The organism is Pseudomonas sp. Irchel 3F6, from assembly GCF_900187595.1.
In the GTDB taxonomy this organism is placed as follows: Bacteria; Pseudomonadota; Gammaproteobacteria; order Pseudomonadales; family Pseudomonadaceae; genus Aquipseudomonas; species Aquipseudomonas siliginis.
In genome coordinates, this window is record NZ_FYDP01000010.1 from 1 (window position 1) to 55,773 (window position 55,773).

58 protein-coding genes (1 of these 58 only partly in view) are annotated in these 55,773 nt (G+C 60.3%); 36 read left to right on the plus strand and 22 right to left on the minus strand.

Going from position 1 to position 55,773, the window contains the following annotated elements; genetic code table 11:
* Positions 1-411: 411 nt before the first annotated feature.
* Together CKW30_RS25365 and CKW30_RS25370 are read right to left on the minus strand one after the other, a co-directional pair.
* On the minus strand, positions 412-1,632 hold the full coding sequence (locus tag CKW30_RS25365; protein ID WP_095182266.1) for a CaiB/BaiF CoA-transferase family protein: 1,221 nt from the start codon (positions 1,630-1,632) through the stop codon (positions 412-414).
* A gap of 14 nt (positions 1,633-1,646) precedes the next feature.
* Entirely contained in the window at positions 1,647-2,828 is a 1,182-nt protein-coding gene (locus tag CKW30_RS25370) for an acyl-CoA dehydrogenase (protein ID WP_024015035.1), read from the minus strand.
* A 157-nt stretch (positions 2,829-2,985) separates the two neighbouring features.
* Between CKW30_RS25370 and CKW30_RS25375 the strand changes: the two genes are divergently transcribed.
* The 10 genes from CKW30_RS25375 (at position 2,986) to CKW30_RS25420 (ending at position 12,838) form a co-directional block, all read left to right on the plus strand.
* Positions 2,986-3,885 (plus strand): LysR family transcriptional regulator, encoded by a 900-nt coding sequence (locus CKW30_RS25375; protein ID WP_095182267.1) that lies wholly within the window; start codon positions 2,986-2,988, stop codon positions 3,883-3,885.
* A gap of 434 nt (positions 3,886-4,319) precedes the next feature.
* Positions 4,320-5,441, plus strand: a complete 1,122-nt coding sequence (locus CKW30_RS25380) for a Re/Si-specific NAD(P)(+) transhydrogenase subunit alpha (RefSeq protein WP_056791317.1) — start codon at positions 4,320-4,322, stop codon at positions 5,439-5,441.
* Positions 5,442-5,456: 15 nt separating this feature from the next.
* Positions 5,457-5,777, plus strand: a complete 321-nt coding sequence (locus tag CKW30_RS25385; RefSeq protein ID WP_003220416.1) for an NAD(P) transhydrogenase subunit alpha — start codon at positions 5,457-5,459, stop codon at positions 5,775-5,777.
* Positions 5,777-7,210 (plus strand): NAD(P)(+) transhydrogenase (Re/Si-specific) subunit beta, encoded by a 1,434-nt coding sequence (locus tag CKW30_RS25390; protein ID WP_041476447.1) that lies wholly within the window; start codon positions 5,777-5,779, stop codon positions 7,208-7,210. Before CKW30_RS25385 ends, CKW30_RS25390 begins: the two co-directional genes overlap by 1 nt.
* A gap of 214 nt (positions 7,211-7,424) precedes the next feature.
* A complete protein-coding gene (locus CKW30_RS25395; RefSeq protein ID WP_071173986.1) occupies positions 7,425-8,918 on the plus strand; it encodes an acetyl-CoA hydrolase/transferase family protein in 1,494 nt (497 codons plus the stop codon).
* A 321-nt stretch (positions 8,919-9,239) separates the two neighbouring features.
* Positions 9,240-9,455 carry a DUF1127 domain-containing protein gene (locus CKW30_RS25400; RefSeq protein WP_007911656.1) on the plus strand — a complete coding sequence of 72 codons (216 nt, stop codon included), beginning with the start codon at positions 9,240-9,242 and terminating at the stop codon, positions 9,453-9,455.
* A gap of 333 nt (positions 9,456-9,788) precedes the next feature.
* Positions 9,789-10,106 (plus strand): DUF2388 domain-containing protein, encoded by a 318-nt coding sequence (locus CKW30_RS25405; RefSeq protein ID WP_095182268.1) that lies wholly within the window; start codon positions 9,789-9,791, stop codon positions 10,104-10,106.
* 108 nt (positions 10,107-10,214) lie between these two features.
* Positions 10,215-10,532, plus strand: coding sequence for a DUF2388 domain-containing protein (locus CKW30_RS25410; protein ID WP_095182269.1), 318 nt, complete (start codon positions 10,215-10,217; stop codon positions 10,530-10,532).
* A 27-nt stretch (positions 10,533-10,559) separates the two neighbouring features.
* On the plus strand, positions 10,560-10,880 hold the full coding sequence (locus CKW30_RS25415; RefSeq protein WP_041476450.1) for a DUF2388 domain-containing protein: 321 nt from the start codon (positions 10,560-10,562) through the stop codon (positions 10,878-10,880).
* Positions 10,877-12,838 carry a DUF4105 domain-containing protein gene (locus CKW30_RS25420; protein WP_095182270.1) on the plus strand — a complete coding sequence of 654 codons (1,962 nt, stop codon included), beginning with the start codon at positions 10,877-10,879 and terminating at the stop codon, positions 12,836-12,838. Before CKW30_RS25415 ends, CKW30_RS25420 begins: the two co-directional genes overlap by 4 nt.
* Before the next feature lie 58 nt (positions 12,839-12,896).
* Here the strand turns inward: CKW30_RS25420 and trpA are convergent, their stop codons facing one another.
* Positions 12,897-13,706, minus strand: coding sequence for a tryptophan synthase subunit alpha (trpA, locus tag CKW30_RS25425; protein WP_016772301.1), 810 nt, complete (start codon positions 13,704-13,706; stop codon positions 12,897-12,899).
* On the minus strand, positions 13,706-14,938 hold the full coding sequence (gene trpB / locus CKW30_RS25430; protein ID WP_016772302.1) for a tryptophan synthase subunit beta: 1,233 nt from the start codon (positions 14,936-14,938) through the stop codon (positions 13,706-13,708). The genes trpA and trpB overlap by 1 nt, the downstream gene beginning before the upstream one ends.
* A 113-nt stretch (positions 14,939-15,051) precedes the next feature.
* Between trpB and CKW30_RS25435 the strand changes: the two genes are divergently transcribed.
* Positions 15,052-15,969 carry a LysR family transcriptional regulator gene (locus CKW30_RS25435; protein ID WP_095182271.1) on the plus strand — a complete coding sequence of 306 codons (918 nt, stop codon included), beginning with the start codon at positions 15,052-15,054 and terminating at the stop codon, positions 15,967-15,969.
* Here the strand turns inward: CKW30_RS25435 and CKW30_RS25440 are convergent.
* Complete coding sequence (locus tag CKW30_RS25440; RefSeq protein WP_039757078.1) at positions 15,942-16,268, minus strand: YqjD family protein; 327 nt, start codon at positions 16,266-16,268, stop codon at positions 15,942-15,944. The two genes, CKW30_RS25435 and CKW30_RS25440, sit on opposite strands and share 28 nt — an antisense overlap.
* A 166-nt stretch (positions 16,269-16,434) precedes the next feature.
* Here CKW30_RS25440 and CKW30_RS25445 point away from each other — a divergent pair, with 166 nt between their 5' ends.
* Positions 16,435-16,650 (plus strand): dodecin, encoded by a 216-nt coding sequence (locus tag CKW30_RS25445; RefSeq protein ID WP_016772305.1) that lies wholly within the window; start codon positions 16,435-16,437, stop codon positions 16,648-16,650.
* A 129-nt stretch (positions 16,651-16,779) separates the two neighbouring features.
* Positions 16,780-17,004 carry a DUF1161 domain-containing protein gene (locus CKW30_RS25450; RefSeq protein ID WP_095182272.1) on the plus strand — a complete coding sequence of 75 codons (225 nt, stop codon included), beginning with the start codon at positions 16,780-16,782 and terminating at the stop codon, positions 17,002-17,004.
* Between the two features lie 164 nt (positions 17,005-17,168).
* On the opposite strand, the gene CKW30_RS25455 is transcribed toward CKW30_RS25450, so the two are convergent.
* Complete coding sequence (locus CKW30_RS25455; RefSeq protein ID WP_056791299.1) at positions 17,169-18,170, minus strand: LLM class flavin-dependent oxidoreductase; 1,002 nt, start codon at positions 18,168-18,170, stop codon at positions 17,169-17,171.
* A gap of 240 nt (positions 18,171-18,410) precedes the next feature.
* Here CKW30_RS25455 and CKW30_RS25460 point away from each other — a divergent pair, with 240 nt between their 5' ends.
* Positions 18,411-18,842, plus strand: coding sequence for an OsmC family protein (locus CKW30_RS25460; RefSeq protein ID WP_095182273.1), 432 nt, complete (start codon positions 18,411-18,413; stop codon positions 18,840-18,842).
* Between the two features lie 240 nt (positions 18,843-19,082).
* Positions 19,083-19,322: a DUF1161 domain-containing protein gene (locus CKW30_RS25465; RefSeq protein ID WP_095182274.1), complete on the plus strand. Its 240-nt coding sequence runs from the start codon at positions 19,083-19,085 to the stop codon at positions 19,320-19,322.
* A gap of 7 nt (positions 19,323-19,329) precedes the next feature.
* On the opposite strand, the gene CKW30_RS25470 is transcribed toward CKW30_RS25465, so the two are convergent.
* Positions 19,330-19,749 (minus strand): hypothetical protein, encoded by a 420-nt coding sequence (locus CKW30_RS25470; RefSeq protein ID WP_095182275.1) that lies wholly within the window; start codon positions 19,747-19,749, stop codon positions 19,330-19,332.
* Between the two features lie 39 nt (positions 19,750-19,788).
* Complete coding sequence (locus CKW30_RS25475) at positions 19,789-20,211, minus strand: hypothetical protein (protein WP_056791288.1); 423 nt, start codon at positions 20,209-20,211, stop codon at positions 19,789-19,791.
* A gap of 58 nt (positions 20,212-20,269) precedes the next feature.
* Here CKW30_RS25475 and CKW30_RS25480 point away from each other — a divergent pair, with 58 nt between their 5' ends.
* Positions 20,270-21,346: an aminopeptidase gene (locus CKW30_RS25480; protein WP_095182276.1), complete on the plus strand. Its 1,077-nt coding sequence runs from the start codon at positions 20,270-20,272 to the stop codon at positions 21,344-21,346.
* A gap of 99 nt (positions 21,347-21,445) precedes the next feature.
* On the opposite strand, the gene CKW30_RS25485 is transcribed toward CKW30_RS25480, so the two are convergent.
* Both CKW30_RS25485 and CKW30_RS25490 read right to left on the minus strand, forming a co-directional pair.
* The gene (locus CKW30_RS25485; RefSeq protein WP_024015022.1) at positions 21,446-22,096 is read right to left on the minus strand and encodes an HAD family hydrolase; all 651 of its coding nucleotides are present in this window, start codon (positions 22,094-22,096) and stop codon (positions 21,446-21,448) included.
* A 28-nt stretch (positions 22,097-22,124) separates the two neighbouring features.
* Positions 22,125-22,670, minus strand: coding sequence for a gamma carbonic anhydrase family protein (locus tag CKW30_RS25490; RefSeq protein ID WP_095182277.1), 546 nt, complete (start codon positions 22,668-22,670; stop codon positions 22,125-22,127).
* Between the two features lie 62 nt (positions 22,671-22,732).
* Here CKW30_RS25490 and prlC point away from each other — a divergent pair, with 62 nt between their 5' ends.
* The 3 genes from prlC to CKW30_RS25505 all read left to right on the plus strand — a co-directional run bounded on the left by prlC (position 22,733) and on the right by CKW30_RS25505 (position 27,239).
* Positions 22,733-24,811, plus strand: coding sequence for an oligopeptidase A (prlC, locus tag CKW30_RS25495; protein WP_163032799.1), 2,079 nt, complete (start codon positions 22,733-22,735; stop codon positions 24,809-24,811).
* Entirely contained in the window at positions 24,808-25,098 is a 291-nt protein-coding gene (locus CKW30_RS25500; RefSeq protein WP_095182278.1) for a YheV family putative zinc ribbon protein, read from the plus strand. The genes prlC and CKW30_RS25500 overlap by 4 nt, the downstream gene beginning before the upstream one ends.
* Positions 25,099-25,211: 113 nt before the next feature.
* Positions 25,212-27,239, plus strand: a complete 2,028-nt coding sequence (locus tag CKW30_RS25505; protein WP_095182279.1) for a M3 family metallopeptidase — start codon at positions 25,212-25,214, stop codon at positions 27,237-27,239.
* A 5-nt stretch (positions 27,240-27,244) separates the two neighbouring features.
* Here the strand turns inward: CKW30_RS25505 and CKW30_RS25510 are convergent, their stop codons facing one another.
* The gene (locus CKW30_RS25510; protein WP_024015019.1) at positions 27,245-27,892 is read right to left on the minus strand and encodes a tyrosine-protein phosphatase; all 648 of its coding nucleotides are present in this window, start codon (positions 27,890-27,892) and stop codon (positions 27,245-27,247) included.
* 280 nt (positions 27,893-28,172) lie between these two features.
* Between CKW30_RS25510 and CKW30_RS25515 the strand changes: the two genes are divergently transcribed.
* Genes CKW30_RS25515 through CKW30_RS25525 form a run of 3 tightly spaced genes read left to right on the plus strand, consistent with a single transcriptional unit; the run spans position 28,173 to position 32,020 of the window.
* Positions 28,173-28,919, plus strand: a complete 747-nt coding sequence (locus tag CKW30_RS25515) for a gluconate 2-dehydrogenase subunit 3 family protein (protein WP_095182280.1) — start codon at positions 28,173-28,175, stop codon at positions 28,917-28,919.
* 2 nt (positions 28,920-28,921) lie between these two features.
* Positions 28,922-30,706 carry a GMC family oxidoreductase gene (locus tag CKW30_RS25520; RefSeq protein ID WP_041476464.1) on the plus strand — a complete coding sequence of 595 codons (1,785 nt, stop codon included), beginning with the start codon at positions 28,922-28,924 and terminating at the stop codon, positions 30,704-30,706.
* 12 nt (positions 30,707-30,718) lie between these two features.
* A complete protein-coding gene (locus tag CKW30_RS25525; RefSeq protein WP_095182281.1) occupies positions 30,719-32,020 on the plus strand; it encodes a cytochrome c in 1,302 nt (433 codons plus the stop codon).
* A 59-nt stretch (positions 32,021-32,079) separates the two neighbouring features.
* On the opposite strand, the gene CKW30_RS25530 is transcribed toward CKW30_RS25525, so the two are convergent.
* Positions 32,080-32,355 carry a hypothetical protein gene (locus CKW30_RS25530; protein WP_095182282.1) on the minus strand — a complete coding sequence of 92 codons (276 nt, stop codon included), beginning with the start codon at positions 32,353-32,355 and terminating at the stop codon, positions 32,080-32,082.
* Positions 32,356-32,626: 271 nt separating this feature from the next.
* On the opposite strand from CKW30_RS25530, the gene CKW30_RS25535 reads away from it, so the two are divergent.
* The 3 genes from CKW30_RS25535 to CKW30_RS25545 all read left to right on the plus strand — a co-directional run bounded on the left by CKW30_RS25535 (position 32,627) and on the right by CKW30_RS25545 (position 36,268).
* Positions 32,627-33,685 carry a PA0069 family radical SAM protein gene (locus tag CKW30_RS25535; protein ID WP_095182283.1) on the plus strand — a complete coding sequence of 353 codons (1,059 nt, stop codon included), beginning with the start codon at positions 32,627-32,629 and terminating at the stop codon, positions 33,683-33,685.
* Between the two features lie 237 nt (positions 33,686-33,922).
* Entirely contained in the window at positions 33,923-34,651 is a 729-nt protein-coding gene (locus CKW30_RS25540) for a carbonic anhydrase (protein WP_016772323.1), read from the plus strand.
* 90 nt (positions 34,652-34,741) lie between these two features.
* Entirely contained in the window at positions 34,742-36,268 is a 1,527-nt protein-coding gene (locus tag CKW30_RS25545; protein WP_095182284.1) for a SulP family inorganic anion transporter, read from the plus strand.
* Positions 36,269-36,404: 136 nt separating this feature from the next.
* On the opposite strand, the gene CKW30_RS25550 is transcribed toward CKW30_RS25545, so the two are convergent.
* Positions 36,405-37,055 carry a hypothetical protein gene (locus CKW30_RS25550; RefSeq protein ID WP_095182285.1) on the minus strand — a complete coding sequence of 217 codons (651 nt, stop codon included), beginning with the start codon at positions 37,053-37,055 and terminating at the stop codon, positions 36,405-36,407.
* Between the two features lie 370 nt (positions 37,056-37,425).
* Here CKW30_RS25550 and coxB point away from each other — a divergent pair, with 370 nt between their 5' ends.
* From coxB to CKW30_RS25570, 4 genes are all read left to right on the plus strand, one after another.
* The gene (gene coxB / locus CKW30_RS25555) at positions 37,426-38,553 is read left to right on the plus strand and encodes a cytochrome c oxidase subunit II (protein ID WP_016772326.1); all 1,128 of its coding nucleotides are present in this window, start codon (positions 37,426-37,428) and stop codon (positions 38,551-38,553) included.
* Between the two features lie 82 nt (positions 38,554-38,635).
* Entirely contained in the window at positions 38,636-40,222 is a 1,587-nt protein-coding gene (gene ctaD / locus CKW30_RS25560) for a cytochrome c oxidase subunit I (RefSeq protein WP_016772327.1), read from the plus strand.
* 155 nt (positions 40,223-40,377) lie between these two features.
* Positions 40,378-40,929: a cytochrome c oxidase assembly protein gene (locus CKW30_RS25565; protein ID WP_016772328.1), complete on the plus strand. Its 552-nt coding sequence runs from the start codon at positions 40,378-40,380 to the stop codon at positions 40,927-40,929.
* 25 nt (positions 40,930-40,954) lie between these two features.
* The gene (locus CKW30_RS25570) at positions 40,955-41,842 is read left to right on the plus strand and encodes a cytochrome c oxidase subunit 3 (protein ID WP_095182286.1); all 888 of its coding nucleotides are present in this window, start codon (positions 40,955-40,957) and stop codon (positions 41,840-41,842) included.
* 9 nt (positions 41,843-41,851) lie between these two features.
* On the opposite strand, the gene CKW30_RS25575 is transcribed toward CKW30_RS25570, so the two are convergent.
* Positions 41,852-42,055 (minus strand): twin transmembrane helix small protein, encoded by a 204-nt coding sequence (locus CKW30_RS25575; RefSeq protein WP_056791257.1) that lies wholly within the window; start codon positions 42,053-42,055, stop codon positions 41,852-41,854.
* 70 nt (positions 42,056-42,125) lie between these two features.
* Here CKW30_RS25575 and CKW30_RS25580 point away from each other — a divergent pair, with 70 nt between their 5' ends.
* The 5 genes from CKW30_RS25580 to CKW30_RS25600 are packed head-to-tail and all read left to right on the plus strand — an operon-like array spanning position 42,126 to position 46,034.
* Positions 42,126-42,866, plus strand: coding sequence for an SURF1 family protein (locus CKW30_RS25580; protein WP_095182347.1), 741 nt, complete (start codon positions 42,126-42,128; stop codon positions 42,864-42,866).
* Positions 42,832-43,425, plus strand: a complete 594-nt coding sequence (locus tag CKW30_RS25585) for a hypothetical protein (RefSeq protein ID WP_056791251.1) — start codon at positions 42,832-42,834, stop codon at positions 43,423-43,425. The genes CKW30_RS25580 and CKW30_RS25585 overlap by 35 nt, the downstream gene beginning before the upstream one ends.
* A gap of 10 nt (positions 43,426-43,435) precedes the next feature.
* Positions 43,436-44,515, plus strand: a complete 1,080-nt coding sequence (locus CKW30_RS25590) for a heme A synthase (RefSeq protein ID WP_095182287.1) — start codon at positions 43,436-43,438, stop codon at positions 44,513-44,515.
* Positions 44,503-45,402, plus strand: coding sequence for a heme o synthase (gene cyoE, locus CKW30_RS25595; RefSeq protein WP_095182288.1), 900 nt, complete (start codon positions 44,503-44,505; stop codon positions 45,400-45,402). The genes CKW30_RS25590 and cyoE overlap by 13 nt, the downstream gene beginning before the upstream one ends.
* Complete coding sequence (locus CKW30_RS25600) at positions 45,399-46,034, plus strand: SCO family protein (protein ID WP_095182289.1); 636 nt, start codon at positions 45,399-45,401, stop codon at positions 46,032-46,034. Before cyoE ends, CKW30_RS25600 begins: the two co-directional genes overlap by 4 nt.
* A gap of 281 nt (positions 46,035-46,315) precedes the next feature.
* On the opposite strand, the gene CKW30_RS25605 is transcribed toward CKW30_RS25600, so the two are convergent.
* From CKW30_RS25605 to CKW30_RS25615, 3 genes are all read right to left on the minus strand, one after another.
* Positions 46,316-47,086, minus strand: coding sequence for a MetQ/NlpA family ABC transporter substrate-binding protein (locus CKW30_RS25605; RefSeq protein ID WP_095182290.1), 771 nt, complete (start codon positions 47,084-47,086; stop codon positions 46,316-46,318).
* 64 nt (positions 47,087-47,150) lie between these two features.
* On the minus strand, positions 47,151-47,825 hold the full coding sequence (locus tag CKW30_RS25610; protein WP_016772337.1) for a methionine ABC transporter permease: 675 nt from the start codon (positions 47,823-47,825) through the stop codon (positions 47,151-47,153).
* The gene (locus tag CKW30_RS25615; RefSeq protein WP_095182291.1) at positions 47,825-48,832 is read right to left on the minus strand and encodes a methionine ABC transporter ATP-binding protein; all 1,008 of its coding nucleotides are present in this window, start codon (positions 48,830-48,832) and stop codon (positions 47,825-47,827) included. Before CKW30_RS25615 ends, CKW30_RS25610 begins: the two co-directional genes overlap by 1 nt.
* A 263-nt stretch (positions 48,833-49,095) precedes the next feature.
* Here CKW30_RS25615 and katE point away from each other — a divergent pair, with 263 nt between their 5' ends.
* A complete protein-coding gene (gene katE, locus CKW30_RS25620; RefSeq protein WP_095182292.1) occupies positions 49,096-51,237 on the plus strand; it encodes a catalase HPII in 2,142 nt (713 codons plus the stop codon).
* A 94-nt stretch (positions 51,238-51,331) separates the two neighbouring features.
* Here the strand turns inward: katE and CKW30_RS25625 are convergent, their stop codons facing one another.
* The 4 genes from CKW30_RS25625 to CKW30_RS25640 are packed head-to-tail and all read right to left on the minus strand — an operon-like array spanning position 51,332 to position 54,131.
* Positions 51,332-52,045 (minus strand): PA5502 family lipoprotein, encoded by a 714-nt coding sequence (locus CKW30_RS25625; RefSeq protein ID WP_016772339.1) that lies wholly within the window; start codon positions 52,043-52,045, stop codon positions 51,332-51,334.
* 37 nt (positions 52,046-52,082) lie between these two features.
* Positions 52,083-52,871 (minus strand): zinc ABC transporter permease subunit ZnuB, encoded by a 789-nt coding sequence (znuB, locus tag CKW30_RS25630; RefSeq protein WP_016772340.1) that lies wholly within the window; start codon positions 52,869-52,871, stop codon positions 52,083-52,085.
* The gene (znuC, locus tag CKW30_RS25635) at positions 52,864-53,649 is read right to left on the minus strand and encodes a zinc ABC transporter ATP-binding protein ZnuC (RefSeq protein WP_024014991.1); all 786 of its coding nucleotides are present in this window, start codon (positions 53,647-53,649) and stop codon (positions 52,864-52,866) included. The genes znuB and znuC overlap by 8 nt, the downstream gene beginning before the upstream one ends.
* Positions 53,649-54,131, minus strand: a complete 483-nt coding sequence (locus CKW30_RS25640; protein ID WP_024014990.1) for a Fur family transcriptional regulator — start codon at positions 54,129-54,131, stop codon at positions 53,649-53,651. Before CKW30_RS25640 ends, znuC begins: the two co-directional genes overlap by 1 nt.
* A 66-nt stretch (positions 54,132-54,197) precedes the next feature.
* Here CKW30_RS25640 and znuA point away from each other — a divergent pair, with 66 nt between their 5' ends.
* On the plus strand, positions 54,198-55,118 hold the full coding sequence (gene znuA / locus CKW30_RS25645; protein ID WP_177434237.1) for a zinc ABC transporter substrate-binding protein ZnuA: 921 nt from the start codon (positions 54,198-54,200) through the stop codon (positions 55,116-55,118).
* Positions 55,119-55,246: 128 nt separating this feature from the next.
* Here znuA and CKW30_RS25650 read toward each other — a convergent pair whose 3' ends face one another.
* A protein-coding gene (locus CKW30_RS25650; RefSeq protein ID WP_095182294.1) for a homoserine kinase crosses the window boundary here: on the minus strand, positions 55,247-55,773 show its 3' portion. 427 nt of this gene lie beyond the right edge of the window; the window shows 527 of its 954 coding nt (coding positions 428-954); its start codon lies off the right edge, out of view — the gene reads right to left on this strand; the stop codon is at positions 55,247-55,249.

A 55,773-nucleotide genomic window follows, 5' to 3' on the forward strand; every position in this document is an offset into this window, starting at 1 on the left:
TGTCAAGTGATTATTTTCAGAAGTTTTCGAAGAATTCTTCAACAACTTCAACCACTTGCGCTTCCGATCTCTCGTTAGCGGGAGGCGAATTCTACAGCGTTAATCGCTGCTGTCAACACCTCTTTTTCTCCGCTTTCGACCGAGAAGATCGAACCGTTAAAAGAGCTACACATCGCTGCTCTTTCAACTCCTCCCAGGCCTCGATGATCTGAAGCAAGCCGCTGTCGAAAACTGCGTAACTCTTTGAATCTCAAGGAGTTTTCCGTTTCGACTGCGCCGGAAGTGGGGCGAATTATAGACCTCTGGAATCTGCCGTCAACCGTTAATTTCGCTTTTCTTTCAATAACTTGCGTATTGGTTAAAAAACATCCAATCAAATGAGAAAAGAGCTTCTTCTATATAGAAGAAGACTTAAAGGACGCCTTCCTCCTTCAACGCAGCCACCGCGCCTGCCCCCAGACCCAGCACCCGCTGCAGAACCTCTAATGTGTGCTCACCTAATAAAGGAGGCGCATGACGATATTCAACGGGCGTCTCCGACAATCGAATCGGGCTGGCCACCTGAGGCACCATCCCCGCCAATGCATGCGGCAGCTCTATCGCCAGACCGCGCGCCTTCACCTGGGGATCTTTAAACACCTGCGACAGATCATTGATCGGCCCACAAGGCACACCCGCCTGCTCCAATTGAGCAACCCACTCGGCCGTGGTCTTGAAGACCGTAGCTTGGCGGATCAACGGGATCAGCACCGCGCGGTTCGCTACCCGCAGCTTGTTGGTCGCGAAGCGCGGATCATCCGCCCACTGCGGTTGGCCAGCCACCTCTGCGAACTTGCGGAACTGCCCGTCATTACCCACGGTAAGAATGAAGTCACCATCCGCCGTAGGAAAGTCCTGATAAGGCACGATGTTGGGATGCGCATTTCCCAGACGCTTTGGCGCATTGCCCGTGGTCAGGTAGTTCATCGCCTGGTTCGCCAGACACGCGACCTGCACATCCAGCAACGCCATATCGATGTGCTGGCCGCCACCGTCGTGATCGCGATGAGCCAACGCCGCGAGAATCGCCACCGTTGAATACAGCCCAGTAAGAATATCCGTGAGCGCGACACCGACTTTCACCGGACCGGCGCCCTCATCTCCGTCAGGCCGGCCGGTCAGGCTCATCAAGCCGCCAAGCCCCTGGATCATGAAGTCATACCCTGCGCGCTTCGCGTACGGGCCGGTCTGGCCGAAGCCGGTGATGGAGCAATAGATCAGATTCGGGTTGAGCGCCTTCAGCGACTCATAGTCCAGACCATAGGCCGCCAGACCGCCCACCTTGAAATTCTCGATCAGAATGTCCGACTTCGCCGCCAGGTCGCGCACCAGCTTCTGCCCTTCAGGGCGGGTGAAGTCGATGGTGACCGATTGCTTGTTGCGGTTTGCCGAGAGGTAATAAGCCGCTTCCGATGTGTTCTCGCCGTAAGCGTCTTTAAGAAAGGGCGGGCCCCAAGCGCGGGTGTCATCACCATTGCCCGGGCGCTCGACCTTGATCACCTCGGCGCCCAGGTCGGCGAGGATCTGTCCGGCCCAAGGCCCGGCCAGCACTCGCGATAAATCCAGTACCCGTAGATGCGACAGCGCGCCCATGGTCCGCCCTCCTATTAATAGAACGCCTGCAGACCGGTTTGCGCACGCCCGAGGATCAGCGCGTGAACGTCGTGGGTACCTTCATAGGTATTCACCACTTCCAGGTTGACCAGATGGCGGGCCACGCCGAACTCATCGGAGATACCATTGCCACCGAGCATGTCGCGCGCCATCCGCGCAATATCCAGCGACTTGCCGCAGGAGTTACGCTTCATGATCGAAGTGATTTCAACGGCGGCCGTGCCTTCGTCCTTCATCCGGCCCAGTCGCAAGCAGCCTTGCAGCGCCAGAGTGATCTCGGTCTGCATGTCGGCGAGTTTCTTCTGCACCAGTTGAGTCGCGGCCAACGGTCGACCGAATTGCTGACGATCCAGAGTGTATTGACGCGCGGTGTGCCAGCAGAACTCGGCCGCGCCCAGTGCGCCCCAGGAAATGCCGTAGCGTGCGGAGTTGAGGCAGGTGAACGGACCTTTCAGACCACGGACGTCCGGGAAGATGTTTTCTTCCGGCACGAAGACGTTGTCCATGACGATCTCGCCGGTGATGGAAGCGCGCAGGCCGACCTTGCCGTGAATCGCCGGAGCGCTCAGGCCTTTCCAGCCTTTCTCCAGAACGAAACCACGGATGTCGCCAGCATCGTCCTTGGCCCAGACCACGAATACGTCAGCGATCGGGCTGTTGGTGATCCACATCTTCGCGCCAGTCAGGCTGTAGCCGCCATCGACCTTGCGCGCCCGGCTTATCATCGCGCCCGGATCGGAACCGTGGTTCGGCTCGGTCAGACCGAAGCAACCGATCCATTCGCCGGAAGCCAGTTTCGGCAGGTACTTCTGCTTCTGTGCTTCGGTACCGAATTCGTTGATCGGCACCATCACTAGCGAGGACTGCACGCTCATCATCGAGCGATAGCCGGAGTCGACGCGCTCGACCTCACGGGCAATCAGGCCGTAGCTGACATAGTTCAGACCACTGCCACCGTATTGTTCGGGAATGGTCGCACCGAGCAGGCCGACTTCACCCATCTCGCGGAAGATTGCCGGGTCGGTCTTTTCATGACGGAAAGCTTCGAGCACACGCGGGGCGAGACTCTGTTGAGCGAACTGCGCGGCGGTGTCGCGGATCATCCGCTCTTCTTCGGTGAGCTGTTGATCCAGCAGCAGGGGATCGATCCAGTTGAAGCTAGCTTTACCGCCCATGAGTGTGCCCTCGCAATCGGGTGAATTAACGTGGCATTGATCCTAGGCGCGGTTCGCCGTCGGAGCAAACGAGGATTTCGCATTCTGTTGTGCTAATTTCTCACTCCGTACCGTCGCGAATAGCCTTTTATGCGGCGCATTAGTGAGGTTGACGTACATGCGCAGGAAGATCCCCAGCACCGCCGCCCTGATCAGTTTCGAAGCTGCCGCCCGCCATGAGAGCTTTACCCGTGCTGCTGAAGAACTGTCGCTCACCCAAGGCGCCATTTGCCGACAGATCGCCAGCCTGGAAGATTTCCTCAGCGTGGAACTGTTCCGACGCTCGCGACGTGGAGTGAAACTGACCGAGGCGGGACTTTCATATAGCCGTCGGGTGGCGACTCAGCTCGATGCAGTGGAGCGCGACACCCTTTCCGTGATGGGCCAGCAGGGCACCAACGTTATCGAGCTCGCCGTCGTCCCGACCTTCGGCACGCAATGGCTGCTGCCACGGCTCAAGGATTTTCAGCTCAAGCACCCGGAAGTGACCGTCAACCTGACCAACCGCACCCGGCCATTCCTGTTTGCCGACACCGAATTCGATGCCGCGATTTACTTCGGCGACGCCGACTGGTCGGGTACCGAATCCCACAGATTGATGGGCGAGAATCCGATGCCGGTGTGCAGCCCCGCCCTACTCGGCGATCACACGCAGCTGACAGCGCAAGCCATCGCCGAGCTACCGCTGCTGCAGCAGACCACCCGACCTTACGCCTGGCGCCAATGGTTCAACTCGCAGCAACTGAATATCCCTCGCGACATGACAGGTCCACGCTACGAGCTATTCTCCATGCTTGCCCAGGCAGCCATGCACGACATGGGCGTTGCGCTGATTCCGCCGTTTCTGATTCAGCGCGAGCTGACAGAGAAACGTCTGGTGGTTGCCAACTCTCAAGCGCTTTCCAGCATCAAGGCCTATTACCTGATGATTCCGGAGCGAAAGGTCGAATCGGCATCGCTGAAGGCATTTCGTGACTGGCTGGTAAATCAGGCGCAGAGCTACAGCCTAGAAGAATAAAGGCTTTGCGCAATACCTAACCTCGTAGTCAGAAAAACCAAAGCCCTACAGATATAACTATTTGTCGCTTCTGAGCAGACTGTATCCGAAAGTCGTACAGACGTCCCACAAGCTGCCAAACACGTGGCTTTGAGCCTCTAACGGCGACTCATTGCTGCCTATTCACGCCACCGATGCGAATTTTTTTCAAATTCAGCCAGAATCCTTGCAGGGCACGGCCTGCAAGGGGTTCAGCTGGCCATCTGCGACATTCGGTCACGGCATGACTTGTAGTTAATTTTCCGTCACCCGTCATAATCCCTTGAAGGGCATAAAGTTCGCCTGCAAAATGCCGCGCCCCGCCCTGATTCGGCGGGATCGTGCTGATCGGCCGCCCCAGTCGCACCATCCGTAGTGCATGGGTTTACTCAATAAGATCACGCAGGAGATTTGACGTGCACATTGGTGTTCCTCTCGAAACCCAGACCGGTGAAACACGGGTTGCTGCAACCCCGGAAACCATCAAGAAGCTGATCAGCCAAGGCCATAAGGTCACTGTGCAAAGCGGCGCTGGCGTCAAAGCCAGTGTCGTCGACAGTGCCTATGAAGCGGCCGGCGCAAGCATTGGCAGCGCCAATGACGCGTTTGGCGCCGAGCTGATTCTCAAAGTGGTCGCGCCAAGCGATGCCGAACTGCCGCTGATCAAGCGCGGCACGGTGCTCGTGGGCATGCTCAACCCGTTCAACAACGAGACCATCGCGAAGATGGCCGAATGCGGCATTACCGCGTTCGCCCTCGAAGCGGCGCCGCGCACCTCGCGGGCGCAGAGTCTTGATGTGTTGTCGTCGCAGGCGAATATCGCCGGCTACAAAGCGGTGTTGCTCGCGGCTCACCATTACCCACGCTTCATGCCGATGCTGATGACTGCTGCGGGTACCGTGAAAGCGGCGCGGGTGCTGATTCTTGGCGCAGGCGTGGCCGGTTTGCAGGCGATTGCCACGGCGAAACGCCTGGGTGCGGTGATCGAAGCGTCCGACGTGCGCCCAGCGGTGAAGGAACAGATCGAATCCCTCGGCGCGAAGTTCGTCGACGTGCCTTACGAGACCGATGAAGAGCGCGAATGCGCCGTCGGTGTCGGCGGTTACGCGCGGCCGATGCCGGCGAGTTGGATGCAGCGTCAGGCCCAGGCCGTGCACGAGCGCGCCAAGCAGGCCGATATCGTCATCACCACTGCGCTGATTCCGGGCCGCAAGGCGCCGACGCTGCTCAGCGCCGAGACCGTGGCGCAGATGAAGCCGGGCTCGGTGGTCATCGACCTCGCGGCCGCTCAGGGTGGCAACTGTCCGCTGACCGTCGCCGATCAGGTCGTTGTGGAAAACGGTGTGACGATCGTCGGTCCGACCAACCTCGCCGGTGAAGTCGCTGCCGATGCTTCGGCGCTGTACGCACGCAACCTGCTGGACTTCCTCAAGCTGGTGTTCACCAAGGAAGGCCAGTTCGACGTCAACCTCGAAGACGACATCGTCGCCGCGTGCCTGATGTGCCGCGACGGCCAAGTCATCCGCAAAAACGCCTAAGCAGGGATTCAGACGATGGAAGAGCTTATCTCCCCCGGTATCTACAACCTGATCATCTTCGTGCTGGCGATTTATGTCGGTTACCACGTGGTCTGGAACGTTACACCTGCGCTGCACACGCCGTTGATGGCAGTCACCAACGCGATCTCGGCGATCGTGATCGTCGGCGCCATGCTCGCCGCTGCGCTGACAGTCACCCCGTTGGGCAAGACCATGGGCACGCTGGCTGTGGCACTGGCGGCGGTCAATGTGTTCGGTGGCTTCCTGGTCACCCGCCGCATGCTTGAGATGTTCAAGAAGAAAGCCCCGAAAGCAAAAGAAGAGGCGCCGAAGTAATGAGCATGAATCTCGTGACGACGCTCTACCTGATCGCGTCGATCTGCTTTATCCAGGCCCTCAAAGGCCTGTCCCACCCGACCACCTCGCGGCGCGGCAACCTGTTCGGCATGCTTGGCATGGCGCTGGCCATCATCACAACGGTCGGCCTGATCTATAAGCTCGGGGCTGAGCTCGCTACAGCCGGTATCGGTTACGTCATCGTTGGCCTGCTGGTCGGCGGCACCGCCGGTTCGATCATGGCCAAACGCGTTGAAATGACCAAGATGCCGGAACTGGTAGCGTTCATGCACAGCATGATCGGCCTCGCGGCGGTGTTCATTGCCATTGCGGCAGTGGTTGAGCCGCAGTCGTTGGGTATCGTTAAACAGCTGGGCGATGCGATCCCGGCGGGCAACCGTCTGGAGCTGTTCCTCGGTGCGGCAATCGGTGCGATCACTTTCTCCGGTTCGGTGATTGCCTTTGGCAAGCTCTCGGGCAAGTACAAGTTCCGCCTGTTCCAGGGCGCACCGGTACAGTTCAGTGGCCAGCACAAGCTCAATGCGATTCTGGGTCTGGCAACGCTGGTTCTCGGTCTGACTTTCATGTTCACCGGCAACCTTACGGCGTTCGCACTGATGCTGGCCCTGGCGTTCGTGATGGGCGTGCTGATCATCATCCCGATCGGCGGCGCCGACATGCCGGTGGTGGTGTCGATGCTCAACAGCTATTCCGGCTGGGCGGCGGCGGGCATCGGTTTCTCGCTGAACAACTCGATGCTGATCATTGCCGGCTCGCTGGTGGGTTCGAGCGGTGCGATTCTCTCGTACATCATGTGCAAGGCGATGAACCGCTCCTTCTTTAATGTACTGCTCGGCGGTTTCGGCAATACGGCAGATGCAGGTCCTGCCGGTGCGCAGGAAGCCCGCCCGGTGAAATCCGGCTCGGCGGATGACGCGACTTTCCTGCTGACCAACGCCGACACCGTGATCATCGTCCCGGGTTATGGCTTAGCAGTAGCGCGTGCACAACATGCGCTGAAGGAGCTGACCGAGAAGCTGACCCATCGCGGCGTGACTGTGAAGTACGCGATCCACCCGGTGGCCGGTCGGATGCCTGGGCATATGAACGTCCTGCTCGCCGAGGCCGAAGTGCCTTACGACCAGGTGTTCGAGATGGAAGACATCAACTCCGAGTTCGGTCAGGCCGACGTGGTGCTGGTGCTCGGCGCGAACGACGTGGTCAACCCGGCCGCGAAGAACGATCCGAAGTCACCGATTGCCGGCATGCCGATTCTCGAAGCGTTCAAGGCCAAGACCATCATCGTCAACAAGCGCTCGATGGCCAGCGGCTATGCCGGTCTGGACAACGAATTGTTCTATCTGGACAAGACCATGATGGTTTTCGGCGATGCGAAGAAAGTCATCGAAGACATGGTCAAAGCGGTCGAGTAATTCACCACTGCAATAGCGAACGCCCCGACTTGTCGGGGCGTTTTTGTTTGCGCCAGACGCTGGACAATTTGCCGCGTTGTTGCAGATCCGGTAACGGTGTTTTACTGCAAACCCGCGAAATAGAGGCCTCGTTTGCGACCTTGGTAGCGGGACAGGCGCCGGCCAAATTCACTAGACTGCGCATCCTGCTACTCGTTGCCCGAGATAATAATCCATGTACCGTGACCGTATTCGCCTGCCTTCGTTGTTGGACAAAGTGATGAGCGCTGCCGACGCTGCCGCTCTAATTGAGGACGGCATGACCGTCGGCATGAGCGGTTTCACCCGCGCCGGCGAAGCCAAGGCCGTTCCCCACGCACTGGCCGAGCGCGCCAAGGTCACGCCGCTGAAGATCAGCCTGATGACTGGCGCCAGCCTGGGCAACGACCTCGACAAGCAACTGACCGAGGCCGGCGTGCTGTCGCGGCGCATGCCGTTTCAGGTCGACAGCACGTTGCGCAAGGCAATCAACGCCGGTGAAGTGATGTTCATTGACCAGCATCTCTCGGAAACGGTCGAGCAGTTGCGCAACCAGCAATTGAAGCTGCCGGACATCGCCGTCATCGAGGCAGTCGCCATCACCGAACAAGGCCATATCGTGCCGACCACGTCGGTGGGCAACTCGGCCAGCTTCGCGATCTTCGCCAAACAAGTGATCGTCGAAATCAACCTGGCCCACAACGCCAACCTCGAAGGCCTGCACGACATCTATATCCCGACGTACCGCCCGACGCGGACGCCAATCCCGCTGGTGAAAGTCGACGATCGCATCGGCAGCACGGCGATCCCGATTCCACCGGAGAAGATCGTTGCGATTGTCATCACTCAGCAGTCGGACTCGCCATCCACAGTGTCGGTACCGGACGTTGATACCAATGCCATCGCTGAACACCTGATCACCTTCTTCAAGCAGGAAGTCGCGGCCGGGCGCATGACCAACAAGCTTGGCCCACTGCAGGCCGGCATCGGCAACATCGCCAACGCAGTGATGTGCGGCTTGATCGACTCGCCGTTCGAAGACCTGACCATGTACTCGGAAGTGCTGCAGGACTCGACCTTCGACCTGATCGATGCCGGCAAGCTAAGCTTCGCCTCGGGCAGTTCGATCACCCTGTCCGAGCGCCGCAACAGCGACGTGTTCGGCAACCTGGAGAAGTACAAGGACAAACTGATTCTGCGGCCGCAGGAGATCTCCAATCACCCGGAAGTGGTGCGGCGTCTGGGCATCATTGGCATCAACACCGCGCTGGAGTTCGACATCTATGGCAACGTCAACTCCACCCATGTCTGCGGTACGCGGATGATGAACGGCATCGGCGGTTCCGGCGACTTCGCACGCAATGCGCATCTGGCGGTATTCGTGACCAAATCGATTGCCAAGGGTGGCGCGATTTCCAGCGTGGTGCCGATGGTCAGCCACGTCGACCATACCGAGCATGACGTCGACATTCTGGTGACCGAAGTCGGCCTCGCCGACCTGCGTGGCCTGGCGCCACGGGAACGTGCACGAGTGATCATCGACAACTGCGTGCATCCGGACTTCCGCCAGGCACTGAATGATTACTTCAGCGCTGCCTGTGCAATCGGCGGTCACACCCCGCATATTCTACGCGAAGCCCTGAGCTGGCATATGAACCTGGAAGAAACCGGGCGCATGCTGGCAGTGTGATTCACACAGATACCCACCGAGGCAAACACAGTTTTGCCTCGGTGGATGCCCGCGAGAAGCAGGATCGCAAAAAACTGTACTTCTGTACCGGTCTTTTCCTACCGCAAACTCCTACTCAACCCCCTGATACGAGCCGAAATGCACCAATCAAGTGCAGACAGGTACAGTTTGCCCAATTTCGACCCGTACACCATCCATAAACAGTTAACTGCTCACTCACAATACAAATGAACTGTATCTACAGAGACTATCCAAACGAGAGGATCATGGGCACCAGTCAAACCACTACCTGATCCCGCCACAAGCGGAAGGATGTCAACCATGGAACGTACACTCAGTTCCGAACTGTTCTTCGAAGACAAAGCTGTAAACACCCAGGCTTCCCTGCCTCTGCGCGTTATCGCCAACCTGATGTTGTGGCAGCGCCGCATCTCCAGCCGCCACCAACTGGCCCGTCTGGATTCGCGTCTGCTGGCCGACGCCGGTATCAGCGAAGCACAACGCTACGAAGAGCTGAGCAAGCCGTTCTGGCGCTAAGCAGCGTCGCTGGCTCTGGTCGTCAGACCCACCGCCAGCAACCCGAATTGCACAAGCAAAACCCGTCGTGGGCAACCACGACGGGTTTTGTCGTTTCAGGGCCTTGAATGCTCTAAAACGCATAACTGAATGAGTACAGGTACAATTCACGAAAGCCCAAGATAACACCAGTACAGTTATGCAGAACCTTTGGAGTATCACTGGCCACCACTGGGCGAACCGGATTTGGCAGCCTAATATCCATGCAGAACGTGGCGAACGTTGCGCAACAGGCGTCTGACTCCTCAGATACCGAGCCACCTCTCACTACGGTTTATCCAAAGGAGTTACATCATGACCCGTCTTCGCCTGCTCAGTGCCGCCGCCCTGCTGGCCGTGGCTGCCAACGCCAGTGCTACCAGTTTCATCGTCACCACCGACTCGATCGTCGGCGCGCTGAAAGCCACTTCCGACGCCACTTCCGATGTGACCTCCTCGTTCCGTGACGACAAGATCGTCCTCGCCGCCCGCGACGATGCCGCCAGCTTCGTGGCCAGCGAAGGCGATATCCGTGGGGTGAAGCTGGAAAGCGCGCTCGATCACATCCGCCATCAGGTGCCACAACTCAATGCCACCGATGCCCAATTGGCTCAGGCCATTCTGACGCTCTGATCGCTTGCGGTATTGCGGGACACGCCAGCCGTGTCCCGATGTTTCAACGCTGGCTCTGGCCCGGGCATTTGCGCTAGCCTTCAGGCTCGCTAACAGTTGTCGAGTCCCATGCGCTTTCTTCCAACTTTGCTCATCTCTTCTACTCTATTCACCGCCTGCTGGGCGATGTCTGCCAACGCCTTCGATGCTTTCAATGCATCGACCCAAGGTACGGTTGTCAGCGGTTACGCCACCAGCATGGTGTCTTCTGCGCCGTTCGACCGTAAACTGCTGCTCGCCGCCCATGATGACGCGGCCGCCTTCGTCGCCAGTGACGGTGAATGGCGAGGCGCACGGCTGGAATCCGCGCTGCATTACCTGCGCAAAACCCGGCCGAAACTTCATGCCAGCGACCTTGAACTGGCAGAAGCAATTCTCGTCCAATAGTTATCCTTGTCCTTCCGGAGTCGTTCCATGCGTAGCCCGCTGATTGCTGCCGCCCTTGGCCTGTTTGTGTTGGCCGATGTGGCCCAGGCGCACACCCTGGTAGCCACCAGTAACATCATCGTTCGTGCCTCCCAGCGCAGCATCGATTTCACCTCCGATACCACCACGTCGATTCGCGATTCGAAAATCATCCGCGAAGCCCACGACGACGCCGCCAGTTTCGTCGCCAGCAACGGCGACATCCGTGGCGCGCACCTCGAAGCCGCTCTCAACACCTTGCGTACACGGGTGCCGGAAGCGCGCGACGCCAGTGACCAGGTACTCGCCGAAGCCATCCTCGCACTGTGAGTTCCGTTGGCGCCTGGCTGCTGGCCGGGGCGTTGTTGCTGCTTGGCAACAGCGCCCACGCCGGCCTGCAATTGCGGCTCAAGACCGAGGGTCTGAGCCCGGCTCAACAACAGGCCAGTCAGGCGCTGATTGATGAGGCCATGGCGAAACTGCCGCCGAGCTTCATCAAGCGGCTGGATCGGCGTATCGATGTCGGCTGGACCGACGACATGCCGGCCAATGCTTACGGGCAGGCGACGCTGGTTGCCGAACTTGATCTGAATCGCAAGCTTCTCGCAGCTCTCACCGATGGCAGCGCGGCGAAAGAGAAAACCAATCGCCCCCACGGCACTGTGCGCCAGGAACTGCTGGCCACAGTGCTGCACGAAATCACGCATATCTACGACCGCGCGCGTTTATGGCCGAGCGCCGAGCGCACGTTGATCCAGCGCTGCACCCGACGCTTCAACAGCGCCGGGCTGATCGGTATTCCCGATGAGTGTCGCGGGCAGAACGGTCGCCGCTTCACCATCAGCGACGATCCGCGCCTGCTCGATCTGGCCGGGTGGCAACAGTACGTCGGCCGCCGTGGCGAGCGTGAACAACATAACCGGCAGATCGCTCGCAGCCCGGACCTCTACGAAATTTCCAGTCCCAAGGAATATGTCGCGGTCAACATGGAGTACTTCCTCCTCGACCCGAGCTACGCCTGCCGCCGCCCGGCGCTGTATCGCTACTACAAAGAACATTTCGGCTGGGCGCCGCCAGCGCAGGACACCTGCAGCAAGAGCTTTGCCTTTCTCAATGCGGGCAATGACTTCGCCAAGCAACCCTTGGGACAAGTCGATCCGGAACGGGTCTACGCGGTCGATTACCTGCTGGCCGAGGCCAATCAGAACTGGGTCAGTCGCTGGGGCCACAGCATGCTGCGCCTGGTGATCTGCGCCCCCGGTCGCCCGCGCGGTCCGGATTGCCGCCTCGACCTCGATCAACACTTGGTGCTGTCCTATCGCGCCTTCGTTGGCGATGTGCAGCTGTCGAGCTGGGACGGACTGGTCGGCAAATACCCGTCGCGGCTGTTCGTGTTGCCGCTGGCACAGGTGATCGACGAGTACACCAAGACCGAGCTGCGCAGCCTCGCTTCAGTGCCGCTGAACCTGTCTCGCGAGGAGATCGAAGGCGTGGTCGAACATGCCGCCGAGATGCACTGGAGCTACGACGGCAACTATTTTTTCCTGTCCAACAACTGCGCGGTAGAGGGTTTGAAACTGTTGCGCAGCGGCAGCAATAACAGCCAACTGGTCGGCCTCGACAGCATCATGCCCAACGGCTTGCTGGAAGTGCTCAAGGGCCGTGGTCTGGCCGACACCAGTGTGCTCGACGATCCGAAAGAAGCGCTGCGTCTGGGTTACCGCTTCGACTCGTTCCGCGATCGCTATCAAGCGATGTTCGATGTATTGAAGAAGCAGCTGCCGATCAAGCAGACCACTGTCGAAGACTGGCTGTCACTCAGCGCTGAGCAACGCCGCGAATGGTTCGACCGCGCCGACCTGCGCACCAGCGCGGCGCTGTTGCTGCTGGAGCAAGCCAGTTTCCGCCGGCAGTTGCTGCTGGCCCAGGACGAGGTCAAGCAACGCTACCTCGGCGCCCGCGAGCTGGAGAACGGCGGCATGGACAAGGCCAACGCGACCTTGCAGGAAATCCTCGCCAACAGTGGTTTCCTCAGCCGCCCGGCGGAACTGCTCGACTCCAAAGGTTACGGACTACCGCAGCCGAGCGAGTTTGGCCGACTGGAAGCGGAAAGCAGCCAACGGCAGAAGAAGCTGCTCGCCCTGTCCGGCGACCTCGATACTGAAGTGCGCAAGCTGCTCGAACCCAAGCGCGCCGCCGAGATTGCCGCCAGCGAGGCCAACGTGAAACAGATTGGCGAGCATCTGCGCAAACTGCACAAGGCTTCGGGCGGACTGCAATTGCCCTGAGCACAAAAAAAGGCTTCAGAACGCCTGTTCTGAAGCCTTTTTGATTTCCCCTGCGGCTTTAGACGCGAGCCTTGCGCACGCCTTGGGACAGCGCCGAACACAGACTCAACACGCCATCGATGGCCTGCTCAGGCGTATCGGCACTGGCGATGTGATCGATCAACGCCGAGCCCACCACCACACCGTCAGCCAGACGCGCGATGGCCGCAGCCTGCTCCGGTGTACGGATACCGAAGCCAATGCTGATCGGCAGGTCGGTATGCCGACGCAGACGCGCAACCGCCTCTTCCACGTGTTCCAGAGTCGCTGCACCGGCGCCGGTGACACCCGCGACCGACACGTAGTAGACAAAACCGGAACTACCGTTGAGCACACGCGGCAGGCGCGCGTCGTCGGTGGTCGGCGTGGTCAGGCGGATGAAGTCCAGGCCAGCAGCCTGCGCCGGGTCGCACAGCTCTTCGTTGTGCTCTGGTGGCATGTCGACCACGATCAGGCCATCGACGCCGGCATCCTTGGCTTCTGCGATAAAGCGCTCGACGCCGAATTTGTGGATCGGGTTGAAGTAACCCATCAACACCAGCGGCGTGTCGCTGTTGCCTTCACGGAATTCGCGAACCATTTGCAGGGTTTTCGCCAGATTCTGTTTGGCGCCCAGTGCGCGGATATTGGCCAACTGGATCGCCGGGCCATCGGCCATCGGATCGGTGAACGGCATGCCCAGTTCGATCACGTCGGCACCTGCGGCAGGCAGGCCTTTGAGGATTGCCAGCGAAGTGTCGTAGTCAGGATCGCCAGCGGTGACAAAGGTCACCAGCGCGGCGCGGTTCTGTTGCTTGAGGTCGGCAAAGCGGGTTTGCAGGCGGCTCATCAGTGTTTCTCCTGCTGCGACTGTTGCATATGGTGCATTACGGTTTGCATGTCCTTGTCGCCACGGCCCGAGAGGTTGACCACCATCAGGTGATCCTTCGGCAGCTTCGGTGCACGTTTGAACACTTCGGCCAGGGCGTGAGCGCTTTCCAGGGCAGGGATGATCCCTTCCAGACGGCAGCATTTGTGGAACGCTTCAAGCGCTTCGTCGTCGGTCACCGAGGTGTACTGGACGCGGCCGATGTCATGCAACCAGGCGTGTTCAGGGCCGATGCCCGGATAGTCGAGGCCAGCGGAAATCGAGTGGGCGTCGATGATCTGCCCATCGTCGTCCTGCAGCAGGAAGGTGCGGTTACCGTGCAGCACGCCCGGCACACCGCCGTTCAGGCTGGCCGCGTGCTTGCCGGTTTCGATGCCGTAACCGGCGGCTTCGACGCCGATGATCTCCACGCTCTTGTCATCGAGGAACGGGTGGAACAGGCCCATGGCGTTGGAACCGCCACCGATGCATGCCACCAGACTGTCCGGCAGACGACCTTCCTGAGCCTGCAACTGATCGCGGGTTTCCTTACCGATGACGGCCTGGAAGTCGCGGACCATTGCTGGATACGGGTGTGGGCCGGCCACAGTGCCGATCAGATAGAAAGTGTTGTCGACGTTGGTCACCCAGTCACGCAGGGCTTCGTTCATCGCGTCTTTCAGGGTGCCGGTGCCAGCCACGACCGGAATGACTTCAGCGCCCAGCAGCTTCATGCGGAAGACATTGGCCTGCTGACGTTCGATGTCGGTGGTGCCCATGTAGATCACGCAGTCCAGACCGAAACGCGCAGCAACGGTGGCCGTGGCCACGCCGTGCATGCCGGCGCCGGTCTCGGCGATGATGCGCTTCTTGCCCATTCGCCGCGCCAGCAGGATCTGGCCGATGCAGTTGTTGATCTTGTGCGCGCCGGTGTGATTCAGCTCTTCACGCTTGAGGTAGATCTTGGCGCCGCCGCAGAACTCGGTCAGGCGTTCGGCGAAATACAGCGGGCTCGGACGTCCGACGTAATCACGCTGGAAGTAGGCCAATTCTTCTTTGAACGCCGGATCTTCCTTGGCCGCTTCGTATTCGCGAGCCAGGTCGAGGATCAACGGCATCAGGGTTTCCGCTACATAACGGCCACCGAACGCACCGAACAGGCCGTTGGCGTCAGGGCCGTTACGCAGATCAGAAGTGTTCGAAGTCTGGGTCATGGGTCGCTCCAGGTGAATTCGGTCAGAAGACAATGACGACCACTCTACCCCTGACTTTCCAGGCTGAAAACCGATAAGATCGCCGCAACCTGTCAGGAAAACTCACGGATACCATGAGCCACGACCTTCCCCCGCTCAATGCCTTGCGCGCTTTCGAGGCCACCGCCCGTCTGAACAGCGTCAGTCAGGCTGCCGAGCAGCTGCATGTCACTCACGGCGCGGTCAGCCGCCAGCTGAAAGCGCTTGAAGAACATCTCGGCGTGAGTCTGTTCGTCAAGGACGGGCGCGGCTTGAAACTCACAGATGCCGGCGTGCGTCTGCGCGATGCCAGCGCAGAGGCGTTCGATCGGTTGCGCAGTGTTTGCGCCGAACTCACGCAAAGCACTGCCGATGCGCCATTCGTGCTTGGCTGTTCCGGGAGTCTGCTGGCGCGCTGGTTCATTCCGCGCCTGGGACGGTTGAATGCCGATTTGCCTGATCTGCGACTGCACCTGTCGGCCGGTGAAGGCGATCTCGACCCTCGGCGCCCGGGACTCGATGCGCTATTGCTGTTCGCCGAGCCACCGTGGCCGGCCGATATGCAGGTCTATGAACTGGCGGCGGAACGCATCGGCCCGGTGATGAGCCCGTTATTCAGCGGTTATCAGAACCTGCACGACGCTCCTGCCGCAGAATTGCTCAAGCAGCCCTTGCTGCACACCACCTCTCGCCCGCAAGCCTGGCCCAGCTGGGCGCAGCAAAACCACCTCGATCCCAAGGCGTTGAAGCTCGGGCAAGGTTTTGAGCATTTGTATTATTTGCTGGAGGCGGCTGTTGCAGGTCTCGGCGTGGCAATCGCACCGGAGCCGTTAGTAACTGAAGACCTGAAGGCGGGTCGCCTGGTTGCGCCGTGGGGCTTCTGCGAAACCCCGGCGCAACTGGCGTTGTGGCTACCCAAGCGCGCCGCGGACGGGCGCGCCCGGCAACTGGCGCAGTGGCTCAAAAACGAGCTGCGCCAGCCTGATCACTCACCGCGCTTGAACAAAAAGTAGGCAGCGAGCAGACCGATTGCACCGACAGCCACACCGGCTGTGGTCCAAGGATGTTCCTGCGCGTAATCACGAGTGGCAATGCCGGTCTCGCGGGTTTTCACTTTGACTTCTTCGTACGCGTCGCTGAGCAGATGACGGGAATGTTTCAGTGCACTTTCGGCATTGCTTTTCAGCGCCTTGAGGGTCTTGCGCGACTCGTCCGAAGCATCGTCTTTCAAGCTTTCCAACGATTTGAGCAGACTCTCGATCTCGGCTTCCATGCTTTGCAACGAGGCTTTACGTAAAGAGGTGTTGGCCATGGTGGCTCTCCTGCATTGGTGATGAGTGGCGTGTGTTGGTTGGGACTTCACCACTTCGAGAAAGTGCAGAAATTCTGAACTTCGGCAGCGCAGCGGCGCCGAAATCAACAGTGCAATTGCCTGCTAGGCTCAATTTCACACGCCATTCCAACCCAAGGAGAACGCCATGAGTGACCATCACACGTACAAGAAAGTCGAGCTGGTCGGTTCGTCCACCACCAGCATCGAAGACGCCATCAACAACGCACTGGCCGAAGCCAACAAAACCCTGCGCAATCTGGAATGGTTTGAAGTGACCGAAACCCGTGGCCACATCGAAAACGGCCAGGTGGCGCACTTTCAGGTAACGCTGAAAGTCGGCTTCAAGATTGCCGCCAGCTGAGTTTGAGCTAGTCTTCTGAACTTGCGCGCTGGCCGAGTGCCATAGGGAATGGCAAAGCGCTACAAGGTGAGCGCATCGGGTGGATGACCCGATGCCCGCCTCATTCAATCCGACCAGGGAGTGCGACCGATGAAGAAGTTCATGTTGGCAGTAGGTTTGTTGAGCCTTGCGGGTGGTGCGTTTGCAGCCGGCAAGCCTTGTGAAGAGCTGAAAAGCGAAATCGCCGCGAAGCTCGACGCCAAAGGCGTACCCGGTTATTCGCTGGAAGTTGTCGACAAGGGTGCGGCCGCTGATGGCGACGTCGTCGGCAGTTGCGAAGGCGGCAGCAAGGACATCGTCTACAAGCGAGGTTGATTGCGCCTGAAATACAAAAGCCGACGTGGATGCGTCGGCTTTTTTGTGGACGATGATTTTCCGGGTAGGAGCTGCGGGACGCTGCGATCTTTTGATCTTGATTTCAAATCATAATCAAAAGATCGCAGCCTCGTTGCACTCGACAGCTCCTACAAGGGTTCGCGTTATCCCTTCATGACTTGGGCCAACAATTCGTAGGAATGGATGCGATCGGCGTGTTCGTAAAGATCACTGGTGAAAATCAGCTCATCCGCCTGGGTCTGCTCGATCAACACTTCCAGTTTGGCGCGGATCTTCTGCGGGCCGCCGACCATGGCGAGGCCGAGGAAATCGCCCACCGCTTCACGTTCATGGGGCAGCCACAGGCCGTCCATGGTTTTCACCGGCGGACGCTGCACCAGGCTCTGGCCACGCATCAGCGCAAGAATGCGCTGGTACACCGACGTCGCCAAGTAATCGGCTTGCTCATCGGTATCGGCGGCCACCAGCGGCACGCCGAGCATTACGTACGGTTTGTCGAGCACCGCCGACGGTTTGAAGTGGTTGCGGTAGATGCGGATCGCCTCGTGCATGAAGCGCGGCGCGAAATGCGAGGCGAAGGCGTAAGGCAAGCCGCGCTCACCCGCCAATTGCGCACTGAACAGGCTTGAGCCGAGCAGCCAGACCGGCACGTTGGTGCCGGTGCCGGGCATGGCGATCACCCGTTGTTCCGGAGTGCGCGGGCCGAGGTAGCGCATCAGTTCGGCGACGTCTTCAGGGAAGTCGTCAGCGCTGCCCGAGCGCTCGCGGCGCAAGGCGCGGGCGGTCATCTGGTCAGAGCCGGGCGCGCGACCCAGACCCAGGTCGATCCGTCCCGGGTACAGGCTCTCGAGGGTGCCGAACTGCTCGGCGATCACCAGCGGCGCATGGTTGGGCAGCATTACCCCGCCAGAACCGACGCGGATCGTCGACGTGCCTCCGGCCAGATAGCCGAGCAACACCGAAGTTGCCGAACTGGCGATGCCGTCCATGTTGTGATGTTCGGCGACCCAGAAGCGCGTGTAGCCGAATTTTTCGGCATGTTGTGCCAGATCCAGCGAGTTGCGCAGCGATTGCGCCGCGCTGCCGTTTTCGCGTACCGGCACCAGGTCGAGGGTGGAAAATTTTACGTCGGACAGTTTTTTCATGAACCTGCATCTCCGGGTGGGGAGGCAGGTTTTTCTTGCGAGCGAAAACCTGCCAAATCCATAAGCGTGTTTTATGGAATGAGGGCATATACCCGAGATTCAATAGCAGCGACGAAATTTCCTACTAAAAAAGTCAACGATTCAGCCAGGCTGAACTTTGTTCCGCCGTCTATCCTCAGAAGCCTTGCTAGTAAAAACCGCGACGGCGCGGCGTCCCGCGCCACATTTGAGGAGGCAGACATGGCTATCGTGAAAAAGGCATCGGCGCATTGGGAAGGCGATCTGAAAACCGGTCTCGGCTCGATCTCCACCGAAACCGGCGTACTGCGCGAAGCGCCGTACGGCTTCATGGCGCGCTTTGAAGGCGGCAAGGGTACCAATCCGGAAGAACTGATCGGCGCGGCCCACGCCGGCTGCTTTTCCATGGCGTTTTCGATGATTCTCGGCGATGCCGGCCTGAAGGCAGACAGCATCGACACCAACGCTGAAGTCACCCTCGATCAGGTTGACGGCGGCTTCGCAATCACTGCGGTAAAGCTGATTCTCAAGGCGAAGATTCCAGGCGCAACACAGCAGCAGTTTGAAGAACTGAGCAACAAGGCCAAGGAAGGTTGCCCGGTTTCCAAGGTGTTGAATGCGAAGATCACGCTTGAGGCTTCGCTGGTCAGCTGATCGGGCGTTTGCAGGGCTGACGCCTTCGCGAGCAGGCTCGCTCCCACAGGGGATTTGTGCACGGCGCAGATCCAGTGTGGGAGCGAGCCTGCTCGCGAAGGCAGTCTAGAAACCTGCTCAGCGGCCGGCAATTAATACAAGGTGTGAGCAAAGTCAGAACCCGCTCCGCAGAATTGTGGTCGAATAATCGACAGCAGCTTCAGCGCACACCCGTGCGCGCTGCCTCAAGGAGCTTCATCGATGAAACGTATTGGCTTGGCGATCCTTTGCAGTGCACTGGCCACTTCCGCTTTCGCAGCCCCCAAGGACTGCGAAAAGCTCAGAAAGGAAATCGAGGTCAAAATTCAGGCGAAAGCGGTCCCAACGTACACCCTGGAAATCATCACGGCGGAGGAGGCGAAGCAGCATGACTCGGCCATGATCGTCGGTACTTGCGAGAACGGCACCAAGCGAATCATCTATCAGAAAAATGATAGCTGATTGCCTATCACGGCACGCAATTGATCTGCCGCTCGTTGGCAACGATCTGCCCCTGACGATTGATCAAGCGTGCACTTGGCGTGAAGGCCAGCGATCGGGCCTCAAGGCGGTAACGCTGCCCGGCCTCGAAGTGTTCATAGGGCACGGTCATGTAACACAGCCGCTCTTGCGGATCGGTATCCATGCCCTGACCACCCCCGAATACTTCGAAGTCAAAGCGCACGGTGAGCTCATGACTACCGGGCGTCACCTGAAAAAACCGTCCGTCGCGCGAGCGCTGTTTATCCAGGCGCTCGGCCATCAGCACCTTGCCGCCGGGGGTAGGCATGGCGAAGTCGACCCAGGCTTTGTCTGGATCGGCCGCCGGCAACGGGCTCTGACAACCGGCGAGCACACTGGCGGCCAGCAATGTCGTCAACTTGCGCATGATCGATATCCTTAGACGGGATTTCCAGCATAGCGCCGATCAACTGCTCTGACAGCCCGCCGGTGTGCCCTGACCGACAACCTTGCGCTGTTCGTCATACAGCTTGGCCCAAGGCCGGAAGCCGATGCTGCCCGCCTGCAGCTGATAGCGCTGGCCGGCATTGAAATCCTTGAATTTCACGCTCAACTGGCAATCGCGCCACAGCGGTTCGGCAGTCGGGCCGATATTGGTGGCCTCGACCGGGAATTGATAGCGCACCTTCAGCTCATGGCTGCCGGGCTGCACTTCGAAATAGCGTTTGTCGATGGCCTGGGTGGCATCGACTTGTACGGCTTGCAGCGCCGTGTCGTGTTGGCGAGCGTCCAGATCGATCCAGGCTTGCGAGGGGTCGGGGTCGGGCATTCCGAATCCGGCACAACCGGCCAGCGTCAGCAGGCCTCCTGTCAGCATGAACATGCGCATAGCGGTGCTCCTTGAGGCGGGATAGTCTTGGGGCAGACTTTCCGGGGAATTTCTTATTTTGATCAGGCCGTTTTCCAGCCTTGGGTTACTTGATCGCGTTTTTCCGATTTTGTTTCCGGGTGTGTTGTTTTTGTTGCTCAACGGTTGCGCCAGCGTCAGCTATTACAGCCAGCTCGCCAGCGGCCAATTGCAATTGCTGCGCGCCCGGGAGCCGGTGGAGAAGGTCATTGCCGACCCCAGCCGCGATGCCAAATTGCGCGCGCATCTGGCTCAATCACAAAAGGCCCGTACCTTTGCCAGCGAGCATCTGCATTTGCCGGATAACCAGAGCTATCGCCTGTACGCCGATATCCATCGCCCCTACGTGGTGTGGAATGTGTTCGCTACTCAAGAGTTCTCCCTGACACCGCAGAATCACTGCTTCCCGATTGCCGGCTGCGTGGCCTATCGCGGCTACTACAGCCAGAGCGCCGCCCGTGGCGAAGCGGCGATTCAACGTTTGCAGGGTATGGATGTGTCGATCGGCGGGGTCGAAGCGTACTCGACGCTTGGATGGTTCAATGACCCGATCCTCAATTCGATGATGGGCTGGGGCGATGAGCGACTGGCCACGCTGATCTTTCATGAGCTGGCGCACCAGAAGTTCTATGTGAAGGACGACACCGAATTCAACGAGTCATTTGCCACGTTTGTCGAGCAGGAAGGTACGCGGCAATGGCGCGCCTTTCGCGGGCTACCGGCAGAGTCGGATGCGAGGCTCAAGCAGCGTGACCAATTCATCGAACTGGTACTCGCCACGCGCTCACGACTGGAGAAGCTGTATGCGCAGCCGCTGTCGGTTGAGCAAATGCGTGAGCACAAAGCAGCTGAATTCGAGCGCTTGCGCCGGGAGTATCAGGCAACGCGCGACAGTCAGTGGGCCGGGGACAAACGCTATGACGCTTGGGTCAATGCGCCACTGAACAACGCGCGATTGTTGCCGTTCGGGTTGTATGACCAGTGGGTGCCGGCGTTTGCGGCGCTGTTCAGGCAAATGGATGGGGATTGGCTGAGGTTTTATGCCGAGGTTGAGCGGTTGGGACGGTTGCCGGTTGATGAGCGTAAGGCGGCGCTGGAAGCGCTGGCCCAGTCCTAAGGAACTCGGAGGCATAACGGCTCTTTCGCGAGCAGGCTCGCTCCCACATTGGATCGCGCTGCCTCTGTGGGAGCGAGCCTGCTCGCGAAGGCTATTTCATCAGCGCTGCAAAAACGCCTGATGCAACTCGTCCAAGGTTTCAAAGTGATAAGCCGGCGCCTCGGCATTCAGTTCTTCAAAACTGCCGAACCCATAGCCCACCGCCGCCGCATCCAGGCCATTGCTGCGCGCGCCGATCAGGTCGTGCTTGCGATCGCCGATCATCAGGGTCTGCGCCGGGTCCAGGCGTTCTTCCTCAAGCAAGTGCGCAATCAACTCAACCTTGTTGGTCCGCGTGCCGTCCAGCTCGCTGCCGTAGATCACCTTGAAGTGGCGGGCGAAGTCGAAGTGCCGGGCGATCTCGCGGGCGAACACCCACGGTTTGGAGGTGGCGATGTACAACTGCCGCCCCTGCCCGCTCAAGGTTTCCAGCAACGGCGTGACCCCGTCGAACACCCGATTCTCATAGAGGCCGGTCACCTTGAAGCGCTCACGGTAGAAATTCACCGCTTCCCAGGCCTTGGCCTCGTCGAAGTCGTAAAACTGCATGAACGCTTGCAGCAGCGGCGGGCCGATGAAGTGTTCCAGTTTGCTCAGGTCCGGCTCGTCGATGCCGAGATTGGCCAAGGCAAATTGAATTGAGCGGGTGATGCCCTCACGCGGGTCGGTCAGGGTGCCATCGAGGTCGAACAGTACAGTCTGGTAATGCATGGAAATTCCCGAGCAGGTGTAAGGCGATTCAGAGCTGGTCGTAGCCTTCGGCCAGATGCAGTTCCTTGAGCTTGACGTAATTCGCCGCGCTGTAGGTGAAGAAGGCGTTTTCCTTTTCGGTCAGCGGGCGCACTTGCTTAACCGGGCTGCCGACATACAGGAAGCCGCTCTGCAGACGCTTGCCCGGCGGCACCAGGCTGCCGGCGCCGATGATCACATCGTCCTCGACCACGGCGCCGTCCATGACGATGCTGCCCATGCCGATCAATACGCGGCTGCCAACGGTGCAGCCGTGCAGCATGACCTTGTGGGCGATGGTCACGTCATCGCCGATCAGCAAGGGAAAACCGTCCGGGTTGAACGGGCCGGCGTGGGTGATGTGCAGCACACAGCCGTCCTGCACGCTGGTGCGCGCACCGATGCGGATGCGGTGCATGTCGCCACGGATCACCGTCAGCGGCCAGACCGAGCTGTCTGCGCCAATTTCGACGTCGCCGATCACCACCGCCGAACCGTCGACGAATGCGCCGTTGCTCAGGCGTGGGGTGTGATTCTGGTATTTGCGAAGGGACACGATTAGTTCTCTCTCTGTCGCCGATAGCTGCGGTGAGTGTCGATTGTAATTAAGATGGGCGCATGTTTCTTCCAGCCAAGGTGCCAACCGTGAGCGTGAACAACCCTCTTTTGCAGTCCTACGACCTGCCGCCGTTCTCCACGATCCGTGCCGAACACGTCCTGCCCGCCATCGAAACCATCCTCGCGGACAACCGCGCCGCCATCGCCGAGATCCTCAAGACCCAGGGCAAGAACCCGACCTGGGCCGGTCTGGTGCTGGCGATGGACGAACTCAACGATCGCCTCGGTGCGGCATGGAGCCCGGTCAGCCATCTTAACGCCGTGTGCAACAGCGCCGAATTGCGTGAAGCCTACGAGTCGTGCCTGCCGGCTCTGAGCGCCTACTCCACCGAAATGGGCCAGAACCGCGAACTGTTCCAGGCGTATGAAGCGCTGGCCAACAGTCCGGAAGCTGCCAGTTTCGACGTCGCGCAAAAAACCATTCTGGAACACGCCCTGCGCGATTTCCGCCTGTCGGGTATCGACCTGCCGGAAGCCGAGCAGAAACGTTACGCCGAAGTGCAGAGCAAGCTGTCCGAGCTCGGCAGCCGCTTCTCCAACCAATTGCTCGACGCCACTCAGGCGTGGACCAAACACATTACCGATGAAGCCGCCCTCGCCGGCCTGACCGATTCGGCCAAGGCGCAAATGGCTGCCGCCGCCCAGGCCAAAGGTCTGGATGGCTGGTTGATCACTCTGGAATTCCCCAGCTATTACGCGGTGATGACCTACGCGCAAGACCGCGCGCTGCGCGAAGAAGTCTACGCCGCCTACTGCACCCGTGCCTCGGATCAAGGCCCGAATGCCGGCCAGAACGACAACGGCCCGGTGATGGAAGAGATCCTCGACCTGCGCCAGGAACTGGCCCGACTGCTGGGCTTCGCCAGTTTCGCCGAGCTGAGCCTGGCGACGAAAATGGCCGAATCCAGCGATCAGGTGCTGAGCTTCCTGCGGGATCTGGCCCAGCGCAGCAAGCCGTTCGCCGCGCAGGATCTGCAACAGCTGCGCGCTTACGCTGCCGAACAGGGCTGCGCCGATCTGCAAAGCTGGGACAGTGGTTTCTACGGTGAAAAACTTCGCGAGCAGCGTTACAGCGTCGCCCAGGAAACCCTGCGTGCCTACTTCCCGATCGATAAGGTCCTGAGCGGTCTGTTCGCCATCGTCCAGCGTTTGTACGGCATCGAGATCGCCGAGCAGAAAGGCTTCGACACCTGGCATCCGGACGTCCGCCTGTTCGAGATCAAGGAAAACGGCCAGCACGTCGGCCGCTTCTTCTTCGACCTGTATGCCCGCGCCAACAAGCGTGGCGGCGCATGGATGGACGGCGCCCGCGACCGTCGTCGCACCGTCGACGGCGTGCTGCAAAGCCCGGTCGCCAATCTGGTGTGCAACTTCACCCCGGCCGACAGCGGCAAGCCTGCGCTGCTGACCCACGATGAAGTGACCACCCTGTTCCACGAGTTCGGCCACGGCCTGCATCACCTGCTGACCCGCGTCGAACACGCTGGCGTATCCGGCATCAACGGCGTGGCCTGGGACGCGGTCGAGCTGCCGAGCCAGTTCATGGAAAACTGGTGCTGGGAGCCGGAAGGCCTCGCGCTGATCTCCGGCCACTACGAGACCGGCGAGCCACTGCCGCAGGACCTGCTGGAAAAAATGCTCGCGGCGAAGAACTTCCAGTCCGGGCTGATGATGGTGCGTCAGCTGGAGTTTTCGCTGTTCGACTTCGAACTGCACGCCACCCACGGCGATGGCCGCAGCGTGGCCCAAGTGCTGGAGGGCGTGCGTGACGAGGTGTCGGTGATGCGTCCACCGGCGTACAACCGCTTCCCCAACAGTTTCGCGCACATTTTTGCCGGTGGTTACGCAGCCGGTTACTACAGCTACAAGTGGGCCGAAGTGTTGTCCGCCGACGCCTTCTCGAAATTCGAGGAGGACGGCGTGCTCAACGCTGAAACCGGTCGTGCGTTCCGCGAAGCGATTCTGGCGCGCGGCGGCTCGCAGGCACCGATGGTGCTGTTCGTCGACTTCCGTGGCCGTGAGCCATCGATCGACGCGCTGCTGCGCCACAGCGGGCTGAGTGAGGACGCGGCAGCATGAGCGACGGCCCACTGATCACCAAGAAGCGCTTCATCGCCGGGGCGGTCTGCCCGGCGTGCAGCGAGCCGGACAAGTTGATGATGTGGAACGAAGACGGCGTGCCGCACCGCGAATGCGTGGCCTGCGGTTACTCCGACACGCTCAACGAGCAAGGCCTGTCGGTGCCCAAAGAGCTGGGCACGCGGGTCAATACCAGCGCGCTGAAGCCTGCCGCCGACAAAAAGGTTCAGGCCGTGCAGTTCTTCCCCAACCCGAAGTTGAAGAAAAAGCCCGACGAGCAACAATGACAACGACCGCTGCCTGCCGATCATCGTCGGCAGGTGGCGGTATCTATCCACCACCTTGCCCCTGCGCTTCCTGATTAGGCTGGCCGATCCAGCCCTCTTTCACGGAAGACGCCATGCCTGATACCAATCCACTTTTACAACATTGGCAGTTGCCGCCCTGGGCGGCGATACGCGCCGAACATCTGCTGCCAGCAGTCGAGCGCATCGTTGCCGACAACCTGCTGATCATCGAAAACGTCATCGCCACTCAGGTCGATCATCCCAACTGGGACGACGTGGTAATTGCCATCGATGAAGCCGATGCGCGCCTGGATGAAACCATGGCGATCATCGAATTCCTCTCGATCAGTCATGCCGATGAGCCCCAGTGGTTGATGCAGGAAGCCCTGAGTACGCACGCCGCGCAGCGTTACAAGACTGCGAAGGCCGGCAATCGACAGTTGCTCCAGGTTTATCAACGATTGGCACAGAGCTCCATAGCCGCCAGCTTCAGTGATGCACGCAAAGCCTCGCTGGCGAAAATCCTGCGCCGGTTTCACTTGGCGGGAAGCGAATTGTCGAGTGCGCAGCGCAAGGATCTGGCGCGATTGAACGGCGAAATCGATCTGCTGGAAAAGCGCTTCATGAGCAACCTCAAATCGGTCAACGCGGCATGGAGCAAGGACATCGACGATGCCGCGCTATTGGCGGGACTGCCGGCCGAAATGCAGGCGCATCTGGCCGCCAATGCCCACAAGGCCGGCCTGCCCGGGTGGCGGCTGACCCTGGATCAGAACACTTACCAACAGGTCATGAGGCGGGCACAACACCGCGGACTGCGCGAGGAGTATTTCAAAGCCTGGTGCACCCGCGCTTCGGACCAGGGGCCACAGGCCGGTCGCTTCGATAACGGGCCGGTTTTGCAGACGCTGCTGGCCGCACGTCATGCCAAAGCCCGGCTCTTGGGTTTTGACAACTTTGCCCATCTGCGCCTGCACAACCGGATGGCGACCGGCACCGATCAGGTTGGCCGTTTTTTGCGCCAGCAGATCGCCCGCAATGCCGTGTCACTGGCGGGCGAGACCGATGATTTGCAGGCCTTGGCCCGCGAGCACGGGGTTGAACAGCTAGAAGCGTGGGATCACGATTTCCTCGCCGAGCAGCTACGCCTGAAGCAGTCCGGCGGCACGGAGCAGGACCTGCGCGAGTTCTTCGCGCTGGAAGCCACACTGCACAGCCTCTGCCGCTTCAGCGAGCATATGTTCGATATCAGCATCAGCGAAAATACCGTCCACGAGCGTTTCGCAGAAAATGTGCGCCTGTTCGAAATCAGCGAGCGTCAGCAACCGGTTGGTTACATCTACATCGACCCGTTCCACCGCGACGCGGGCAACGACTATGCCTGGACCGGTGTACTGCGCAATCGACGAATCACCGCCGAAGGCCGACCATTACTGCCGATTGCCTCGCTTCAATGCAATTACCCGGCAGCGGAAAACGGGCAAACGCACCTGCTGGATCCGCAGGATCTGCGCGTTCTGCTGCACGAATTCGGCCATTGCCTGCATCACGTGCTGACGCGTTCGCCGCATTACAACCTGTCCGGCATTTCGCATCTGAGCCGCGACGCTGCCGAGTTTGTCGGGCAACTGTTCGAAAAATGGGCGTTATCCGGGCAATTCCTGCGCTGGCTGGGTACGCATCACCAGAGCGGTGAGCGTCTGTCCGAAGCGCAGGCCAATACCGCGTTTTCCGCCACAGGCATCCAGCGCAGCCGGGAGACGGCAATGCTGTTGCTGAACGCGCTGGTCGACTTCGAACTGCACCGCTGTCACGGTGACGGTCGCACTGTTCAGCAAGTAGTCGAGGATGTGCAAAGTGAGTTCGCGCACCTGTCCATCCCGGCCTACTGCCGCTTCGCCAACAGCTGCGATTATCTGGTTACCGGTTATGAGGCTTCGCTGTACGCCTACAAATGGTCGGGTGTGCTGGCGAGCGAGGCGTTCAAGCGCTTCGAACGTGAAGGTCTGTTCAACGAACAGACGGGCCGCGACATGCGCGAACACCTGCTCTCGGGGGACAGGCAGGCACTGCCCGCCGCACTGCAAGCCTTTCTCGGAAAACCCATCGACAACGCGCTATTTCCTGCGCCAGCCGCTTGAGCTGATCAACGCTGAACGTGGGCCGAGTCGAACCAGCTCTTCATCGAACACATGGCGAATGCACTGGTGCTGCATTCGCCATTGATCAAGGCTTCATGCAACCGATCGACATCGGCCTGCATCACGTAGCGCACGCTGTCGTGGAAATGCTGACTGTCACCAAAACCGCCCTCGGTCATTTCCTTGAGCGCCTGCTCTTTACTCCAGCCCTGTACCACCACGCGGTACATCGCCGCCATCAGTCCGGTGCGGTCAGAACCGTGCTTGCAGTGCATGAGCACCGGGCCGTCGGCTTCGGCGGACTGAATCGCGCGCAGAGCCTTGAGCACATCGCTGTCGTCGACGTGATTGGTGCGATACGGCAGTTGCACCTGCTTGATGCCCGGCGCGGAGAGCCAGTCGCTATCAGCGTCAGGCAGGAAGTTGATCACCGTGACGACATGCAGATCGTTCAACAGCGGCACCGCACTGCGGCTGGGCAAGGCGCTGCGATACAGCGTCGGTGACATGCGGAACAGGTTGAACTGCGCCTCTACCGGTTGCGCCCACTCGGCCGGGCGAGATGGCGTGGCGTCGGCCGCCCGGGCGGCAATGCCATGCAACAGTGCAACAAGCGAAAAACATAACGCGGGGAAAAAGCGCACTCGAGACATGCTGGGCTGACCGTTTCGGCAATCTTCATGGGAGGAATTGCAGCTTCGCTATCAAGCGGTCAATACGCCGTGAGCCGGCCGTCAAAGAAACGTGAATCGGCGCCTCGCCGGGCTTTTTTCCGTGCAAACGGTTTTTCTTGATGCTTAGCCTGCTACCATTTGTCACATGATGTTGCAGAGGGATCGGCTTTTACCCGACCGAACCCTGATCGTCGCAACGCAAAATTCCTCGAGCTGCTCGCAGAAGCGGCTGACTTCTATGCCTGATGAGGTGCCCCCCATGTCTGATCAAGATCGAGACAACCCGCGGCGTGAATTCTTGCGCAAATCCCTGACCCTGATTCCGGTGGTCACGCTTGCCGGTACCGGCCTGGGCAGCAGCGTGCTGCAAGCCGCACCTGAAAGTACACCGGCGCCGGCCGCAGCAAAACCTGCCGCTGTTGGCGCGGGTGATTATCAGCCGAGCTTTTTCACCGCTGAAGAATGGGCATTCATCAATGCCGCCGTCGCCCAGTTGATCCCCAACGACGCACAAGGCCCCGGTGCCCTCGAAGCGGGCGTGCCGGAATACATCGACCGCCAGATGAACACCCCGTACGCCGCCGGTGCCCTGTGGTACATGCAAGGCCCGTTCAATGCCGACGCGGCACCGGAGATGGGCTGGCAGAGCAAACTGGTGCCCAAAGACATCTATCGCCTCGGCATCGCCGCCACGGATCAGTGGGTAAAAGGTTTGAGCGGTAAAACATTTGCCGAGCAAGACAGCGCTACCCGAGACGATTTGCTCAAGCAACTGGAAGCCGGCAAGCCGCAGTTCGATGCGGTGCCGGCGAAGATCTTCTTCAATCTGCTGCTGCAAAATACCAAGGAAGGTTTCTTCTGTGACCCGATCCACGGTGGCAATAAAGGCATGGTCGGCTGGACCATGATCGGTTTCCCCGGCGCCCGCGCCGATTTCATGGATTGGGTGGAACGCAACGAGCAATACCCCTTCCCGGCAGTGTCGATTCGCGGCGAGAGGGCGTAAGCATGGCAACGGTAATGAAGAAGGTTGATGCAGTCATCGTCGGTTTTGGCTGGACTGGCGCGATCATGGCCAAGGAGCTCACCGAGGCGGGTCTGAACGTGCTGGCGCTGGAGCGCGGGCCGATGCAGGACACCTACCCCGACGGCAACTATCCGCAGGTGATCGACGAACTCACCTACAGCGTGCGCAAGAAACTCTTTCAGGACATCTCCAAAGAGACGGTGACCATTCGCCACAGCGTCAACGACATCGCCCTGCCCAACCGCCAGCTGGGCGCGTTCCTGCCGGGGAATGGCGTCGGCGGCGCCGGTCTGCACTGGTCGGGCGTGCACTTTCGTGTCGACCCGATCGAGTTGCGCATGCGCAGCCACTATGAAGAACGCTACGGCAAAAGCTTCATCCCCAAAGACATGACCATTCAGGATTTCGGCGTCAGCTATGAAGAGCTGGAACCGTTTTTCGACTTCGCGGAAAAAGTCTTCGGCACCTCCGGCCAGGCCTGGACGGTGAAAGGCCAACTGGTTGGTCAGGGCAAGGGCGGTAACCCATACGCGGCGGATCGTTCCAACCCGTTCCCGCTTGAAGCGCAGAAAAACACCGTATCCGCACAGCTGTTTGGTAAAGCGGCTACAGAGGTGGGTTACAAACCTTACAACCTGCCTTCGGCAAATACCTCTGGGCCGTACACCAATCCCTACGGCGCACAGATGGGGCCGTGCAATTTCTGCGGTTTCTGCAGCGGCTACGTCTGCTACATGTATTCCAAAGCCTCGCCGAACGTGAACATTCTGCCGGCGCTCAAGCCCCTGCCGAATTTCGAGCTGCGGCCCAACTCCCATGTGCTGCGGGTCAATCTCGACAGCACGAAAAGCAAAGCCACAGGCGTCACCTACATCGATGGCCAGGGCCGCGAGATCGAGCAGCCGGCGGATCTGGTGATCCTCGGCGCGTTCCAGCTGCACAACGTGCGTCTGATGCTGCTGTCCGGGATCGGCAAACCGTACGACCCGATCAGCGGCGAAGGCGTGGTCGGGCGTAACTTCGCCTACCAGAACATGGCCACCATCAAGGCCTTCTTCGACAAGGACACCCACACCAACAACTTCATCGGCGCTGGCGGCAACGGCGTGGCGGTGGACGATTTCAACGCCGACAACTTCGACCACGGCCCGCACGGCTTCGTCGGCGGTTCGCCGATGTGGGTCAACCAGGCTGGCAGTCGACCGATTGCCGGCACCTCGAACCCGCCGGGCACACCGGCGTGGGGCAGCGCGTGGAAACGCGCCACCGCCGATTACTACACCCACCAGGTGTCGATGGACGCCCACGGCGCGCATCAGTCCTACCGTGGCAACTACCTCGATCTCGATCCGGTGTACCGCGATGCCTACGGCCTGCCGCTGCTGCGCATGACATTCGACTGGCAGGAAAACGACATCAAGATGAACCGCTTCATGGTCGAGAAGATGGGCAAGATCGCCCAAGCCATGGGCCCGAAAGCCATTGCGGTGATCGGCAAGCAAGTCGGCGACCACTTCAACACCGCCTCGTACCAGACCACCCACCTCAACGGTGGCGCGATCATGGGCACCGATCCGAAGACCAGCGCCCTGAACCGCTATTTGCAGAGCTGGGACGTGCACAACGTATTCGTCCCGGGCGCCTCGGCGTTCCCGCAGGGCCTGGGCTACAACCCGACCGGGCTGGTGGCGGCGCTGACCTACTGGTCGGCAAAAGCGATCCGCGAGCAATACCTGAAAAACCCCGGCCCGCTGGTACAGGCTTAAGGAGCGATGACCATGAAAACTTTCGTTATCGCCACCCTCGCCCTGCTCGGCAGCACGTCAGTTTATGCGGCCGAAGTTGATCAGAAGCTGATCAAACAAGGCGAATACCTCGCCCGCGCTGGCGACTGCGTGGCCTGCCACACGGCCAAGGGCGGCAAGCCGTTTGCCGGCGGTCTGCCGATGGAGACGCCGATCGGCACGATCTACTCGACCAACATCACCCCGGACAAAACCGGCTTGGGCGATTACAGCTTCGAGGACTTCGACCAGGCCGTGCGCCACGGTGTGGCCAAAAACGGCAGCACGTTGTACCCGGCAATGCCTTATCCGTCCTACGCGCGGGTCAACCAGGCCGACATGCAAGCGCTGTATGCGTATTTCATGCACGGCGTCGAACCGGTGGCGCAGGAGAACAAGGCCAGCGACATTCCCTGGCCGTTGAGCATGCGCTGGCCGCTGATGGGCTGGCGCTGGCTGTTTGCGCCGAAGGTCGAGGATTACAAGGCCACATCGGCCGATCCGGTGATCGATCGTGGCGCATACCTGGTCGAAGGCCTCGGCCACTGCGGCGCCTGTCACACCCCGCGTGCGCTGACCATGCAGGAAAAATCCCTGAGCGCGGCGGACGGCAGCGAATTCCTCGCCGGCAGTGCACCGCTGGAAGGCTGGATCGCCAAGAGCCTGCGCGGCGATCACAAGGATGGCCTCGGCAGCTGGAGCGAAGAACAACTGGTGCAGTTCCTCAAGACCGGGCGCAGTGATCGCAGCGCAGTGTTCGGCGGCATGAGCGATGTGGTCACCCACAGCATGCAGTACATGAGCGACGCCGACCTCACCGCGATTGCCCGATATCTCAAATCACTGCCGGCCAATGACCCGGCGGATCAGCCGCATCAGTACGATGAGAAAGTCGCCAAAGCGCTGTGGAACGGCGACGACAGCCAACGCGGCGCGTCGGTGTACATCGACAACTGCGCAGCCTGCCACCGTACCGATGGCCAGGGCTACACCCGGGTGTTCCCGGCGCTGGCGGGCAATCCGGTGCTGCAGACGGATGACCCGACATCGCTGATCCACATCGTGCTCAAGGGCGGGACTTTGCCGGCAACGCACACCGCGCCATCGACCTTCACCATGCCCGGTTTCGCCTGGCGCCTGTCGGATCAGGAAGTCGCGGATGTGGTGAGTTTCATTCGTGGCAGCTGGGGCAACAAGGGTGCGCCAGTGAAAGCTGCCGATGTTGCCGAGTTGCGTACGGAGGATATGAAGCAGACCTCCGGTGACGATCTTGGGCAGCTCACCTCGCATAACTGAGCGAAATGTGTCGACAGACCGCTGGCACGACATGACTTCGCATGTTGAGTCAGCGGTGTTCATCGTGTCGATTTCAGACCTCTGAACTGCACAAACGCATCCGCCAACTGCAAGTACAGTCTCTTGTCATGGTTATCGATATCGCCATCCCCGTCGCTATCGATAACCTCTTCGGAAAGCAGGTCATAGCGATCGTTTGCCTGCGATGAAGAGGCAAATAGCGCGTAGTCGTAGTCCATCATTTCGGTGGCGTTATCGCCATAATGATAAAAAACAACCTCGGGACTTCCGTCGCGTTCCATGTCTGCAATTTCAAGCAAAATTCTGATTGGCATCACATTCAATCCATTCCGGTTGGCAAGACGTTATTAGTCATGAGGCTTTAACCTAAGACGGCGCTTGCAACCACGTCTACTGTCATATCTGACAGGGTGTATGTGCACACAGTTGTGGGAACGTCGGTTACGATCAGAGAAAGCCCTGAATGCTGTTCCTCTCCGCGAACATAGCGGACATGAACAACCACAACTGACCACTCGCCCGACGGCACTAGCCAGATGAGGATCGCCCCGATACTGTGCGCATATACAGTATCGGGGCGTTTTCATGTCTATTCCATTGCCACCTCGCGGTCGCGGCACCGCGACCAACCCGCACAACCGCTTTGCGCCCAGTCGTTCGGTGGCCGAGGACGATGGCTGGTATCAGGAAGTGCCAGAGACGCAAAACACCGAAGTGATCATCGAGAAGGCCAAATCGATCATCAGCCGCAACACCTCGCCGGATCTGCCCTTCGACCGTTCGCTCAATCCCTATCGCGGCTGCGAACACGGCTGCATCTATTGCTACGCACGGCCCAGCCACGCCTATTGGGACATGTCGCCGGGCCTGGATTTCGAAACCCGGCTGATTGCCAAGACCAATGCCGCCCAGGTCCTCGAGGAACAGCTGAGCAAACCCGGCTATCAATGTGCGCCGATCAATCTCGGCTCCAATACCGACCCGTATCAGCCCATCGAGCGCGAATACAAAATCACCCGTCACACCCTGGAAGTGCTGCTGCGTTACCGGCATCCGGTGACCATTGTCACCAAAGGTTCGCTGATTCTGCGCGATCTCGATTTGCTGACCGAGTTGGCGCAGCAACGGCTGGTGTCGGTGATGATCAGCCTGACCACCCTGGACGACGAACTTAAACGCATCCTTGAACCGCGCGCCGCTGCGCCCAAGGCACGCTTGCGCGCGATCCGGGTGATGCGCGAAGCAGGCATTCCAGTCGGCGTGCTGTGTTCGCCGATGATTCCGATGATCAATGACAGTGAAATCGAAAGCCTGCTCAACGAGGCCCACGCCGCCGGTGCGCAAAGCGCTGCCTACATGATGCTGCGCCTGCCGCTGGAAGTCGCGCCGCTGTTCGAGGAGTGGTTGCAGGCGCACTATCCGCAACGTGCCGCCCATGTGCTGAGCCTGATCCGCCAGAGTCGCGGCGGTGAACTCTACGACAGTCGATTCGGCGCGCGGATGCGTGGTGAAGGGCCGTTTGCCGACCTGCTCGCACAAAGATTTGCCAAGGCCATCAAAAAGCTTGGCCTGAACAAACGCGAGGGCTATAACCTCGACTGCTCGGCCTTCTGTCCGCCGGGTCGCCAGATGTCGTTGATTTAGCGACAATTGGCTTTGGGTTGACGGGTTGGAATCCTTCCGCCGAAACACGCCGGTCACGTTTTTTGTGACCTGGAACACACGTTCTAGAGCGTTTGATTCAGTTTCAGTTAAGTTTCGGCGGCTACCTTGTTCATCGAGTGACTGACGGGTCGGGATGACCCGGATGGTTTAAACAGCCACTGGCTTCATACCGGAATACCGGGGAAGACTCCCTGAATCCGCACAAGAGGATGAATCATGAGTGACAAGGATAAACAGTCGTTGGCTGCCTCGGCGCAAAGCCCTGAAGCACAATCCGCCGATGCAGCACTGCGACAGATCGTTGATGGCTTTTTACGCTTTCACCATGACGTTTTTCCGCAGCAGGAAGAATTGTTCAAGAAGCTCGCCACCGCTCAGGCGCCCAAGGCGATGTTCATCACTTGCGCCGACTCGCGCATCGTTCCCGAGCTGATCACCCAGAGCTCGCCGGGCGATCTGTTCGTTACCCGTAACGTCGGCAACGTGGTGCCGCCCTACGGTCAGATGAACGGCGGCGTCTCCACCGCGATCGAATACGCGGTACTGGCGCTGGGCGTGCAGCACATCATCATTTGCGGCCACTCCGATTGCGGCGCCATGCGCGCGGTACTCAACCCCGACAGCCTGGAAAAAATGCCGACGGTCAAAGCCTGGCTGCGCCACGCTGAAGTCGCAAAAACCATGGTGCACGACAACTGCAACTGCACCGACGAAAAAGACAGCATGCCGATCCTCACCGAGGAAAACGTCATCGCCCAACTGCAGCACTTGCGTACCCATCCTTCGGTAGCCTCGCGCATGGCGAACGGTCATCTGTTCATCCATGGCTGGGTCTACAACATCGAAACCAGCGAAATCAAAGCTTACGACGCGGACCAGGGTCGTTTCCTGCCTCTCGACGGCAGCCATCCGATTCCTGTGGCGACGCCCAAAGCGCGCTTCTAAATCTTCCCAACAATCTGTGTGGTATGACGCCGGCCGCTGATTCAGCGGTCCGGCCTCGCCACGCCTGAAGAAAACTTCGGGAGAATCGCCATGCGTGCGGCTCAATTGAAAGCTGTGTTGCCACGGGAGCTGCTCGCTTCCGTGGTTGTGTTTCTGGTCGCCCTGCCGCTGTGCATGGGCATCGCGATTGCGTCAGGGCTGCCGCCGGCAAAAGGTCTGATCACCGGCATTATCGGCGGTCTGGTGGTCGGTTGGCTGGCGGGGTCGCCGTTGCAGGTCAGCGGTCCGGCGGCGGGTCTGGCAGTGCTGGTTTTCGAGCTGGTGCGCCAGCATGGCGTCGAGATGCTCGGACCGATCCTGCTGCTCGCCGGTTTTCTGCAACTGGTCGCCGGGCGACTGAAGCTTGGCTGCTGGTTTCGGGTCACGGCGCCAGCCGTGGTCTACGGCATGCTCGCGGGCATTGGCGTGTTGATTGTGCTCTCGCAAATCCATGTGATGCTCGATGCCAAGCCGCAGCCTTCCGGGCTGGACAACCTCACGGCGTTCCCGGCGGCCGTGGCGCAGGCCTTGCCATCTTTGGGCTGGCAGGCGGGTCTGCTCGGTCTGTCGACGATTGCGGTAATGTGGCTGTGGGAAAAATTCCGTCCGCATTCGCTGCGCTTCATTCCCGGCGCATTGCTCGGTGTGGGTCTGGCGACGGTGGCGAGCCTGATGCTGGCGTTGCAGGTCAAGCGCGTTGAGGTACCGGCGAACCTGGCCGAAGCGATCGATTGGCTCAAGCCGGCCGACCTGATGAATCTGGCCGACCCGACACTGCTGATTGCCGCGTTCGCCGTGGCGTTTATCGCCAGTGCCGAAACCCTGCTGTCCGCTGCGGCGGTGGATCGCATGCACAGCGGCGTGCGTTCGGACTTCGATCGTGAACTGTCGGCGCAAGGTGTCGGCAACATGCTCTGCGGTCTGGTCGGCGCGCTGCCGATGACCGGAGTGATCGTGCGCAGTTCGGCCAACGTCCAGGCCGGTGCGACCACACGCTACTCGACGATTTTCCATGGCCTATGGCTGCTGGCATTCGTGCTGTTGCTGTCGAGCGTGCTGCAAAGCATTCCGGTGGCGAGTCTGGCGGGTGTGCTGGTGTATACCGGCTTCAAGCTGGTCGACCTGAAAGCCTTCCGTGGTCTGGGCCGGTACGGGCGGATGCCGATGTTCACCTACGCCGCTACAGCGTTGGCGATCATCTTCACTGATCTGCTCACCGGTGTGCTGATCGGCTTCGGCCTGACGATGTTGAAGCTGGCATTCAAGGCTTCGCGCCTGAAGATCAGCCTGATCGACTTGCCGCAGGACGGCGAGATGGAACTGCGTCTGGTTGGTGCAGCGACGTTCCTCAAAGTGCCGGCGCTGACCCAGGTGCTGGGCAGCATTCCCCACGGTACGACTGTACATGTGCCGCTGAACAACCTCAGCTACATCGACCATTCGTGCCTGGAGTTGCTTGAGGAATGGGGCCGGGCGAATGCGGCCAAGGGTTCGAAGCTGTTGATCGAATCGCGTGGGTTGAAGCGAAGGCTTGAGGGGCGGGTGCGGACTAACACCGGCATCGGTGCGGCCGGCTAGATAATCCATTGTGAACACAAACCCTGTGGGAGCGAGCCTGCTCGCGAAAGCGGTGTATCAGCCAACAGAGATGTTGAATGATCGACCGCATTCGCGAGCAGGCTCGCTCCCACACTGGATTTATGACACAAGAAAATCAGGCAGCAGGCTGTTCCAGCTCAAGCCCCACACCCAACCGGCGGCTCATGCACGGCCAGCGTTTCCACGCCGCGCCAGTGTCCGGACTGCTGAGTTTTTCGCGGTAGGCTTCTACCGACTCCAAAGCAAAACTCTCTTCGTTGAGCATCTCGTCGATCGCGTGATGCACCGCTTCGTCCAGTTGGTTGGCGAATTCCTCACCGATCAATTGGTGAGCAATCAGGTTGGCGACCGTCATGTCCAAGGGGATCAATGGCTGGCCGAAATGCTTGATGTACAGGTCGTTGACCTCTTCGACAAAACGGTGTGCCAGATAGGCCTCGTCGAGCAGGCTGTCCAGGCCGACGTGCCCAGCCATGATCGCCGGCGGCTGGAGGAAATACTGCTCGGCGATTTTCAGCACCGGTTTGATCTGCGATTCGATTCCCGCTTCCCTGGCGACTTCATTGGCTGCATCCAGCAGGTCTGGTACTTCATCGATGTAGGCGGCGACAAAACGTGTCAGAACGCCCTGGGCGTCGGCTTCCGGCAACTGGATCGCCGGGTGCAGGTGAGGCAGCTTGCTTTCCAGCTGACGGGTCAGCAGGCCGGTGTCTTTTTCGTGCTGTTGGGCTTGTTGGATCTGCTCGCGCAATGCGGCGGTGTTCATGAAAACTCCAGGAAACAAGGCAATGAAATAGGGAAGACATAACTTAGCTGGCTTACGAAAAACGCTAAGACGCATTTGTCATAATTATTTCATCCTTGATGCAGCTGCGTTATATCCATTCGCCACCACTCGTCTGCATCCTTCTCCATTCGGGCACTTGAACGCAAGCGCCGGGTGTTTCAGCTCATTTACGTGCCCGGGTTGCAAATCCCGGGCGCTGTCTATACTCGCCAATGAATGGAGTTAGCTGATGACGCCCGACTGCACCCGCAGCAAGGCCCGGCGATTCAAGTTCGTAGTCTGATGCAGCCGCTCCCTTGCCGCAGGCGATACGCCGGCGGGATAACAAGAACGATAAGGGGAACCCGCAATGATGCGACATCCACATGTCTGGATGGGCCTCCTGTTGTGGTCGATTTTCAGCCCGGCCAACGCGGCCTGGACTGTGAATATGGCGCCTGGAGCGACTGAAATCAGTCACGCAGTATTCGACCTGCACATGACCATTTTCTGGATCTGTGTGGTGATCGGGATCATCGTCTTCGGCGCCATGTTCTGGTCGATGATGGTGCACCGCCGCTCTACCGGCCAGGTCGCGGCCAAATTCCACGAAAGCACCGGCGTCGAGATCATGTGGACCATCGTGCCGCTGCTGATCCTGGTGGCCATGGCCGTCCCCGCCACCGCGACGCTGATCAAGATGTACGACACCAGCGAGCCGGATATCGATATCCAGATCACCGGTTATCAGTGGAAGTGGCACTACAAATACCTGGGCCAGGACGTTGAGTTCTTCAGCAACCTGGCCACCCCCGCCGAACAAATTCACAACAAAGAAGCCAAGGGCGAGCATTACTTGCTCGAAGTCGACAAGCCGCTGGTGCTGCCGATCGGCGCCAAGGTGCGCTTTCTGGTGACCTCGGCCGACGTCATTCACTCCTGGTGGGTGCCGGCGTTTGCGGTCAAGCGCGATGCGATTCCCGGGTTCGTCAACGAGGCCTGGACGCGTATCGACAAACCCGGCCTCTACCGTGGCCAGTGCGCCGAATTGTGCGGCAAGGACCACGGCTTCATGCCGATCGTGGTCGAGGTCAAGGAACAGGCCGACTACGAAAAATGGCTCGCCGAGCGCAAGGCCGAGGCCGCGCAGCTCAAAGAACTGACCAGCAAGGAATGGACCCTCGACGAGCTCAAGGAGCGCGGCGACAAGGTTTACCACACCACCTGCGTTGCCTGTCACCAGGCCGAAGGCCAGGGCCTGCCGCCGATGTTCCCGGCACTCAAGGGCTCGAAAATCGCCACCGGGCCGATCAAGGATCACCTGAGCATCGTCTACCACGGCAAACCGGGCACCGCCATGGCGGCGTTCGGCAAACAGCTGTCGGAAGTCGATATCGCAGCGGTCGTGACTTACGAACGTAACGCCTGGGGCAACAACAAGGGCGACATGGTCACGCCAAAAGAAGTGCTGGAGCTGAAACAGGCGGAAAGCAAATGAGCCGGTCAATTGCGTATTCAGTGAACCGGTCGGGGCAGCGCGCCCTGGCCTGCCCCGTCCACTTTCGTGAAGGAGACCGGCCATGAGCGCTGTCATCGATGACCACGGTCACGCCGACCACGCCCACGGCCCCGCCAAAGGCCTGATGCGCTGGGTGCTGACCACCAACCACAAGGACATCGGCACGCTGTACCTGTGGTTTGCCTTCTGCATGTTCCTGCTCGGCGGCTCGTTCGCCATGGTCATTCGCGCCGAGCTGTTCCAGCCCGGCCTGCAGATCGTCCAGCCGGAATTCTTCAACCAGATGACCACCATGCACGGTCTGGTGATGGTCTTTGGTGCAGTGATGCCGGCCTTCGTCGGCCTCGCCAACTGGATGATCCCGCTGATGGTCGGGGCGCCCGACATGGCCCTGCCACGGATGAACAACTTCAGTTTCTGGCTGTTGCCGGCAGCGTTTCTGCTGCTGGTCTCGACCCTGTTCACCCCCGGTGGCGGGCCGAATTTCGGCTGGACGTTCTACGCGCCGCTGTCGACGACTTATGCACCGGAAAGCGTGACGTTCTTCATCTTCGCCATCCACTTGATGGGCATCAGTTCGATCATGGGCGCGATCAACGTAGTCGCGACCATCCTCAACCTGCGCGCACCCGGCATGACCCTGATGAAAATGCCGCTGTTCGTGTGGACCTGGCTGATCACCGCGTTTCTGCTGATCGCAGTGATGCCGGTGCTCGCTGGCTGCGTGACGATGATGCTCATGGACATCCACTTCGGCACCAGTTTCTTCAGTGCTGCCGGCGGCGGTGACCCGGTGCTGTTCCAGCATGTGTTCTGGTTCTTCGGCCACCCCGAGGTGTACATCATGATCCTGCCGGCGTTCGGCGCGGTCAGCCAGATCATCCCGACCTTCGCGCGCAAACCGCTGTTCGGCTACACCTCGATGGTCTACGCCACGGCGAGCATCGCGTTCCTGTCGTTCATCGTCTGGGCGCACCACATGTTCGTGGTCGGCATCCCGCTGGTGGGCGAGTTGTTCTTCATGTACGCGACCATGCTGATCGCCGTGCCGACGGGTGTGAAAGTGTTCAACTGGGCAAGCACCATGTGGCAAGGCTCGATGACCTTCGAGACGCCGATGCTGTTTGCCGTGGCGTTCGTCATCCTGTTCTCGATCGGTGGTTTTTCCGGGCTGATGCTGGCAATCGCCCCGGCGGACTTCCAGTACCAGGACACCTACTTCGTCGTCGCGCACTTCCACTATGTGCTGGTGCCCGGGGCGATCTTCGGCATCTTCGCCTCGGCCTATTACTGGCTGCCGAAGTGGACCGGGCACATGTACGACGAAACCCTCGGCAAGCTGCATTTCTGGCTGTCGTTCGTGGGCATGAACCTGACCTTTTTCCCGATGCACTTCGTCGGCCTTGCGGGGATGCCGCGACGGATTCCGGACTACAACCTGCAGTTCGCCGACTTCAACATGGTCTCGTCGATCGGCGCGTTCATGTTCGGCGCCACGCAGATCTTCTTCCTGTTCATCGTCATCAAGACCATCCGTGGCGGCGCACCGGCCCCGGCCAAACCGTGGGACGGCGCCGAAGGGCTGGAGTGGAGCGTGCCGTCGCCGGCGCCGTATCACACCTTCACCACGCCGCCGGAAGTGAAATGAACACCTCCTGTTTTTTGCAATGTGTACAGAGGCACAGATCCCCAGTGGATGCTCACAGATCTTCTGTGGATGTACACAGATCCCCCGTGGCGAGGGGATTTATCCCCTCACCACAGCATCACCGGCCACCAGGGAACACGAGGGAGGCATGAACCATGGCTGACTCGATCTCGCTGAAGAAACTCGTCACCCGCCTGTTGCTGGTGGTGGTGGCGATGTTCGTCTTCGGTTTCGCCCTGGTGCCGATCTACGACGTGATGTGCAAAGCCTTCGGCATCAACGGCAAGACCGGCGGCCAGTATGCGGGCGAGCAAGTGGTCGACACCTCGCGCCAGGTGCGCGTGCAGTTTCTCTCGACCAACACCGCCGACATGCCGTGGGACTTTTACCCGAAACACGACGAGCTGACCGCCAATCCCGGCGCGGTGAACGAGATGGTCTTCATCGCACGCAATCCCACCGACAAACCGATGAGTGCGCAAGCGGTGCCGAGTATTGCGCCGAGCAACGCCGCGGCGTTTTTCCACAAGACCGAATGCTTTTGCTTTACCCAGCAGGTGCTGCAACCCGGTGAACAGATCGAGATGCCGGTGCGTTTCATCGTTGACCGCGACATGCCCAAGGAAGTGAAGCACCTGACGCTGTCCTACACGCTGTTCGATATCACCGCCCGACATCCGCCGGTGGCTGTTAACACTGGCGGTTGAGCGTGGCCGATAAGGAGAACAATAAATGGCAACTCATGAGCATTATTACGTCCCGGCCCAGAGCAAATGGCCGATCATCGCCACGCTCGGGATGTTCGTCACCGTGTACGGCCTCGCCACCTGGTTCAACGATCTCAAGGCCGCACGCCCGGACTCCCACGGCCCGCTGATCTTTTTCGTCGGCGGCCTGCTGCTGGCGTACATGCTGTTCGGCTGGTTCGGTGCGGTGATCAAGGAAAGTCGCGCGGGGCTGTACAGCCCGCAGCTGGACCGCTCGTTCCGCTGGGGCATGAGCTGGTTCATCTTTTCCGAGGTGATGTTCTTCGTCGCCTTCTTCGGCGCGCTGTTCTATGTGCGCCATGTGTCCGGGCCGGCGCTGGGCGGTGAGGGGCCGAAAGGCATCGCGCACATGCTCTGGCCGAACTTCGAATTTGTCTGGCCGCTGCTGCACACACCTGATCCGAAACTGTTCCCGCCGCCAAAAGAAGTCATCAGCCCGTGGGGCCTGCCGCTGATCAACACCATTCTGCTGGTCAGCTCCAGCGTGACCATCACCATCGCCCACCATGCGCTGAAGAAAGGCCATCGCGGCGCACTGAAACTGTGGCTGGCGATCACCGTACTGCTGGGCATAGCGTTCCTCGGTTTCCAGGCCGAGGAATACATCCACGCCTATAAAGAGCTGGGGTTGACCCTCGGCTCGGGCATCTACGGCGCGACGTTCTTCATGCTCACCGGATTCCACGGCGCCCACGTGACCATCGGCACGATCATCCTGTTCGTGATGCTGATGCGCATCATGAAGGGCCACTTCGACAACGAGCACCAGTTCGGTTTCGAGGCGGCGAGCTGGTACTGGCACTTCGTCGATGTGGTGTGGATCGGTTTGTTCTTCTTCGTTTACGTCCTCTGACTGCTGGCGCTACCAGGGCGCATGGGACACCAACTGGCCGCTATAGAAACCCCAGGCCATCAGGCCGACGGTGCCCACGGCCAGTGCCACCCGAACACTCAAGGCGATGACCAGGCGATTGGAGCTGCTGTCGTCCTTGACCAGGAAAAACAGGCCGCTGAACAGGCTGACGACCGTGGCAATCAGCATCAGGACGATCGCTGCTTTGAACATGGCAAGACTCCGGGGGACAGGCGATGCAATTGAGTATAGCGATCGCGATGACTGACTTTATGGCGCGCCCATGAAGCGCTTTAGCCCGGGCGTGATTCCCACTGTCGTGGTGGCGCTGTTGCTGCCGCTGATGGTTACGCTGGGCTTCTGGCAACTGGCCCGGGGCGCGGAGAAAACCGCGCTGCTGGCCAGTTATGCCGAACGTCGCGTGGCCGAACCGCTGGCCAGCAGTGAACTGCTCGCCAGCGCCGACCCGGCTTACCGCCGCGTGCGCCTGCACGGCCAGTTCGACCCCGCCCATACCCTGTTGCTCGACAACCGCCAGCGAGGCGGCAAGGTCGGCGTTGAATTGCTGCAACCGTTTCAGGATCAACGCAGCGGTCTGTGGCTGCTGGTCAATCGCGGCTGGCTGCCTTGGCCCGACCGGCGTGTGCCGCCGCAATTCACGACACCCGCCGAGGCGCTGACGCTCGACGCCTGGGTCTATGTCGCCCCCGGCGCAACGTTCCAGTTGCACGCCGATCCGGTCAGCAGTGTCTGGCCGCAGACCATCACCGCCGTCGAGCCGGGCAAATTGTGGCAAACCCTGGAGCGCGACGGCTTCGCCTACGAATTACGCGCCGAACCCGGCCCGGTCAGCTATCAGACCGATTGGCCGGTAGTCGCGATGGGTCCGGAAAAACACCTCGGCTACGCCGTGCAATGGTTCGCCATGGCCACGGCCCTGCTCGGTCTTTACCTCTATTTGGGCTGGCACAACGCAAAGGAGAAACGCCATGGGAAGCGCCATGAATCCACCCAGCATGTCTGAGGCCAAACCCGTTCCCAGCCGCCGGCGCGGGCGCATTCAGTTGTTGCTGATCGTGCTTGGCGTGGTCGGGCCGATGCTGCTCGCCACCGGCATGTACAAATTGCAGTTCTGGGTGCCGGAAGGACGCAGCTATCACGGCGAGCTGATCGGCAACGGCCAGACCCGCGCCGACCTCGGCGTGCAGGCCGATGAGCAGCGCTGGCAGATTCTGGTCACGGCGCCGAAGGATTGCGCCGTCGATTGCCAGCAACTGGTTTATCTGGCGCGGCAGATCCAGATCAGCCTCGGCCGTGAAGCCGGGCGCGCCAGCCACGCCCTCGCCGCCGCGCAACCACTGAGCGCCGATTACGCCGCCAAACTCGACCGCGAATATCCGCAGTTGCAGCGCTATCCGCTGGATGCCGGGGTGTTCGCCAGGACCACCGGCGATAAAGCTGTGCCGCAGCTGTGGATCGTCGACCCGCACGGCAATCTGGTGCTGCGTTACGAGCCGAATGTGAAGGGCAAGGATCTGCTTAACGACCTGCGGCATCTGCTGAAACTGTCGAACATCGGATGAGGGCATCGTCATGGCCAAACCTGGATTTCGCCTCGCGCTGTTTGCCACCCTGCTGGCACTGATTGTGGTGTTGCTCGGCGCCTATACGCGCCTGACCCACGCCGGCCTCGGCTGCCCGGACTGGCCAGGCTGCTACGGCTTTATCAGCGTGCCGAAAAGCGAGGCGCAACTGGCTCATGCCGAACTGCATTTCCCTGACGCGCCAGTGGAGGCGCACAAGGGCTGGAACGAGATGATCCACCGCTACTTCGCCGGCACCCTCGGTTTGCTGATTTCAGTGCTGGCCGGGCGCGCTTGGGTCAACCGGCGCCATCCGGGCCAGCCGGTGAAACTGCCGCTGTTTCTGCTGGCGGTGGTCATCGCCCAAGCGGCGTTCGGTATGTGGACGGTGACGCTCAAGCTCTGGCCGCAAGTGGTCACCGGGCATTTGCTCGGCGGCTTTGCCACGTTGAGTCTGCTGTTCCTGTTGACGCTGAGGTTATCCGGCGTGCTGCCGGCGCTGACGGTACCGAAGCGCCTGCAATATTGGGCGACGGCGGGGCTGCTGCTGGTGATCGGCCAGATCGCCTTGGGCGGCTGGGTCAGTTCCAACTACGCAGCGGTGGCCTGCATCGACTTCCCCACCTGCCACGGCCAATGGCTGCCGCCGGCGGACTTCGCCAACGGTTTCCACCTGACCCAGCACATCGGCCCGAATTATCTCGGCGGACAACTCGATAGCGACGCGCGCACGGCCATTCATCTGACACACCGCATCGGCGCTCTGCTGGTGACGGTCGTACTGCTCGGTCTGGCCTGGCAGTTGAAAGTGGTGGGCATGACCCGACTGGCCGGTTTGCTGCTGATCGCCCTTGCGGCGCAGATCACCCTCGGCATCAGCAACGTGCTGTTTCATCTGCCGCTGCCGGTGGCCGTCGCCCATAACGCTGGCGGTGCGGCGTTATTGCTGACGCTGGTACTGGTCAATTATCACGCCCGCACCAGCCTGCTGCGGGTGAGCCAACCGGTGCTGGCGCGCTGGCGCTTGAGTGCGCACAAACCTGCCGTTGCGCCCATCGCATTGAAAGGAGAAACGCCATGGCGAGTCTGATCGGCGAGCGTGCGGCGCAAGCGCTGTGGCGCGATTATCTGGAGCTGACCAAACCGAAAGTCGTGGTGCTGATGCTGATCACCTCGCTGGTCGGCATGTTCCTCGCCACCCGCGCGGGCGTACCGTGGACAGTGCTGGTGTTTGGCAATCTGGGCATCGCCTTGTGTGCCGGTGGTGCGGCGGCGGTCAATCATGTGGTCGATCGGCGCATCGATGCGGTAATGGCGCGCACGCACAAACGTCCCTTGGCCGAAGGCCGGGTTTCACCTGCGGCGGCGTTGACCTTCGCCTTGGTGCTGGCGCTGCTCGGCCAAGCCCTGCTGCTGACTTTCACCAATCAGCTGACCGCGTGGCTGACCCTCGCCTCGCTGCTCGGTTACGCGGTGGTCTACACCGGTTTTCTCAAGCGTGCGACGCCGCAGAACATCGTCATCGGCGGCCTCGCTGGCGCGGCGCCACCGCTGCTCGGCTGGACCGCCGCCACCGGCCATGTCAGCGCCGAACCGCTGTTGCTGGTGCTGATCATCTTCGCCTGGACCCCGCCGCATTTCTGGGCGCTGGCGATTCATCGCAAGGAGGAATACGCCAAGGCCGACATTCCGATGCTGCCGGTGACCCATGGCGAGCACTACACCAAAGTGCACATTCTGCTCTACACCTTCGCGCTGCTGGCGGTGAGTCTGCTGCCGTACGTGATTCACATGAGCGGCATGTTGTATCTGGTCTGTGCGCTGGCGTTGGGCGCAAGGTTTCTGCAATGGGCCGTGGTGCTGTACCGTGGCACTCGGCCGCACGCGGCGATCAATACCTTCAAGTACTCTATTTATTACTTGTTCCTGTTGTTCATCGCCCTGCTCGTAGACCACTACTTACTGTTGAACCTATGACCCGAACCCAGAAAACCGTCTTCATCCTCGTCGCCGTGATCGCGCTGATCCTCGGGCTTACCGTGAATAAAGTGCTGAACGGCAAAGGCCAGGGCGATCCGACTGCGCTGATCGACGCCGGGATCATTCTGCTGCCGCAGAGCCGCAACCTGCCGGACGTGACCATGACCGATCAGGACGGCAAACCGGTTGCAATCAATGAGTTGAAAGGCAAGTGGAGTCTGTTGTTCTTCGGCTACACCTTCTGCCCGGACATCTGCCCGACCACCCTGGCGCAACTGCGACAGATCAAGAGTGAACTGCCGAAAGAGGCTGTGGATAAATTGCAGATCGTGCTGGTCAGCGTGGACCCCAACCGCGATACGCCGAAGCAGTTGAAGCAGTATCTGGGCTACTTCGATCCGCAGTTCATTGGCCTGACGCCTTCATCTATCGAAGAGCTGCAGAAGGTGGCGAATGCGGTGAGCATTCCGTTCATTCCGGCTGATACCAGCAAGCCGAATTACACCGTGGACCACAGCGGCAATCTGGCCGTGATCGGGCCGGATGGTACGCAGCGTGGGTTTATTCGGGCGCCGTTGAATAACACCAAACTGGTGGCGCAATTGCCGGTGATGCTCAACCGCAAATAAACGCAGAAAGCGAAAAGCCCCTCACCCTAACCCTCTCCCAGAGGGAGAGGGGACTGATCGGGGGATGCTGAAGCAATACGCCGACTTGTAAGCGCTGTGCTGAATCCATAATCGACTGGATCTTTCATGTCGATGCATAGCGCCAGACACCTCGGTCGGCCCCCTCTCCCTCTGGGAGAGGGCTGGGGTGAGGGGCAGCTTCAAAGCAGGTCCAAAGCCAGACACCAGACACAAAAAAGGGGACGCCATTGGCGTCCCCTTTTTCATTGCAGCCATCCAAATCAGAACGCCGGCAATACCGCGCCTTTGTACTTCTCGGTAATGAACTGCTTCACTTGCGGGCTGTGCAGCGCAGCCGCCAGTTTCTTCATCGCGTCGCTGTCCTTGTTGTCAGCGCGGGACACGAGGATGTTCACGTACGGCGAGTCGTTGCCTTCGATCACCAGCGCATCCTTGGACGGATCAAGCTTGGCTTCCAGCGCGTAGTTGGTGTTGATCAGCGCCAGATCGACCTGGGTCAGCACGCGCGGAATGGTCGCGGCTTCCAGTTCACGGATCTTCAGGTCTTTCGGATTCTCGGCGATGTCTTTGACGGTCGACAGAATGTTCTTCGAATCCTTGAGCTTGATCACGCCAGCCTTGTCCAGCAGCAACAGCGCACGGCCGCCGTTGGTGGCGTCGTTCGGGATCACCACGTTGGCACCGCCGGGCAGGTCTTTCAGATCCTTGATCTTGCTCGAATAAGCGCCCAGTGGCTCCAGATGCACGCCTGTCACAGCGACCAGATCAGTGCCCTTGGCCTTGTTGAATTCATCAAGATACGGCTGGTGCTGGAAGAAGTTCGCGTCCAGACGCTTTTCCGCGACCTGTACGTTCGGCTGAATGTAGTCGGTGAAGACCTTAACCTTCAGATCCACGCCTTCCTTGGCCAGGGCCGGTTTGACGAACTCGAGGATTTCCGCGTGCGGCACCGGAGTGGCGGCAACGGTCAGGGTCTCGGCGTGGGCCGAAAACGCCGCAACAGCGGCGAAAGCAGCGATCAGTTTTTTCATTCAGCTAACTCCTTGTGAGGGCGCCCGCCAGCGAATGGCCCGCGCCTCTTGATTAAAAAACCGCTTATTTGCGCGAGAAATGCACGACCAGACGGTCGCCAACCATTTGCAGCACTTGCACCAGAATCAACAGCAGCACCACGGTAACGATCATCACGTCGGTCTGGAAACGCTGGTAGCCGAAACGGATCGCCAGGTCGCCCAGACCACCGGCGCCGACCACACCGGCCATCGCCGTGTAGGACACCAGTGTAATCGCTGTCACCGTAATCGCTGCGAAGATGCCCGGCCGGGCTTCCGGCAGCAAGGCGTTCATGATGATCTGCCGCGTGGTCGCGCCCATCGACTGGGTCGCTTCGATGATGCCGCGATCGACTTCGCGCAGCGCGGTTTCCACCAGACGCGCGAAGAACGGCGTGGCGCCCACCACCAGCGGCGGGATCGCCCCGGCCACACCCAGCGAGGTGCCGGTGATCAGCACGGTGAACGGGATCATCACAATCAGCAGAATAATGAACGGCAGCGAACGCAAGATGTTCACCACCAGCGACAGCACGGCGTAGAGGCCACGGTTCTCCAGCAACTGACGCGGGCTGCAGAGAAACAGCAGCACCCCCAGCGGCAGGCCGAGCAGCACGGTGAACAGCAGCGAACCGCCGAGCATCAGCATGGTGTCGCCAGTCGCCAGCCAGATTTCGTACCAGTCGATATTGGCGAAGAAACTCATCAGGTCAGCCATTAGCGCAACACCTCCATGTGAACGTCAGCGGCGGTGAAGCGGGCAAACGCCGCCTCCATGTCGCCACCGGTGACAGCGAGGGTCAGTTGCCCGTACGGAATGTCTTTGATGCGGTCGATGCGACCGGCAAGGATGCTGTAGTCGACGCCGGTTTCCCGGGCGACGGTGCCGAGCAACGGCGCGTAGGTCGCTTCACCCTGGAAGGTCAGACGCACGATGCGCCCGGGCACGTGGGCGAAATCGTCACGCTGCTCGCTCTCGTCAATCTGCTCGCTTTCCTGGACGAAACGCTTGGTGGTCGGGTGCTGCGGATGCAGGAACACATCGGCCACCGGACCCTGCTCGACGATCACGCCAGCGTCCATCACCGCGACCTGATCGCAGACGCGCCGGATCACGTCCATCTCGTGGGTGATCAGGACAATGGTCAGTTTCAGTTCGCGATTGATTTCCGCCAGCAGTTGCAGGACCGATGCGGTGGTCTGCGGGTCGAGGGCGCTGGTGGCCTCGTCGCACAGCAGAATCTTCGGCTTGGTCGCCAGCGCACGGGCGATGCCGACGCGTTGCTTCTGACCGCCGGACAGTTGCGCCGGGTACTTTTTCGCGTGGTCGGACAAACCGACCCGCGCCAGCAGCTCGGCCACCCGTTGATTGATTTCACTGCCCGACAACTCACCGGCCAGGGTCAGCGGCAGGGCCACGTTGTCGGCGACGGTCTTGGAGGCGAGCAGATTGAAGTGCTGGAAGATCATCCCGACCTGCTGGCGGAAACGGCGCAAGCCGTTGGCGTCCAGTGCAGTGACTTCTTCGCCGTCGACGATGATCTTGCCGCCACTGGAGTCTTCCAGGCGATTGATCAGACGCAGCAGGGTACTTTTGCCCGCACCGGAATGGCCAATCAGGCCGAACACCTGGCCGTTCTCGATGGCGAGACTGGTCGGGTGCAGCGCGGGAATATCCTTACCGGCAACGCGGTAAGTCTTGTGGACGTTTTGAAACTCGATCACGTAGCGAACCTTGTGGGGCGCGTTGGAAAAGGATCAGCGGTTAGCCGGGCGCGCATTTTAGCCTGTCCGTATAGAGGTTCTTAGCATTTATTTCGCAATTAACCTTCAATTTGGCAATAACGCGATCAAAGGTCAGATAAACGGAACGGCTGAAACGCTCATCAGTCACTACTTAAGCGACTTGAAACCCCTGGGTGCCGTGCCCGGGAATCACTCAAGGGTCTTCGGAAGGCATCCGGGGCCAAACGAGGAGTTTACGTCTGATGAGCATCAAAAAGCCTGCACCTGATAAAAGCGAAATGGCCGGGACCGATACCCCGGATCGCGCCAACACCAACGCCAAGCTCGACAGCCTGGAAGAATTCCGTTCCGACGCCACCGGTCAGGCACTGCGGACCAATCAGGGCGTGAAGATCGCCGACAACCAGAACACCCTCAAAGCCGGGCCGCGCGGGCCGTCGCTGCTGGAAGACTTCATCATGCGTGAAAAGATCACGCACTTTGACCATGAGCGCATTCCGGAGCGTATCGTCCATGCGCGCGGTACCGGCGCCCACGGTTTCTTTCAGACCTACGAGAACCATGCAGCACTGACCAAGGCCGGTTTCCTACAGGATCCGGGCAAGAAAACCCCGGTGTTCGTGCGTTTTTCTACGGTGCAGGGGCCACGGGGTTCCGGCGATACCGTGCGTGACGTGCGCGGCTTTGCGGTGAAATTCTTCACCGACGAAGGCAACTTCGACCTCGTCGGCAACAACATGCCGGTGTTCTTCATTCAGGACGCGATCAAGTTCCCGGACTTCGTCCACGCGGTGAAACCCGAGCCGCACAACGAAATCCCGACCGGCGGCTCGGCTCACGACACGTTCTGGGACTTCGTCTCGCTGGTGCCGGAATCGGCGCACATGGTCATCTGGGCGATGTCCGACCGGGCCATCCCGAAAAGCCTGCGCAGCATGCAGGGCTTTGGCGTACACACCTTCCGCCTGATCAACGCCGAGGGCAAATCACGTTTCGTCAAATTCCACTGGCGCCCTACCGCCGGCACTTGCTCGCTGGTGTGGGACGAGGCGCAGAAGCTCGCCGGTAAGGACACCGACTACCACCGCCGCGACCTGTGGGAAGCGATCGAGATGGGCGATTACCCGGAATGGGAACTGGGCGTGCAGATCGTCGAAGAAGAGAACGAACACGATTTCGACTTCGACATCCTCGATCCGACCAAGATCATTCCAGAAGAAATCGTCCCGATTACGCCGCTGGGCAAAATGACCCTGAACCGCAACCCGGACAACTTCTTCGCCGAAACCGAGCAGGTCGCCTTCTGCCCTGGCCACATTGTGCCGGGTATCGACTTCTCCAATGACCCGTTGCTGCAAGGTCGGCTGTTTTCCTATACCGACACGCAGATCAGCCGACTCGGCGGGCCGAACTTCCATGAGTTGCCGATCAACCGTCCGGTGGCGCCGTTCCACAACGGCCAGCGCGATGCGCAACACCGCACCACCATCGACAAGGGGCGTGCCTCGTACGAGCCGAACTCGATCGACGGCGGTTGGCCAAAAGAAACCCCGCCAGCGGCACAGGACGGTGGTTTCGAGAGCTACCCGGAGCGCATCGACGCAGCGAAGATCCGTCAGCGCAGCGAATCGTTCAGCGATCACTTCTCCCAGGCCCGCTTGTTCTTCAACAGCATGAGCGAGCACGAGAAAGAGCACATCATCGCTGCCTACAGCTTCGAGCTGGGCAAGGTCGAGCGTGAGTTTATCCGTGCCCGTGAAGTGAACGAGATCCTTGCCAATATCGACCTGACCCTGGCCAAACGCGTGGCTGAAAACCTTGGTTTGCCGGCGCCAGCCAAAGGCACGGTCGAAGTGCGCAAGACCTCGCTGGAGCAATCGCCAGCGCTGAGCCAGGCCAACCTGCTGCCAGGCAACATCAAGACGCGCAAAGTGGCAATCCTTGCTGCCAACGGTGTTGACGCTGCGGCCATCGATGCGATGAAGAAAGCGCTGGAAGCCGAAGGCGCCCACGCGAAACTGCTCGGCCCGACCTCGGCGCCAGTGAAGACAGCTGACGGCAAGGCATTGCCGGTGGATGCGTCAATGGAAGGCATGCCATCAATCGCCTTCGACGCGGTCTTCGTACCGGGTGGCGCGGCGTCGATTACCGCGTTGAGCGGTGACGGCGTAGCGCTGCATTATCTGCTCGAAGCTTACAAGCATCTCAAGGCGATCGCGCTGCACGGCGAGGCCAAGCAGTTGCAGGACTTGTTGAAGCTCGACGCGGATGCGGGGTTGTTGCAGGGCGCGGATGTAGGGGCGTTGACCAAGCCGTTTTTCGCCGCAATCGGCGAGCATCGGGTCTGGGCGCGGGAGCCTAAGGCCAAGGCTATTCCGGCTTAAGATCTTTATTGGCTGAGAGGACGCTTTCGCGAGCAGGCTCGCTCCCACAGGTACGCTGTTGCACCTGTGGGAGCGAGCCTGCTCGCGAAGCTTTTTATGGCTTGCGCGGGCTTAAAACCATCTGCGCCGGAACCGTGCGCAAGATCTGCTTCTCGATCTGCAAATCAAAATCAGGATCGAGCTTCTTTACTCGCTTGCTCAGCAACGTCGCCAGCCAAGGATAATCCGCGGTGCGCGGCGCCTGAATGCTGACAGCGCATTCGTAATTCACCACATCGGCGGCGATAGCATCGAGTTGCCGTTGCAGCTTGTGAATATCGCCGATGTTCAACGCAACAGTGGTGCTCTCGGCGGTCGGGTCGATGACCTTGGCTTTCGGCCTGGCTTCGGCAGCCAGCAGCGCGGCCTCGGCCTTTTCCAGCTCGGCCTTGCGCGCTTCGGTGATCGCGCCGTTGACGCCGCCGGTCAGCGCTGGCGCCTTGGGCATCAGAGCACGGGCGCGGCTGAGCGCGGTGGCGGCAGCGTTGACATCGCCCTTTTGCAGAACGATCTGGCTGCGGCGCAGGTACGCCTCGGCCAGCTGCCGCTGGTACTGCTCAAGGGACTGATCGTTGGGGGTCGCGGCCTGCAAAGCGGCCAACTGGTCTTCGGCGGTGGCCAGTTCGCTGCTGGCCAGGCTTTGCTCCAGCTGTGCGATGGCCGTAGCCCGCGCATCGGGGACTTCAGCCACCGGCGGCGTGCTTTGGCAGGCGCCCAGCAGCACTGAAAATGCGACAAGGAGCAGATAACGGGAGGCGAACGGCTTCATTCCTGCGACTCTCTAATTGCGCAAAAAGCGGCCAAGTCTACACCCCACGACGGGGCAGAACAAAACTCAACAGAAACAGCGCGGCTGCCGTCACAACGATAGACGGCCCCGCCGGGGTGTCCTTGAACCACGACAACGCCAGCCCGCCGCACACCGCGAGCATGCCCAGCAGGCTCGCGCCCAAGGCCATCTGCTCCGGCGAACGGGCGTGACGCTGTGCCGCAGCCGCCGGGATGATCAGTAGCGATGTAATCAGCAACACCCCGACGATTTTCATCGCCACGGCGATCACCACCGCGATCAACAGCATCAGCGCCAAGCGCAAACCCGCAACCGGCAAGCCTTCGACCCGCGCCAGTTCTTCGTGCACGGTGACCGCCAGCAGCGGTCGCCACAGCGTCACCAGCAACACCAGCACCGCCGCGGTGCCACCGAGAATCCACGCAAGATCGCTCGGACTGATTGCCAGCAAGTCGCCGAACAGATAGGCCATCAGGTCGATCCGCACTTCATGCATGAAGCTTAGTACCACCAGGCCGAGAGAGAGCGTGCTCGGTGCAAGAATTCCCAATAGTGTGTCGGACGCCAGTGGCTGACGCTGTTGCAGCGTCACCAAGAGCACCGCCAGCAGCAGGCAACCGACCGTCACCGCCACGGTCGGGCTGACGTCCAGCAAAAAGCCCAGTGCCACGCCGAGCAATGCGGCGTGGGACAGGGTATCGCCGAAATAGGCCATGCGCCGCCACACCACAAACGAGCCGAGCGGTCCGGCCACCAGCGCCAGGGCCAGACCTGCAAGCAGGGCGTACAAAAGAAAATCAGCCATGCTTGCAGCCGTCTCCATGAACATGAGGTTGCCCGCCGAGCGGGCCTTTGACCACCGAACCGTGCAGGTCGTGGGCGTGGTCGTGATGGTGGTGATAGATCGCCAGACTCGGCGCGTTCTTGCCGAACAACTCGACAAATGCCGGATCGCCGCTGACCTGCTCGGGGTGCCCGGAGCAGCAGACGTGACGATTGAGGCAGACCACCTGATCGGTAGTGCTCATCACCAGATGCAAATCGTGGGACACCATCAGCACGCCGCAACCGTGGCGGTCACGCAGACGGGTGATCAGGCTGTACAGCTCGGCCTGCCCGGCCACGTCGACGCCCTGCACCGGTTCATCCAGCACCAACAGTTCCGGCTCACGCAGCAGTGCCCGAGCCAGCAGCACACGCTGCATTTCGCCGCCGGAAACGCTCTGCACCGGGCTGTCGATCACGTGTTCGGCGCCAACTTCCTTCAACGCGGCCAAGGCACGCGAACGATCGACGCCAGGCACCAGGCGCAGGAAGCGCAGCACTGACAGCGGCAGCGTCGGGTCAACATGCAGTTTCTGCGGCATGTAACCGACGCGCAATTTCGGCTTGCGCCAGACGCTGCCACTGTTCGGCTTCAACAGCCCGAGCACGGCGCGTACCAGCGTGGTCTTGCCGGCGCCATTGGGGCCGATCAGGGTGACGATCTGCCCCGGCTCGACGCTCAGCTCGATGTTGTCCAGCACGGTCTGCCCGGCAAACGTGACGGCGACCTGCTCCAGACGGATCAGCGCGTTGCTCATCAGGCCCCCTGGCAACCGGCGCACAGACCAACCACTTCGACCGTCTGCGCTTCGACGATGAAACCGACATCTTTGGCGCTGCTGATGATCGCGTCGCTGATCACTTTTTGCTCAAGTTCGATGGCGGCGTGGCACTCGCGGCAGATCAGGAACTGGCCTTGATGCGCGTGTTCAGGATGCACGCAGCCAACGAAGGCGTTGAGCGACGAGATGCGATGGACCAGGCCGTTTTCGAGCAGGAAATCCAGTGCGCGGTACACGGTAGGCGGCGCGGCGCGGCGGCCGTCCTGCTCGCTGAGCACCGCGAGGATGTCGTAGGCTCCCAGCGGCTTGTGGCTTTGCCAGACCAGTTCCAGCACGCGGCGGCGAAGGGCAGTCAGACGCAAACCTTTCTGCGCGCACAAGGTATCGGCCTCGGACAGAGCGCTGTGCACGCAATGGGAGTGGTCGTGGGGACGGCTGGCAATCGGTGTAATAGGCATGAGCGGCGACGAGATTTGCTGGAGACGTTATTATGTTACCCGTTCTCGCTTCCTTGAGTGGTCATCGTGTCCCGACTTTTTTCTGTTTTTGTGGCTTGTGTTGCCAGTTTTCTGCTGATCGGTACGGCCCAGGCCGAGGTCAAAGTGCTCACCAGTATCAAACCGTTGCAGCTGATTGCGGCTGCCGTGCAGGACGGCGTGGCGATTCCCGAGGTGCTGCTGCCGCCGGGAGCCTCCCCACACAATTACGCCCTGCGCCCATCCGACGTACGGAAGGTGCAGTCGGTCGATCTGCTCTACTGGATCGGCCCGGACATGGAAGGTTTCCTGCCGCGCGTACTCGGCGGTCGCAGCCTGCCGAGCGTCGCCGTGCAGGATCTGCCGGGGCTCAAGCTGCGGCATTTCGGCGCGGACAACCATTCCCACGCTGAAGAAGCCGACGAGCATGATCACGACCATCGCCCCGGCTCGCTGGATGCACACCTGTGGTTGTCACCGGCAAACGCGCGGGTGATCGCCGACAAAATGGCCGCCGACCTCAGCGCCGCCGATCCGGCCAATGCCCAGCGCTATCAGAGCAATGCCAAAGCCTTCGATGAACGTCTGGATGCGCTGGATCAGCGCTTGAAGACGCGTCTGGCCAATGTCGAAGGCAAGCCGTACTTCGTCTTTCACGAGGCCTTTGATTATTTCGAAGAAGCTTACGGCCTGAAGCACGCCGGGGTGTTCGCGGTGGCCGCCGAAGTACAGCCCGGCGCCCAGCATGTCGCGGCGATGCGCAAGCGTTTGCAGGAAGTAGGCAAGACCTGTGTGTTCAGCGAACCGCCGTTGCGTCCGCGCCTGGCGGAAACCCTGGTGGCCGGTTTGCCGGTGAAACTCGCCGAGCTGGATGCGTTGGGTGGTTATACGCCGGCGACGGCTCAGGGCTATGAGCAGGTGCTGGAAAAACTCAGCAATGATCTGGCCGGGTGCCTGGAGTCGCTGTAACAACACAAACCTTGTGGGAGCGAGCCTGCTCGCGAAAGCGGTTGGTCAGTCAGCAAAAATGCTGAACGGGCCGCCGCCTTCGCGAGCAGGCTCGCTCCCACAGGTTCGTGTTTGCTTGGCGAATCTACTCAGAGGGCGAAGGGCAACGGTGTATTGACCTTCTGCCGCTGCGCCAGGCGCTGCTCGAATTCCTGCGGATCGTGAATCAACACGTCCTGCCCGGCGAACTGCTCAGCGGCGATCAAGCGTGACAGCCAGAACCGCACACAAGCCACACGCAACATCGTTGGCCAGAGCTCAGCCTCCGCCGCCGTGAACGGCCGCAGCGCCGCGTAGGCACCGAGGAATGCCCGGGCGCGCGGGCCATCGATCACGCCCTCCTCGTCCGAACACCAGTCATTCAACGCGATCGCCACGTCGTACAGCATCGGCCCCGAGCAGGCGTTGTAGAAGTCGATCAACCCGGTCAGATGGGTGCCTTCGAACATGGCGTTGTCGCGGAACAGATCGGCGTGAATATTGGCGCGAGGTAGCGCAAGAATCTTCTCTTTGCGCTCGGTAATCTCATCCAGCGCCTTTTGCAGCAAGGCACGCGGCTCATCGCTCAGGTGCGAGAGAAATTCAGTGCCCTCCTCCAGCATCCAGTCCAGGCCGC

Coding starts and splice junctions, on each gene's coding strand:
- CKW30_RS25465 (WP_095182274.1), top strand. CDS start 19,083: ATGAAACGTATTGGCTTGGCGATCCTTTGCAGTGCACTGGCCACTTCC.
- CKW30_RS25410 (WP_095182269.1), top strand. CDS start 10,215: ATGCGCTTTCTTCCAACTTTGCTCATCTCTTCTACTCTATTCACCGCC.
- CKW30_RS25505 (WP_095182279.1), top strand. CDS start 25,212: ATGCCTGATACCAATCCACTTTTACAACATTGGCAGTTGCCGCCCTGG.
- CKW30_RS25640 (WP_024014990.1), bottom strand. CDS start 54,131: ATGCCTATTACACCGATTGCCAGCCGTCCCCACGACCACTCCCATTGC.
- CKW30_RS25580 (WP_095182347.1), top strand. CDS start 42,126: ATGAAGCGCTTTAGCCCGGGCGTGATTCCCACTGTCGTGGTGGCGCTG.
- CKW30_RS25500 (WP_095182278.1), top strand. CDS start 24,808: ATGAGCGACGGCCCACTGATCACCAAGAAGCGCTTCATCGCCGGGGCG.
- znuC (WP_024014991.1), bottom strand. CDS start 53,649: ATGAGCAACGCGCTGATCCGTCTGGAGCAGGTCGCCGTCACGTTTGCC.
- CKW30_RS25520 (WP_041476464.1), top strand. CDS start 28,922: ATGGCAACGGTAATGAAGAAGGTTGATGCAGTCATCGTCGGTTTTGGC.
- CKW30_RS25575 (WP_056791257.1), bottom strand. CDS start 42,055: ATGTTCAAAGCAGCGATCGTCCTGATGCTGATTGCCACGGTCGTCAGC.
- CKW30_RS25515 (WP_095182280.1), top strand. CDS start 28,173: ATGTCTGATCAAGATCGAGACAACCCGCGGCGTGAATTCTTGCGCAAA.
- CKW30_RS25540 (WP_016772323.1), top strand. CDS start 33,923: ATGAGTGACAAGGATAAACAGTCGTTGGCTGCCTCGGCGCAAAGCCCT.
- CKW30_RS25440 (WP_039757078.1), bottom strand. CDS start 16,268: ATGGCCAACACCTCTTTACGTAAAGCCTCGTTGCAAAGCATGGAAGCC.
- CKW30_RS25450 (WP_095182272.1), top strand. CDS start 16,780: ATGAAGAAGTTCATGTTGGCAGTAGGTTTGTTGAGCCTTGCGGGTGGT.
- CKW30_RS25365 (WP_095182266.1), bottom strand. CDS start 1,632: ATGGGCGCGCTGTCGCATCTACGGGTACTGGATTTATCGCGAGTGCTG.
- CKW30_RS25535 (WP_095182283.1), top strand. CDS start 32,627: ATGTCTATTCCATTGCCACCTCGCGGTCGCGGCACCGCGACCAACCCG.
- CKW30_RS25550 (WP_095182285.1), bottom strand. CDS start 37,055: ATGAACACCGCCGCATTGCGCGAGCAGATCCAACAAGCCCAACAGCAC.
- coxB (WP_016772326.1), top strand. CDS start 37,426: ATGATGCGACATCCACATGTCTGGATGGGCCTCCTGTTGTGGTCGATT.
- CKW30_RS25460 (WP_095182273.1), top strand. CDS start 18,411: ATGGCTATCGTGAAAAAGGCATCGGCGCATTGGGAAGGCGATCTGAAA.
- trpA (WP_016772301.1), bottom strand. CDS start 13,706: ATGAGCCGCCTGCAAACCCGCTTTGCCGACCTCAAGCAACAGAACCGC.
- CKW30_RS25565 (WP_016772328.1), top strand. CDS start 40,378: ATGGCTGACTCGATCTCGCTGAAGAAACTCGTCACCCGCCTGTTGCTG.
- znuB (WP_016772340.1), bottom strand. CDS start 52,871: ATGGCTGATTTTCTTTTGTACGCCCTGCTTGCAGGTCTGGCCCTGGCG.
- CKW30_RS25475 (WP_056791288.1), bottom strand. CDS start 20,211: ATGCGCATGTTCATGCTGACAGGAGGCCTGCTGACGCTGGCCGGTTGT.
- CKW30_RS25400 (WP_007911656.1), top strand. CDS start 9,240: ATGGAACGTACACTCAGTTCCGAACTGTTCTTCGAAGACAAAGCTGTA.
- CKW30_RS25390 (WP_041476447.1), top strand. CDS start 5,777: ATGAGCATGAATCTCGTGACGACGCTCTACCTGATCGCGTCGATCTGC.
- CKW30_RS25625 (WP_016772339.1), bottom strand. CDS start 52,045: ATGAAGCCGTTCGCCTCCCGTTATCTGCTCCTTGTCGCATTTTCAGTG.
- CKW30_RS25485 (WP_024015022.1), bottom strand. CDS start 22,096: ATGCATTACCAGACTGTACTGTTCGACCTCGATGGCACCCTGACCGAC.
- CKW30_RS25445 (WP_016772305.1), top strand. CDS start 16,435: ATGAGTGACCATCACACGTACAAGAAAGTCGAGCTGGTCGGTTCGTCC.
- CKW30_RS25415 (WP_041476450.1), top strand. CDS start 10,560: ATGCGTAGCCCGCTGATTGCTGCCGCCCTTGGCCTGTTTGTGTTGGCC.
- CKW30_RS25395 (WP_071173986.1), top strand. CDS start 7,425: ATGTACCGTGACCGTATTCGCCTGCCTTCGTTGTTGGACAAAGTGATG.
- katE (WP_095182292.1), top strand. CDS start 49,096: ATGAGCATCAAAAAGCCTGCACCTGATAAAAGCGAAATGGCCGGGACC.
- CKW30_RS25610 (WP_016772337.1), bottom strand. CDS start 47,825: ATGGCTGACCTGATGAGTTTCTTCGCCAATATCGACTGGTACGAAATC.
- CKW30_RS25470 (WP_095182275.1), bottom strand. CDS start 19,749: ATGCGCAAGTTGACGACATTGCTGGCCGCCAGTGTGCTCGCCGGTTGT.
- CKW30_RS25455 (WP_056791299.1), bottom strand. CDS start 18,170: ATGAAAAAACTGTCCGACGTAAAATTTTCCACCCTCGACCTGGTGCCG.
- CKW30_RS25435 (WP_095182271.1), top strand. CDS start 15,052: ATGAGCCACGACCTTCCCCCGCTCAATGCCTTGCGCGCTTTCGAGGCC.
- CKW30_RS25370 (WP_024015035.1), bottom strand. CDS start 2,828: ATGGGCGGTAAAGCTAGCTTCAACTGGATCGATCCCCTGCTGCTGGAT.
- cyoE (WP_095182288.1), top strand. CDS start 44,503: ATGGCGAGTCTGATCGGCGAGCGTGCGGCGCAAGCGCTGTGGCGCGAT.
- CKW30_RS25570 (WP_095182286.1), top strand. CDS start 40,955: ATGGCAACTCATGAGCATTATTACGTCCCGGCCCAGAGCAAATGGCCG.
- CKW30_RS25385 (WP_003220416.1), top strand. CDS start 5,457: ATGGAAGAGCTTATCTCCCCCGGTATCTACAACCTGATCATCTTCGTG.
- CKW30_RS25510 (WP_024015019.1), bottom strand. CDS start 27,892: ATGTCTCGAGTGCGCTTTTTCCCCGCGTTATGTTTTTCGCTTGTTGCA.
- CKW30_RS25600 (WP_095182289.1), top strand. CDS start 45,399: ATGACCCGAACCCAGAAAACCGTCTTCATCCTCGTCGCCGTGATCGCG.
- CKW30_RS25545 (WP_095182284.1), top strand. CDS start 34,742: ATGCGTGCGGCTCAATTGAAAGCTGTGTTGCCACGGGAGCTGCTCGCT.
- CKW30_RS25405 (WP_095182268.1), top strand. CDS start 9,789: ATGACCCGTCTTCGCCTGCTCAGTGCCGCCGCCCTGCTGGCCGTGGCT.
- CKW30_RS25525 (WP_095182281.1), top strand. CDS start 30,719: ATGAAAACTTTCGTTATCGCCACCCTCGCCCTGCTCGGCAGCACGTCA.
- CKW30_RS25530 (WP_095182282.1), bottom strand. CDS start 32,355: ATGCCAATCAGAATTTTGCTTGAAATTGCAGACATGGAACGCGACGGA.
- CKW30_RS25375 (WP_095182267.1), top strand. CDS start 2,986: ATGCGCAGGAAGATCCCCAGCACCGCCGCCCTGATCAGTTTCGAAGCT.
- trpB (WP_016772302.1), bottom strand. CDS start 14,938: ATGACCCAGACTTCGAACACTTCTGATCTGCGTAACGGCCCTGACGCC.
- CKW30_RS25585 (WP_056791251.1), top strand. CDS start 42,832: ATGGGAAGCGCCATGAATCCACCCAGCATGTCTGAGGCCAAACCCGTT.
- prlC (WP_163032799.1), top strand. CDS start 22,733: ATGTTTCTTCCAGCCAAGGTGCCAACCGTGAGCGTGAACAACCCTCTT.
- CKW30_RS25590 (WP_095182287.1), top strand. CDS start 43,436: ATGGCCAAACCTGGATTTCGCCTCGCGCTGTTTGCCACCCTGCTGGCA.
- CKW30_RS25605 (WP_095182290.1), bottom strand. CDS start 47,086: ATGAAAAAACTGATCGCTGCTTTCGCCGCTGTTGCGGCGTTTTCGGCC.
- ctaD (WP_016772327.1), top strand. CDS start 38,636: ATGAGCGCTGTCATCGATGACCACGGTCACGCCGACCACGCCCACGGC.